Origin of the sequence: Agromyces sp. NPDC057865 (assembly GCF_042796995.1) — a bacterium.
Lineage (GTDB): Bacteria > Actinomycetota > Actinomycetes > Actinomycetales > Microbacteriaceae > Agromyces.
Genome location: NZ_JBHVMJ010000003.1, coordinates 56876 through 114546 on the forward strand (window position 1 = coordinate 56876; position 57671 = coordinate 114546).

General features: G+C 71.1%; 47 protein-coding genes and 1 tRNA gene (2 of these 48 running past the window's edge). 21 read left to right on the plus strand and 27 right to left on the minus strand.

Annotation, left to right across the window (positions count from 1 at the left end; translation table 11 throughout):
- From ACFVN5_RS13240 to ACFVN5_RS13260, 5 genes are all read left to right on the plus strand, one after another.
- On the plus strand, window positions 1-272 hold the final stretch of the coding sequence (locus ACFVN5_RS13240; protein WP_376955701.1) for a type II secretion system F family protein. 673 nt of this gene lie to the left of the window's left edge; the window shows 272 of its 945 coding nt (coding positions 674-945); its start codon lies off the left edge, out of view; its stop codon occupies window positions 270-272.
- 172 nt (window positions 273-444) lie between these two features.
- A complete protein-coding gene (locus ACFVN5_RS13245) occupies window positions 445-1146 on the plus strand; it encodes a type II secretion system F family protein (protein WP_376955702.1) in 702 nt (233 codons plus the stop codon).
- A 94-nt stretch (window positions 1147-1240) separates the two neighbouring features.
- Window positions 1241-2284 (plus strand): alpha/beta hydrolase, encoded by a 1044-nt coding sequence (locus ACFVN5_RS13250; protein WP_376956805.1) that lies wholly within the window; start codon window positions 1241-1243, stop codon window positions 2282-2284.
- A 254-nt stretch (window positions 2285-2538) separates the two neighbouring features.
- Window positions 2539-3102, plus strand: a complete 564-nt coding sequence (locus tag ACFVN5_RS13255; RefSeq protein WP_376955704.1) for a hypothetical protein — start codon at window positions 2539-2541, stop codon at window positions 3100-3102.
- Window positions 3103-3166: 64 nt separating this feature from the next.
- Window positions 3167-6649, plus strand: coding sequence for a PKD domain-containing protein (locus ACFVN5_RS13260; protein ID WP_376955705.1), 3483 nt, complete (start codon window positions 3167-3169; stop codon window positions 6647-6649).
- Between the two features lie 22 nt (window positions 6650-6671).
- Here ACFVN5_RS13260 and ACFVN5_RS13265 read toward each other — a convergent pair whose 3' ends face one another.
- Window positions 6672-7706, minus strand: coding sequence for a polysaccharide pyruvyl transferase family protein (locus ACFVN5_RS13265; RefSeq protein WP_376955706.1), 1035 nt, complete (start codon window positions 7704-7706; stop codon window positions 6672-6674).
- A 146-nt stretch (window positions 7707-7852) separates the two neighbouring features.
- Here ACFVN5_RS13265 and ACFVN5_RS13270 point away from each other — a divergent pair, with 146 nt between their 5' ends.
- Genes ACFVN5_RS13270 through ACFVN5_RS13280 form a run of 3 tightly spaced genes read left to right on the plus strand, consistent with a single transcriptional unit; the run spans window position 7853 to window position 11494 of the window.
- A complete protein-coding gene (locus tag ACFVN5_RS13270; protein WP_376955707.1) occupies window positions 7853-9184 on the plus strand; it encodes a hypothetical protein in 1332 nt (443 codons plus the stop codon).
- Between the two features lie 5 nt (window positions 9185-9189).
- Window positions 9190-10650 (plus strand): polysaccharide biosynthesis tyrosine autokinase, encoded by a 1461-nt coding sequence (locus ACFVN5_RS13275; RefSeq protein ID WP_376955708.1) that lies wholly within the window; start codon window positions 9190-9192, stop codon window positions 10648-10650.
- Window positions 10637-11494: a hypothetical protein gene (locus tag ACFVN5_RS13280; protein WP_376955709.1), complete on the plus strand. Its 858-nt coding sequence runs from the start codon at window positions 10637-10639 to the stop codon at window positions 11492-11494. The genes ACFVN5_RS13275 and ACFVN5_RS13280 overlap by 14 nt, the downstream gene beginning before the upstream one ends.
- 36 nt (window positions 11495-11530) lie before the next feature.
- On the opposite strand, the gene ACFVN5_RS13285 is transcribed toward ACFVN5_RS13280, so the two are convergent.
- The 3 genes from ACFVN5_RS13285 to ACFVN5_RS13295 all read right to left on the minus strand — a co-directional run bounded on the left by ACFVN5_RS13285 (window position 11531) and on the right by ACFVN5_RS13295 (window position 15554).
- On the minus strand, window positions 11531-13087 hold the full coding sequence (locus ACFVN5_RS13285; protein ID WP_376955710.1) for a hypothetical protein: 1557 nt from the start codon (window positions 13085-13087) through the stop codon (window positions 11531-11533).
- Between the two features lie 176 nt (window positions 13088-13263).
- Window positions 13264-14229, minus strand: coding sequence for a glycosyltransferase family 2 protein (locus ACFVN5_RS13290; RefSeq protein WP_376955711.1), 966 nt, complete (start codon window positions 14227-14229; stop codon window positions 13264-13266).
- Entirely contained in the window at window positions 14226-15554 is a 1329-nt protein-coding gene (locus tag ACFVN5_RS13295) for a Coenzyme F420 hydrogenase/dehydrogenase, beta subunit C-terminal domain (protein ID WP_376955713.1), read from the minus strand. The genes ACFVN5_RS13290 and ACFVN5_RS13295 overlap by 4 nt, the downstream gene beginning before the upstream one ends.
- 176 nt (window positions 15555-15730) lie before the next feature.
- Between ACFVN5_RS13295 and ACFVN5_RS13300 the strand changes: the two genes are divergently transcribed.
- Window positions 15731-17221 (plus strand): lipopolysaccharide biosynthesis protein, encoded by a 1491-nt coding sequence (locus tag ACFVN5_RS13300; RefSeq protein WP_376955714.1) that lies wholly within the window; start codon window positions 15731-15733, stop codon window positions 17219-17221.
- Between the two features lie 73 nt (window positions 17222-17294).
- Here the strand turns inward: ACFVN5_RS13300 and ACFVN5_RS13305 are convergent, their stop codons facing one another.
- From ACFVN5_RS13305 to ACFVN5_RS13360, 12 genes are all read right to left on the minus strand, one after another.
- Complete coding sequence (locus tag ACFVN5_RS13305; RefSeq protein ID WP_376955715.1) at window positions 17295-18260, minus strand: DUF6492 family protein; 966 nt, start codon at window positions 18258-18260, stop codon at window positions 17295-17297.
- Complete coding sequence (locus ACFVN5_RS13310) at window positions 18253-19524, minus strand: glycosyltransferase family 4 protein (RefSeq protein WP_376955716.1); 1272 nt, start codon at window positions 19522-19524, stop codon at window positions 18253-18255. The genes ACFVN5_RS13305 and ACFVN5_RS13310 overlap by 8 nt, the downstream gene beginning before the upstream one ends.
- Complete coding sequence (locus ACFVN5_RS13315) at window positions 19521-20264, minus strand: CDP-alcohol phosphatidyltransferase family protein (RefSeq protein WP_376955717.1); 744 nt, start codon at window positions 20262-20264, stop codon at window positions 19521-19523. Before ACFVN5_RS13315 ends, ACFVN5_RS13310 begins: the two co-directional genes overlap by 4 nt.
- A complete protein-coding gene (locus tag ACFVN5_RS13320) occupies window positions 20261-20716 on the minus strand; it encodes an adenylyltransferase/cytidyltransferase family protein (protein WP_376955718.1) in 456 nt (151 codons plus the stop codon). Before ACFVN5_RS13320 ends, ACFVN5_RS13315 begins: the two co-directional genes overlap by 4 nt.
- Window positions 20713-21942, minus strand: coding sequence for a DUF1972 domain-containing protein (locus ACFVN5_RS13325; protein WP_376955719.1), 1230 nt, complete (start codon window positions 21940-21942; stop codon window positions 20713-20715). The genes ACFVN5_RS13320 and ACFVN5_RS13325 overlap by 4 nt, the downstream gene beginning before the upstream one ends.
- A complete protein-coding gene (locus ACFVN5_RS13330; RefSeq protein WP_376955720.1) occupies window positions 21942-23411 on the minus strand; it encodes a sugar transferase in 1470 nt (489 codons plus the stop codon). Before ACFVN5_RS13330 ends, ACFVN5_RS13325 begins: the two co-directional genes overlap by 1 nt.
- 314 nt (window positions 23412-23725) lie before the next feature.
- Complete coding sequence (locus tag ACFVN5_RS13335; protein WP_376955721.1) at window positions 23726-24472, minus strand: NUDIX domain-containing protein; 747 nt, start codon at window positions 24470-24472, stop codon at window positions 23726-23728.
- 11 nt (window positions 24473-24483) lie between these two features.
- On the minus strand, window positions 24484-24972 hold the full coding sequence (locus ACFVN5_RS13340) for a YajQ family cyclic di-GMP-binding protein (protein WP_376955722.1): 489 nt from the start codon (window positions 24970-24972) through the stop codon (window positions 24484-24486).
- Between the two features lie 83 nt (window positions 24973-25055).
- Window positions 25056-25946 (minus strand): UTP--glucose-1-phosphate uridylyltransferase, encoded by an 891-nt coding sequence (locus ACFVN5_RS13345; RefSeq protein ID WP_376955724.1) that lies wholly within the window; start codon window positions 25944-25946, stop codon window positions 25056-25058.
- A gap of 71 nt (window positions 25947-26017) precedes the next feature.
- Window positions 26018-27472 (minus strand): aminobutyraldehyde dehydrogenase, encoded by a 1455-nt coding sequence (locus ACFVN5_RS13350; protein ID WP_376955726.1) that lies wholly within the window; start codon window positions 27470-27472, stop codon window positions 26018-26020.
- Window positions 27473-27482: 10 nt separating this feature from the next.
- Window positions 27483-28901, minus strand: coding sequence for an NAD(P)/FAD-dependent oxidoreductase (locus ACFVN5_RS13355; protein WP_376955728.1), 1419 nt, complete (start codon window positions 28899-28901; stop codon window positions 27483-27485).
- The gene (locus tag ACFVN5_RS13360) at window positions 28898-30214 is read right to left on the minus strand and encodes a glycosyltransferase (RefSeq protein ID WP_376955729.1); all 1317 of its coding nucleotides are present in this window, start codon (window positions 30212-30214) and stop codon (window positions 28898-28900) included. The genes ACFVN5_RS13355 and ACFVN5_RS13360 overlap by 4 nt, the downstream gene beginning before the upstream one ends.
- Window positions 30215-30349: 135 nt before the next feature.
- Between ACFVN5_RS13360 and ACFVN5_RS13365 the strand changes: the two genes are divergently transcribed.
- Window positions 30350-30961, plus strand: coding sequence for a TetR/AcrR family transcriptional regulator (locus tag ACFVN5_RS13365; protein WP_376955730.1), 612 nt, complete (start codon window positions 30350-30352; stop codon window positions 30959-30961).
- On the opposite strand, the gene ACFVN5_RS13370 is transcribed toward ACFVN5_RS13365, so the two are convergent.
- From ACFVN5_RS13370 to ACFVN5_RS13385, 4 genes are read right to left on the minus strand one after another with little or no spacing between them, the layout of a single operon-like run.
- On the minus strand, window positions 30940-32103 hold the full coding sequence (locus tag ACFVN5_RS13370) for an ABC transporter ATP-binding protein (protein WP_376955731.1): 1164 nt from the start codon (window positions 32101-32103) through the stop codon (window positions 30940-30942). The two genes, ACFVN5_RS13365 and ACFVN5_RS13370, sit on opposite strands and share 22 nt — an antisense overlap.
- On the minus strand, window positions 32100-32945 hold the full coding sequence (locus ACFVN5_RS13375) for an ABC transporter permease (RefSeq protein ID WP_376955732.1): 846 nt from the start codon (window positions 32943-32945) through the stop codon (window positions 32100-32102). The genes ACFVN5_RS13370 and ACFVN5_RS13375 overlap by 4 nt, the downstream gene beginning before the upstream one ends.
- Window positions 32938-33840 carry an ABC transporter permease gene (locus tag ACFVN5_RS13380; protein WP_376955733.1) on the minus strand — a complete coding sequence of 301 codons (903 nt, stop codon included), beginning with the start codon at window positions 33838-33840 and terminating at the stop codon, window positions 32938-32940. The genes ACFVN5_RS13375 and ACFVN5_RS13380 overlap by 8 nt, the downstream gene beginning before the upstream one ends.
- Before the next feature lie 14 nt (window positions 33841-33854).
- Entirely contained in the window at window positions 33855-34955 is a 1101-nt protein-coding gene (locus tag ACFVN5_RS13385; RefSeq protein ID WP_376955734.1) for a spermidine/putrescine ABC transporter substrate-binding protein, read from the minus strand.
- 119 nt (window positions 34956-35074) lie between these two features.
- Here ACFVN5_RS13385 and ACFVN5_RS13390 point away from each other — a divergent pair, with 119 nt between their 5' ends.
- Together ACFVN5_RS13390 and ACFVN5_RS13395 are read left to right on the plus strand one after the other, a co-directional pair.
- Window positions 35075-36250, plus strand: a complete 1176-nt coding sequence (locus tag ACFVN5_RS13390) for a hypothetical protein (RefSeq protein WP_376955735.1) — start codon at window positions 35075-35077, stop codon at window positions 36248-36250.
- The gene (locus ACFVN5_RS13395) at window positions 36214-37179 is read left to right on the plus strand and encodes an SIS domain-containing protein (RefSeq protein ID WP_376955736.1); all 966 of its coding nucleotides are present in this window, start codon (window positions 36214-36216) and stop codon (window positions 37177-37179) included. The genes ACFVN5_RS13390 and ACFVN5_RS13395 overlap by 37 nt, the downstream gene beginning before the upstream one ends.
- A 45-nt stretch (window positions 37180-37224) precedes the next feature.
- Here the strand turns inward: ACFVN5_RS13395 and ACFVN5_RS13400 are convergent, their stop codons facing one another.
- The 5 genes from ACFVN5_RS13400 to ACFVN5_RS13420 form a co-directional block, all read right to left on the minus strand.
- Complete coding sequence (locus tag ACFVN5_RS13400) at window positions 37225-38907, minus strand: glycoside hydrolase family 13 protein (protein WP_376955737.1); 1683 nt, start codon at window positions 38905-38907, stop codon at window positions 37225-37227.
- Window positions 38908-39136: 229 nt separating this feature from the next.
- A complete protein-coding gene (locus ACFVN5_RS13405; protein ID WP_376955738.1) occupies window positions 39137-40054 on the minus strand; it encodes a carbohydrate ABC transporter permease in 918 nt (305 codons plus the stop codon).
- Window positions 40054-40992, minus strand: a complete 939-nt coding sequence (locus tag ACFVN5_RS13410) for a carbohydrate ABC transporter permease (RefSeq protein ID WP_376955739.1) — start codon at window positions 40990-40992, stop codon at window positions 40054-40056. The genes ACFVN5_RS13405 and ACFVN5_RS13410 overlap by 1 nt, the downstream gene beginning before the upstream one ends.
- A gap of 1 nt (window position 40993) precedes the next feature.
- The gene (locus ACFVN5_RS13415; protein ID WP_376955740.1) at window positions 40994-42316 is read right to left on the minus strand and encodes an ABC transporter substrate-binding protein; all 1323 of its coding nucleotides are present in this window, start codon (window positions 42314-42316) and stop codon (window positions 40994-40996) included.
- A 96-nt stretch (window positions 42317-42412) separates the two neighbouring features.
- Window positions 42413-44551: an alpha-galactosidase gene (locus tag ACFVN5_RS13420; RefSeq protein WP_376955741.1), complete on the minus strand. Its 2139-nt coding sequence runs from the start codon at window positions 44549-44551 to the stop codon at window positions 42413-42415.
- Window positions 44552-44683: 132 nt separating this feature from the next.
- Here ACFVN5_RS13420 and ACFVN5_RS13425 point away from each other — a divergent pair, with 132 nt between their 5' ends.
- Complete coding sequence (locus ACFVN5_RS13425; RefSeq protein WP_376955742.1) at window positions 44684-45838, plus strand: ROK family protein; 1155 nt, start codon at window positions 44684-44686, stop codon at window positions 45836-45838.
- A 209-nt stretch (window positions 45839-46047) separates the two neighbouring features.
- Here ACFVN5_RS13425 and ACFVN5_RS13430 read toward each other — a convergent pair whose 3' ends face one another.
- On the minus strand, window positions 46048-47067 hold the full coding sequence (locus ACFVN5_RS13430; RefSeq protein WP_376955743.1) for a LacI family DNA-binding transcriptional regulator: 1020 nt from the start codon (window positions 47065-47067) through the stop codon (window positions 46048-46050).
- A 266-nt stretch (window positions 47068-47333) separates the two neighbouring features.
- Here ACFVN5_RS13430 and ACFVN5_RS13435 point away from each other — a divergent pair, with 266 nt between their 5' ends.
- The 6 genes from ACFVN5_RS13435 to ACFVN5_RS13460 all read left to right on the plus strand — a co-directional run bounded on the left by ACFVN5_RS13435 (window position 47334) and on the right by ACFVN5_RS13460 (window position 53219).
- Entirely contained in the window at window positions 47334-47498 is a 165-nt protein-coding gene (locus ACFVN5_RS13435) for a hypothetical protein (RefSeq protein WP_376955744.1), read from the plus strand.
- A gap of 7 nt (window positions 47499-47505) precedes the next feature.
- Window positions 47506-48222 carry a PH domain-containing protein gene (locus ACFVN5_RS13440; protein WP_376955745.1) on the plus strand — a complete coding sequence of 239 codons (717 nt, stop codon included), beginning with the start codon at window positions 47506-47508 and terminating at the stop codon, window positions 48220-48222.
- Window positions 48223-48364: 142 nt separating this feature from the next.
- Window positions 48365-48446: transfer RNA gene (locus tag ACFVN5_RS13445), tRNA-Tyr, on the plus strand.
- A gap of 258 nt (window positions 48447-48704) precedes the next feature.
- Complete coding sequence (locus ACFVN5_RS13450) at window positions 48705-49535, plus strand: inositol monophosphatase family protein (protein WP_376955746.1); 831 nt, start codon at window positions 48705-48707, stop codon at window positions 49533-49535.
- Window positions 49536-49844: 309 nt separating this feature from the next.
- The gene (locus ACFVN5_RS13455) at window positions 49845-52070 is read left to right on the plus strand and encodes a peptidoglycan DD-metalloendopeptidase family protein (protein ID WP_376955747.1); all 2226 of its coding nucleotides are present in this window, start codon (window positions 49845-49847) and stop codon (window positions 52068-52070) included.
- Window positions 52071-52700: 630 nt separating this feature from the next.
- Window positions 52701-53219 (plus strand): endonuclease domain-containing protein, encoded by a 519-nt coding sequence (locus ACFVN5_RS13460; protein ID WP_376955748.1) that lies wholly within the window; start codon window positions 52701-52703, stop codon window positions 53217-53219.
- 160 nt (window positions 53220-53379) lie between these two features.
- On the opposite strand, the gene ACFVN5_RS13465 is transcribed toward ACFVN5_RS13460, so the two are convergent.
- The gene (locus tag ACFVN5_RS13465) at window positions 53380-55080 is read right to left on the minus strand and encodes a glycoside hydrolase family 13 protein (RefSeq protein WP_376955749.1); all 1701 of its coding nucleotides are present in this window, start codon (window positions 55078-55080) and stop codon (window positions 53380-53382) included.
- A gap of 281 nt (window positions 55081-55361) precedes the next feature.
- Here ACFVN5_RS13465 and ACFVN5_RS13470 point away from each other — a divergent pair, with 281 nt between their 5' ends.
- Both ACFVN5_RS13470 and ACFVN5_RS13475 read left to right on the plus strand, forming a co-directional pair.
- On the plus strand, window positions 55362-56597 hold the full coding sequence (locus ACFVN5_RS13470; RefSeq protein ID WP_376955750.1) for an extracellular solute-binding protein: 1236 nt from the start codon (window positions 55362-55364) through the stop codon (window positions 56595-56597).
- Between the two features lie 125 nt (window positions 56598-56722).
- On the plus strand, window positions 56723-57671 hold the 5' portion of the coding sequence (locus ACFVN5_RS13475) for an ABC transporter permease subunit (RefSeq protein WP_376955751.1). It continues 671 nt past the right edge of the window; 949 of the gene's 1620 nt are visible here — the first part of the coding sequence; its start codon is at window positions 56723-56725; its stop codon lies beyond the right edge, outside the window.

The window sequence follows — 57671 nt, forward strand, 5'->3', positions numbered from 1 at the left end:
TCGCGGAAACCCTGCAGCGAACAGCGGCGACGATCCGTGAGCGGAACCAGATCCGGCGCCAAGTGAAGGCACTGAGCGCTGAAGGGCGTCTGTCGGCCATCATCCTGATAGCGCTGCCCATCGCAATCTTCCTCGGCATCCTGATCCTGCAGCCCGCGTACCTCGCGCCGTTCTTCGCGAACATCTTCGGCTGGATGGCCCTGGCGGCCGCCCTTGTCCTGATGGTCATCGGAACCGTTTGGATGCTCTTCGCCGTGAGAGTGAAGTTCTGACGGCATGGAACTCATCACGTATCTCGCGATCGGAGCCGTCGCGCTCGGCGTCGGACTCCTCGTATTCCTCGTCTTCGCGGCGATCCCGTCGAAGGCGGACGTTGTCGCGGTCGTGGCCCCGCCGACGGAGGCCGAACGCCAGCGCGTCGAACGGCGCACGTTCTCGGAGTCAGTGGCGGCGGTGCTCCCGAGCGGCTACACCGGCTGGGTCCAGCGCAAGATCATCTACGCCGGGCGCGCAGGATCGTGGACCGTCGGCGGGTTCCTCATCGTGCGCCTGATCGTCTCGATCATCGGCATCGCGATCGCCGTCGGGGCGCTGTTGCTCGGTCCTGGGCCTTTCCAGAAGATCGTCGGCGTGGTGTTCGCACTGCTGATCTTCGTGCTTCCCGAGGTCATCCTGAGCAGTCGAGCGGATGACCGTCAGCAGGCGATCAAGCTCGCGCTCCCGGACACCCTCGACCAGATGACCATCGCGGTCGAGGCGGGCCTCGGATTCGAGGCTGCGATGGCGAAGGCGGCGCAGGGGAGCCGCGGTCCGTTGTCGGAGGAACTGATCCGGACCCTGCAGGACATGAGCATCGGACGCTCGCGGTCCGATGCCTACTCCGCACTCCTCGTCCGCACCGACGCAGATGACCTCAAGCGCTTCATCCGTGCCGTCCAACAGGCTGACCGCTACGGCATCGCGATTGCCGACGTCCTGAGGGTTCAAGCCGGGGAGATGCGCATCAAGCGGCGCCAGCGGGCCGAGGAATCGGCGATGAAGGTGCCGATCAAGGTCGTCTTCCCGCTCGTGTTCGCCATCCTGCCCGTGTTGTTCATCGTTCTCCTCTACCCGGCGGTCATCGGGATCATCGGCCAGTTCGGCTGAGTCCCGAGGGCTTCGGTCGCGGCGACGGCGCACTTCCGTAGGCTGGAAGCACGACCTTGGGGGAGGTGCCGTGGCCGAGCCGGAGCACGCCGGTCTGAACGCGCCAGCGCCGAGCGCCACCGCGCCTGCGCAGCAGCAGCCCGAGCGCTGGCGCCCCGACATCCTCGGCGACGGGTTCGAGCAGCTCACGCTGCCGCTCGGCAGCGACGACGAGGGCGAACTCGTCGCGACGCTCGTGCGGCATCGGCCCGCGCGGCGGTTCGTGTGGCCGTGGGAGCGGCCGGGCGCGGCATCCGGCTGCGACGTGCTCTACGTGCACGGTTGGAGCGACTACTTCTTCAACCGCGAGCTCGCCGCGTTCTGGTCGGCCGCGGGCGCGCGGTTCTTCGCGCTCGACCTGCGCAAGTACGGGCGCAGCCTGCGGCCCGGGCAGACGCCGGGCTTCATCACCGACCTCGCCGCGTACGACGACGACATCGAGGCGGCGCTCACGGCGATGGGGCACGGCACGGATGCCGCGGCATCCGCTCGCCGTCTCATTCTGCTCGGTCACTCGACCGGCGGGCTGACGCTCAGCCTGTGGGCGGCCCGGCACCCCGGGCGGGCGGCGGCGCTCGTACTGAACAGCCCGTGGCTCGAATTCCAGCTGAGCCGCGCCGGGCGCGAGGCGATCACGCCGATGATCGCGTGGGGTGCGCGCATGAACCCGATGGGTCCGATGCCGAACGTCGACCTCGGGTTCTACACGCGGACGGTGGCGAAGGAGCTCGACGGCGAGTGGGAGTACGACCACGCCTGGCGGCCCGACCGCGGGTTCACGACGCATCCGGCCTGGCTCACGGCGATCCTCGCGGGGCACGCGACCGTCGCGGCGGGCATCGACGTCGGAGCGCCCGTGCTGACGCTGCTGTCGGCCCGGTCGACCATCCAGGCGAAGTGGGATGACGCGATGCTCACGACCGACATCGTGCTGGTGGTCGACGACATCGCCGACCGGGTGCTGAAGCTCGGCCCCGAGGTGACCGTCGCGCGGATCGACGGGGCCATGCACGACGTCTTCCTGTCGCGCGAGCCGGCACGGTCGATGGCCTACGCGTCGATCACGCGCTGGCTCGAGGGGTACGCACCTCGTCGTTGACGAGCCCCGGATTCACGGGCGAGTCGAGGGATATCTGAGGAATCCTCACCCGAACTGGGGACTACTCGGGGCGGGTACGCAGGCGTAGCTTCGCTCAAAAGGACCGGACCGGGCGACCCGACGTCATCACGACGACCCGGTCAGCGGTTGCGGTCGCGAGTGCAAATCATCGGGTCGATCGAGTAGTGCGCGAGGAACTCGTGAAGAGGAACCCGATCCATCGCGGATCAACCGATGTGCGATCGTCGCTGAGCATGGCGATCGCTGCGGTGGCGTCCTCCTTCCTCCTCGTCGCGACGCTCGCAGGATGCACGGTGTCGGGTTCACCGTCCGTCCCGCTCGCGACCGAGCCGCCCCGCACCACAGCCGTTCCCGCGCCTGACGACACCACGATCGACGATGTCATCGAGGAGGCGCCCCCGGCACCGGTAGAAGAGGCAGAGCTGGACGACACCGTCACGCTCGACACCGGAGTCCGGGTCTCGGTCACCGAGATCTCGGGCATCACGGTCGAGGCCGAGACACCCGGCGAGATCGCCGGGCCCGCGGTCGCTGCGACCATCCGGTTCGAGAACGCGTCGGGCAAGCCGCTCGACCTCGGCGGGGCGATGATCTCGCTCGTCGATGCCGCAGGAAACGTCGCGACCCCCACGACGTCTTCCCCCGCGGCACCGACGAGCGGGACGCTCGACGACGGCGGCACCGCCGAAGGCGTCTACGTGTTCCGGATGCCGCAGGGCACCCGGGACACGATCACATTGACGGTCGACTACGCGGCGGGTGCGCCGATCGTGGTCTTCCACGGTTCGGTGTCGTAGCGCGCCGACGGATACGAGGAGAGGCACCATGCAAGGGGCGTCCTGGCACCGGAGCGTACTGGCCATGTTCACGACGGCGGTCGTCGTGACGGGAGGGCTCCTCCTCGGCGTCGCGAGTCCTGCCAGTGCGATTCCGGGCGGGCCCGCGCCCATCGAGCAGCGGAACGCCAACACGGTCACGGCCGACCCATTGCCCACGGTGCAGATCGACTCGGGCGTGGTCTGGACGCAGGAGGTCGTCGGCAACACGGTGTACGCGGGCGGCAGCTTCACGAACGCGCGCCCGGCCGGAGCCGCGCAGGGCACGAACCTCATCCCGCGCAGCAACATCCTCGCGTACAACCTCACCACCGGCGTGATCACCTCGTTCGCGCCGCAGATCAACGGCGAGGTGAAGACCATCAAGGCCTCACCCGACGGCAGTCGCATCTACGTGGGCGGCAGCTTCAACTCGGTCGGCGGGCAGACCCGGTGGAACATCGCCGCGTTCGACGTCGCGACGGGAAACCTGAACACGACGTTCAAGCCGGCCGTCGGCGGCTCGTACGTCAACGCCATCGAGGTCACCAACTCCTCCGTCTACGTCGGCGGGCTCATCGGCGCGGGCGCCGGCGTCACCCGCAAGAACCTGGTGGCGTTCAACACCGCCGGAGCCCTGCTCGGCTGGGCTCCGACGACCGACCTGCAGGTCGACACGATGGTGCTCACCCCGAACGACGACAAGCTGATCGTGGCGGGCCGGTTCGGCACCGTGAACAACGTCGCGCAGCGCGGCCTCGCCGCGCTCGACCTGAGCTCGGGCGCGATCCTGCCGTGGATCGCCCCCTCGGTCGTGCAGAACGGCGTCGCCGTCGGCGTCTCCGGTGCCGGCAAGGCGGGCATCTGGGAGCTCGAGGCCGACGCGAACGCGATCTACGGCACCGGCTGGGTCTACTCGAACAAGACCGTCGGCAACCTCGAGGGCCTCTTCTCGGCAGCGCCGGGCGACGGCGCGATCCGCTGGATCGCCGACTGCCACGGCGATCACTACGGCGTCTACTCCGACGGCACGAACGTGTACTCGACCGGGCACGAGCATGCCTGCGAGACGGCGAACGGCATGATCCAGGGGCAGCCCGCCCCGGGCAACATGCGCAACGCCTCGGTCATGACGGCGGCTCCGAAGGGCACGCTCCTGCGCACCTTCAACGTGAGCAGCATCTACGCCGACTGGAGCGGTTACCCCGCACCGGCGTTCGTGAACTGGTACCCCGACTGGATCACCGGTGGAACGGACGGCGGCCAGGCCGGTTGGACGGCCACCGGAGCCGGCGACTATCTCCTCATCGGAGGCGAGCAGGCCTACGTGAACGGCCAGCGGTCGCAGGGCATCACGCGTTTCTCGCGGAACCCCTCGACGGGCAAGAACTCCGGGCCGATGCTCTCGGGCACGGACTGGGTGCCGGCCGTCTCGTCGACGACGAGCGGCAAGGTGCGCGTGTCGATCCCGGCGAACTGGGACCGTGACGACCTGAACATCACCTACCAGTTGATCCGCAACGGCGGTGGACAGCCGGTGGCGACCACCACGGTGCAGTCGACCTACTGGAGCCAGCCGCAGGTCGTGCTGACCGATACCCAACCCGCCGGGACGAACCCGAGCTATCAGGTCGTGGCCGTCGACGGCGACGGGAACACCGCGACCAGCGACACCGCCTCGACGGCCGTGTCCGGCACGGCCGGGTCGGACTACGCCGAGACCGTGATGGACGACGGCGCCCTGCTGTACTGGCGCCTCGGCGGCACCGCCGCACAGGGCGGGAACGACCTCGTGGGGAACAACGACGCCGTCGTGCGGTCGGGCGTGACCTCGAACTCGGCGGGCGCGCTGTCCTCCGAGCCGGGTCCGTCGTACAACTTCAACGGGACCTCGAGCGGCTTCCTCAATTCCACCAACAACATGAAGATGGGGCAGCAGTACTCGACCGAGCTCTGGTTCCGCACCAACACCACGACGGGCGGGAAGCTGATCGGGTTCGGCAATTCGTCCTCGGGCAACTCGAGCTCGTACGACCGGCACGTCTACATGCGGAACGACGGACGGCTGGTCTACGGCACCTACCCGGGCATCGCCAAGACGGTCACCAGCGCCAATGCATACCGCGACAACGCGTGGCACCACCTGGTGGCGTCGCAGGGCTGGGACGGCATGAAGCTCTTCGTCGACGGCCAGCTCGTCGGCACTGCACCCGAGAACACGTCGCAGGACTACATCGGGTTCTGGCGGGTCGGCGGCGACAACCTGGGGAGCTGGCCGAACCGGCCGTCGCGGGACTACTTCACGGGCCAGATCGACGAGGTCGCGGTGTACAACCGCGTGCTGACGTCGGCGGAGGTGTCGGAGCACTACCTGAAGGGCACGGGCGTGGCCGCACCGACGGCGGCGTTCACCTTCACGACCGATGACCTCGACGTCTCGGTGAACGGCTCCACCTCGTCGGCGCCGCCCGGACGCACCATCACCGGGTACAGCTGGAACTGGGGCGACAACACCGCGGCCGGCACCGGCGTGAACGCGTCGCATCCGTACGCCACCGGTGGCACCTACACGGTGACGCTGACGGTGACCGACAGCCTCGGCCTGACGAACTCCACGTCGAAGCAGGTCACGGTGGCGCCGCCGCATCCCGATCCCACGGCCGCGTTCGGCACGCTGATCAACGGCCTGTCGGTCGATTTCGACGGCACGCAGTCGACGGCGGCGGATGGCGCGACCATCACGTCGTGGGCCTGGGACTTCGGTGACACCGGCACGTCCACCGCGTCGCAGCCGAACCACGCCTATGGTGCCGGGGGCACGTACAACGTGACGCTGACCGTGGTCGACAGCCTCGGGGCATCCGGCACCGTGACGCAGCCCGTCACCGTCTCGGTGGCGACGGTGCTCGCAGGTGACGAGTTCGAGCGCACCTCGGCCAGCGGCTGGGGCACCGCCGACGTCGGCGGCACCTGGAGCAACGTGGCCGGCTCCTCGGTGAGCGGCGGCATGGGGCTGATGAGCCTCATGAACAGCCAGACCAGGGCTACGACCCTCTCGGGCAGCCTTCCGTCGGGCACGGACGTACGGGTGAGCGTCTCGACCGACAAGGTCGCCAACGGCGGCGGCGCGCACGTGAACGTCGCACCGCGCAAGACCGCAGGTGGCGAGTACCGGGCGAAGCTGCGGATCTCGTCGACGGGCGTCGTGAACGTCGGCGTCGCGAAGCTGGTGGGCACCACGGAGACCCTGGTCGCCAACCGGGTGCTGACGGGTTACACGCACACCGCGGGCGCCACGCTCGAGGTGCGGGTGCGCACCGTGAGCACGGGACCCTCGACGACGGTGCAGGTGAAGGTCTGGCCGCAGGGCCAGCCGGAACCGGTCGACTGGTACGTGAGCGCGACCGACAGCGAGGCGGGCCTGCAGGGCACCGGCCAGCTGGCGATCACCTCGTACGTCTCGGGCACCGCGACGAACGGGCCCATCGGGATCGCGTTCGACCACCTCAGCGTGGTGGCACCGAACTGAGGTGAGACCACCAGGTGGCCGATCAGCGCGGGAAGGAGAGCCAAGCCAGCGCGGGGCGGACCGGGGACATGGATGTCCGCCCCAGCGCCTGGGAGCGACGAGCCGACTCGGGGAGTGAAGGGTCGGCCAGCAGCTCGACCACCCGCGCTGCCGTCTCGGTGCCGGTGTCCTCCGCCGGCACCGAGAACGGCCAGCCGATCGCGTCGAGGAGCGGCGCGAACTTGCGCGAGTACGACATCGCGATCGCGGGCACGCCCGTCGACAGGGCGTTGAGGCAGGCGTGCATGCGCGCGCCGACGAGGACGCGCGAACCGGCGATGATCGATCGGGCGTCGTCGAGGTCGGCCGGCACGAGGAGCTCCAGGTCGCTGCCGAACTCCGCGGCGAGGGCGTCGACGGCGGGAGCGTCGTTGTCGCGATCGTGCGAGTCGAGCACGTGCGGCAGCACCGCGACCGAGCGCGATCGCGACAGCAGCATCCGCACGATCGCCTGCACCGCCTCGCGGTACGCCCGTGCGTCGACGTGCGGGTTCTCCTGCCAGAGGAGCCCGGAGACGTTGAGGATCACGTCGCGCGGCGGCCCGACACGCTCGGGCGGCGCGATGGCGAAGGCAAGGTCGCTCGTCGTCGCGTCCACGGGCCGCCCGAGGGCCGCCGCCGCTCCGGCGCTGACCGGGTCGCGGGCGAACACGAGGGCCGACCGTCGCAGCGAGCGTCGGGCGAGCGCTCGACCACGCGTCGACGTGAACGGCCCGATCGTCTGCGGCGCCATGACGACCGGACGCCGCGCCTGGACCGCGAACTCGTGCACCGCCGACATCACCGAGTGGCGATGGGCGCCGTAGAGGTCCGAGAAGCTGTCGCCCGAGCGGGTGTCCCAGACCAGGTCGAACCCCTCGAGCCAGCGCTTCATGCCCAGGCGCCCGGTGACGCGCTCGCGCACGAGCGAGCGGACCTGGCCCCACGGAACCTGCGGCGGGCGCGAGGTGAAGTCGGCGAACTCGAACTCCGCCGCGGGCCAGACGGTGCGGATGAGGTCGCGACTGCCGCGTGCCAAGGCCCGGACCCCGAGGTTCGGGGACCGCTCGTCGGCCCACAACACGAGTACGCGCATCGATCTCCCGTCGGCACGGCGCCGGCGCTGCCTCCGATCCTAGGCCCCGCGTCGACGTCCGCGGCCGGGCCGCGTCGAGGGGCGGTGACGTGGTGAACCTCGCCGACGGCATCGACCTCCGCACCGTGCTCCTGGGATTCGCGGCCCTCGGGGCCCTCGCGACGGCCTGGTACGTCGCGCGCTCGGCGCCGCGGCTCGTCGTCGCCGCGTGGGCTGCCGTGTGCTTCCTCGTGCCGATCTGGGTCGGCGTGCAGGCCGGGGTGTACTGGTCGGCCGTCACCGCGGGCACCATCATCGCGCTCGCCGCGTGGACGACCGCCAAGCTCAGGTTCTCCTACGTGGACGTGCTCGTTGTCGGGTTCGTGGTGCTCGTGATCGCGGCGTACGTCGTCGGCGGCTCCACCTGGGGGCACGTGCTGATCGTGCTCTTCGGCTGGCTCGTGCCGTACGTCTGGGGTCGCGTCGTGCTCGCCCGGGTCGACGCCTCATGGCTGTACGGATGCCTCGCGGCCGCCGCCGTCGTCGCGGCCGTGCTCGGCATCGTCGAGTTCGCTACGGGCTTCAACCCGTTCGTCGGCATCTCCATGCCGAACGGGGCATGGCGGACCTGGCACGAGCTGCAGCCGAGGGGCGGGTTCATCCGCGCCGAGGGCGCGTTCGGACACTCGATCGCGTTCTCGAGCGCCCTGGCGATGAGCTCGGTCTTCGTGCTCGTGGCCAGGTGGCCCGTCTGGGCGCGGCTCGCCGGACTCGCGGCGATCATCACCGCCGTCGGCATGAGCTTCAGCCGCATCGGGCTCATCACCCTCACGATCACCCTCGTGCTCGGAGTGCTGCTGCTCGGGCGCTGGGTCGGTCGCACCTTGCGGCTCAGCGTGGTCGCGCTCCTGGTCGCGGCGGCGGCGATCATCGGACCGCTCATCGGCGACGTGTTCACCGTGGCCGGAGAGGAGGCCGGCGGCAGTGCGGAGTACCGCTCGGACCTCGCGAGCCTCGTCGGCGACATGCGGCCGCTGGGCATCACCGACGGCTGGACGGTGCTCCCGTCGGGCGAGACGTACTACGGCTCGTTCCAGTCGATCGACAGCGAGCTCGTGCTGACGGGCCTGCGCTTCGGCCTGCTTCCCCTGCTCATGCTCGTGGCCGCGATCCTCGTGTGCGTCGTCAGCCTGCTCCGCGGCCGCGCCACGCCCGCGTCGGTGGCCGTCGCCGCACAGGTTCCGGCGTTCGCCACCGTCGCGCTCATCACGCAGTACGGCTTCCTCGTGTGGTTCGTCGCCGGCCTTGCAGTGGCCGCCTACCACGCCGAGGAACCCTCGGATATCGAGGATGCCTCGGATACACTCGAGGCAGCCGACAGCATCTCTCAGCCGGGCAACGTGAGCTCCGCCCCCAGCGGAGTCCGAAGAGAGCGAGTGTGAAGGCCGTGAGCAGCACGACGAGCACCACGAGCACCATGACCGTGGCGCGCGCGATCGGCGTGCTGCGGAAGCGGTGGTATCTCGTGCTCGCCGCGACGCTCCTCGGCGGGGCCGCGGCGTTCGCGGCATCCAGTACCGTGACGCCCATCTTCCACTCGACCGCGTCGCTGTACTTCTCCCTGACGACGGCCTCGAGCGGCTCGGACATCAACCAGGGGTCGGCGTACACGCAGGCGCAGATGCTCTCGTTCGCGCGGCTCGCGACCTCGGCCGAAGTCCTCCAGCCGGTCGCCCGGGAGCTCGACGGCGACCTCACGCCGGCGCAGCTGCGCCGCATGATCACCGTGACGATCCCGCAGAACACGGTGATCCTCGACGTGCGGGTCGGCTCCACCGATCCCGAACGCGCCGCGCGCATCGCGAACGCGGTGTCGGACTCGCTCATCAATGCCGTCGACGAGGTCGCACCCGAGGCATCCGACGGTGCGACGACCGTGACGGCGACGGCCATCGACCCCGCGACGCCCGCTGCGTTCCAGAGCTCGCCGAACAAGCAGCAGGACGCGGTGCTCGGGGCGATCGTCGGGTTCCTCCTCTCGTCGGTCGCCATCGTGCTCATGAGTGCGCTCGACACGCGCGTGCGCTCGGAAGGGGCCCTGAAGGAGATCACCGACCTCCCCGTCCTCGGCTCGATCGAGCAGACGCCGGCGTCGTCCGACCCGAGGCCGATCTCCATCCGGCAGCCGAACGGGAGCGCCGCCGAGGCGTTCCGGCAGGTGCGCTCGGGCCTGCGGTTCGCGTCGGCCAGCCACGAGACGCGCAGCCTCGCGATCACCTCGTCGGTGCCCGGAGAGGGCAAGACCTGGCTCTCCGCGAACCTCGCCTACGTGCTCGCCGAGACCGGGCGGCGCGTGCTGCTGATCGACGCCGACCTCCGCAAGCCCCGCGTCGCCGACTCCTTCGGGATCGTCGGGTCGGTCGGGCTCACGACGGTGCTCATCGACGCGATCCCGCTGCGGAGCGCCGTGCAGCAGTGGCCGCGGTCGTCGCTCGAGATCCTGCCGTCGGGCGCCGTGCCGCCGAACCCCGCCGAGCTGCTCGCCTCGGATCGGATGAAGGAGCTCATCGCCGAGATGGTCGACGAGTACGAGCTCGTCGTCATCGACACCGCACCGGTGCACGTGGTCGCCGACGCGACGATGATCGCGCAGCAGGTGGACGCCGTGCTCATCGTGGCCGACACCACGAAGGTGCGACGAGCCCAGCTCGCGGCGACCATCGCCACCCTCGAGCGCACCGACGCGCACATCGCGGGCGTCGTGCTGAACCGCGTCAAGCCGGCCCCCCGCCACGATTACTACTATCTCAGCGACGACGAGGAGTCGAAGGCGCCGACGATCGTGCGGCACCGGAGCCGGGCGACCAGCCCGCCGGCCCACGAGGTCGAGCCCGTTGAGCCGAAGTGACCCCGTGCTGGTCGCCGTCACGGGCCGCTACCACGGGCTCGGGAACCGCATGCGGGTGGTGCTCGGCGCACGGTCGCTCGCCGAACACGAGGGGCGGTCGTTCGCGTACGTCTGGCCGACCGGGCGCGACTTCGGGGCGCGGCTCGACGAGCTCTGGGCGTTCGATGCCCCGCGGTGGTCGGAGGCGCGCTCCCGTGCGCTCGCGGCCGTCTCCCCGTACCGCGACGGGAGTCTCGTCTGGCTCGACGACGAGGCGCTGCGAGAGCGGGTCTGGCAGATCCGCACGCCCCACGCCCTGACGCTGCCGCAGGGAGCGACCGACTGGACCGCGGCGCTGCGCGAGCTCGAGCCGGTACCGGAGATCCGGGAGCGGATCGCGGCGCTCGCCGCGGCATCCGACAGCCGGCCCTACCTCGGCGTCATGATCCGCGCGCACACGATCGCGCACGACGCGACCCTGCGCGAGTCGCCCGTCGAGTGGTACCTCGATCGCATCGGCGAGATCCGCGCGGCGCGGCCCGACCTCGGGCTCTACGTCGCGGCCGACACGGATGCCGCGTTCGAGCGCGTCGCCGAGCGGTACCCCGACTGCGCGGGGCAGACGGGGAAGGGCCCCTACAACAGCCGTTCGGCGCTGCGGGCCGCCGTGGCCGACCTCTACCTGCTCGCCGGATCGTGCCACCTCCTCGGGCCGCACTACTCGAGCTTCCCCGAGCTCGCCCGGCACCTCTCCGACGACGCGATCGCGCTCGAGACGTCGACCTCGGCGCCCGGGACGCGGTTCGAGGCGCAGGGGCTCGGCTCCGGGCCGGCGCCGGGAGACGACACTGCGGCCCGGGCGTGAACGCCCGGGCCGCAGGTGTGATGGAGCGGAGAACCCCTACTTCAGGAGCGTCTGCACGACGGCCTTGCCGGTCGCCTCCCAGACGTTGCCCGACTGCTGGGGCGTGTTCATGTCGGGTGCGAGGATGCCGCAGCCGCCGAACACCCGGTCGGGGCCGAACACGTTGTCGGTCACCGAGAAGCCGCCGATGGGGGCGGGCGTCCTGGCGATGTTCACGGTGCAGCCGCCGTCGTTGAAGTAGTTGCCGGAGATGCGCACGTTGCCGAGCGCGGCCTTGCTCGTGTTCTGCGTGATCTGGATGGCGGCGTTGTGCGCGCCCTCCATGCGGTTGCCGACGACCGTGATGTCGTTGCCCGCCTCGATCTGCAGCGAGTCGCTGTGGCTCGGCGTGCCGTTCCACAGCGGGTCCTGCTCGTAGTGGTCGTTGTCGTGCAGCCACGAGTCGCGGATCTCGACGTCGCCGCCGGTCACGTGGATCGGGTCGATGACGTTCGAGATGTCGACGCGGAGCGCCGTGAAGGCGCTGCCGAAGATGCCGTTGAGGTACGGCGACTTCACGGCCGCGTCGATCTCCGAGTCCTGGATCGTGAACGGCAGGCCGGAGCGGATGTTCGAGACGAGGCCGGTGCTGCCGGTGACCGCCCGACCGACGATGCGCGAGTTCTTGATCACGACGTCGGGCGCGCTGATGATCAGCAGGCCGCGGATCTCGAGGCCGTCGATGACCGCGCCGGGCGTGGTCACGTTGAGGTCGCCCTCGTGCACCGTGAGCTTCGTGCCCGCGGGGACGCCCGTCGTCGCAGCGCTCGGGAACTCGCCGGGTGCCGGTGCCGGGTTCGACGGCGCGGGCGCCGGAGTGGGAGTCGGCGTGGGGGTCGGCGTGGGCGTCGGGGTCGGGGTCGGCGTCGGCGTCGGGGTCGGCGTGGGAGTCGGCGTCGGCGTGGGAGTCGGCGTCGGGTTCGTCGTCGTGGCGGCGACCGACTCGACCGTCGCGGGCGCGATGGCGAGCTGCTTGGACGACGTCGAGAGGTAGCCCCACCCGGCCGCGGTGCCGGCGCGCTTGACGGCCGACGAGGTCGAGTCGGTGGCCGTGAGCACGAGCGGCGTGCCGATGCCGACCGAGACGGTCGCGCGCAGGTTCACGCTCGTGGTGCCGGTGGCCTGGAGCTTGATCGAGAACGCCGCGCCCTTCGTGGCCTTCGTCGAGACGGTCTTGCGCGAGGTCAGGACGGTCTCGGTCGACTTGCCGTTGGCGTTGACGACCTTGCGGATCGTCGCCTGCACGCTGCCGTCGGCATACGTGTGGGTGTGGGCGAGGTAGTACGTGCCATCGGCCTCGCGCACGCGCACGCCGGTGTACAGGCCCCCGTTCGACGGCAGCGCCGCGAACTTCGTCGTGAGGGTCGCGGTGCCGTCGGTCCACGAGCCTCCGGCGCGCGTGAGGTACGACGCGCCGGGGTTGAGCGAGGAGGAGACGGAGGAGATGGTGGACGCCGTCGCGGGGGCGACGGCGGTCAGGGCTGCGATCGGAGCGATCGCGAGGGAGGCGGTGATGACGGTTGCGAGTAGGAGCTTCTTTTTCGTGATCTTCATTCCGTGGTTTCTGCGATCGTGTCGGCGAGCGGCGGCTGGGGATGGCCGTCGCTCGTCGCCGACTGCTGGCCCCCCGAGCGGGGGGAGGTCCCGAGGGATAGTACACGGGCAATCTGAAGATAACGAACTTGGCTCAGTTTTTCGGGAGGTCTGGCACTTCGGACTTGTGAAACGGTTCAGGGTGCGGTATCGGCGACGGCCCGAGCCCGGTCGCCGCTCGCGATCCGAGGCCGGCCGCGCTTCGACTCGAGGGGTCCGAACGCCCCCGCGAGCGTTCCGCGCAGCGCCGACCAGAGCAGCAGCGGATGCCGCGCCAGCATGCGACGGCTGCCACGCGTCGCGACGTTCCAGGCGTACGCGATGCTCCCACGCCACCACCGCCGCCCGTTGCTCGACCCGAGCCGTTTGCGTGCGAACAGCAGTCGGTTCCGGCAGTTGAAGTACACGTAGAGCGGCGACTTCCCCCCGCCCGCCTGCGTGCCGCCCGCGTCATGCACCGCGGTGGCCGCCTCGACGAGCACGACGCGGCCGCCGGCCTCGTGCCAGCGCCACGAGAGGTCGATGTCCTCCCAGTACATGAAGTAGTCGTCGTCGAACCCGCCGACGGCGTCCCACTCCGCGATCGTCGCGATGAAGCACGCGCCGGTCTGCCACGTTCGCGCGGTCCCGAGCTCCTCGGGGCGCGCCCGCCGCGTCGTGCCGGTCTCGGGGTCGAGCACGGCGCCCGCGAACCACGTGGTGCCGTCGCTCCGGAGGATGCGCGGGCCGACGAGCGCCGCGGCATCCGCTCGGCTCGCGGCGAGAAGGGCGGCGACCGAGTCGGCGTCGATGGTCGCGTCGGGATTGAGGGCGAGGACCCGCGCGCAGCCGAGGTCGCGGGCGCGTCCGATGCCCGCGTTCACGCCCGCGCCGAAGCCCGCGTTCCACGGAAGCGCCACGAGCTCCCAGCCGTTCGCCGAGCAGAGGTCCTGGATGCTGCGGCGCTCGTCGTCCGTGCTCGGATTGTCGACCACGACGACGTCGTCGACCACGGCGGCGGCGTCCGCGCCCGCGAGGTGCTCCGCGAGCAGCGACGACGAGGCGTAGTTCACGACGACGAGCGCGACCCGGTCGGCCCCACCGTCGTCGGGCGGGGAACTCACGGTGCGGACCCCGTCGTGGGTGCGGCGGCGCGTCGCAGCCGGGCTCGCGTGCCGCGCGCCGCGCGGAGGTTCTGCCGCGGATGCCGCAGCGCCAGCGCCCAGAGCCGGAAGCCGCGGTACCGCGGACCCGGCACGCCAGCTAGCCGGCTGCCCATGAGCCGTCCGAACAGCGTGGTCCGACGGTTCCGCTGGAGCGGCTGCACGTTCGCCAGCGCCGACATCGTGATCGGGCGCAGCACGATGGCGCCTGCCGCCTGCGCCGCCAGCACGGCCTCGAGGCCGCGGCGCGTGCGCGCGATGAGCGCGCTGGATCCGGGGCCCTCGGTGAACACCGGGTAGCCACGGTCGTCGATGCGCCAGAAGTCCGCGGCGACGACGTCGGCCGACTCGCCCACGCCGTCGGCGCACACCTTGCACCGCCAGTTCGTCGCCCGGCCGAGGACCTCGCCCCACGACTCCTCGTAGCTGAGCGACCCGTCGCGCCCGTCGGCGCGGACCGTGAACCGGCCCGGCCACCCGCGGCCGCGGTACCAGAGGTCGTCGACGCGCTCGTCGGCGCCCACGCCCAGGCGGGCGAGGAGGTCGTCGGTCGCCCGCTGCGACGGCGTCCCGGCGCAGAAGAACGAGAGCAGGAGCGGGCCTCCGGCGTCGCCGGGGTGCGCAGGGCCGTCGGACCGCGCGGTCGAGCCGAGCGAGCGGATCGCCGAGATCTCGCACGGCTTTCCGGTGATCGCGTCGCATGACGCGAGGGCCGGGTCGGCGAGCACGCCGACGGGTGCGTAGCGGGAGCCCGCCGCGGCGAGCGCGTCCTCCTTCGAGAGGATCGTCACGGGCACCGTGCGTCGAGGCTCACGGCCGACGGATGCCGCGGCGATCGCGCTGGCACGGCCCTGGTCGAGCAGCCAGCCGTGCAGCGCGGTGAGGGCTCCGCCGCTGCTGCCGCGCCGGCGCACGACCTCGTCGGACGCCCACGCCTCCCACACCCCGAAGGAGGACCCCATGGTGGCGTCACGGCGGCTGCCGCGCGGGCGGGCGGCGTCCACGCGGCATCCGGGGCACGACCGCTCGAACTGCCGACGGGCGTCAGGGGCGACGACGCCCGGCGCGTCCGAGCGGTGCGGCCGGAGGAATCCGTCGGCGTCGAGCTCGAGCCGCAGCGAGGTGTCGAGCTGCGTGCAGAGCCCGCAGCCGATGCACGCGTTCCGCTGCACCACGCGGCGGATCGCGGCGTCGAGCTCCCGGCGCTCGCGCTCGGGTGTCACAGGCACCACCTCCGGGCCGGGCGTTCGACCGCGGATCGCGCCGTGCCCCGTGTCGCCCGGCATCCACCCTCATCGTAGGACGCCGCCCGGTGACGGTGCATGCCCCCGCTTCGGGGCCGATCGGCGACGCACGAGCCGCAATAGACTGCGGCTGTCACCTGTTTCACCGGCGGAGGGGGCATGCGCGGCGACCACTCCTCGACGTCCGGTCCGTGGTCGCTCGCACCTCGCACGGGATCATGAGCGTGCCGTCCGCGGGAAGCGAGGGGCTCGGCCGTCGAGCGGTCCGCGGAGCCGCCGTCACGAGCGCCGGGCAGGGCCTGCGCATCGCCATCCAGCTGGCGTCGGTCGTCATCATGGCGCGGCTGCTCTCGCCCGCCGACTTCGGCCTCTTCGCGATGGTCATGTCGATCGCCGGCATCGCCGAGGTGTTCCGCGACTTCGGGCTCTCGCAGGCCGCCGTACAGGCGCCCGTGCTCACGAAGGAGCAGCGCGACAACCTGTTCTGGATCAACACGGCCACCGGCGCCGCCCTGGCCGTGCTCGTCTTCCTCTCGTCGTGGGGGATCGCCGCCCTCTACGACCGCGCCGAGCTCGCCCCGCTCGCGCAGCTCGCCTCGGTCGCGTTCCTGCTCAACGGCCTGGCCACGCAGTTCCGTGCGAGCCTCAACCGGATGCTGCGCTTCGGCGCACTCGCCGAGACCGACGTGATCGCGGCGATCGCCGGCCTGGGGCTCGGCATCGTCGTCGCGCTGACGGGCGTCGGACCCTGGGCGCTGATCTGGCAGTTCGTGGGCACCAGCTTCGCCACGCTCGTGCTCGTCGTCGCCTTCGCACACTGGCTGCCGGGCCTGCCCAAGCGCGACGCGCCGGTCGGCGGGTTCATCCGCTTCGGCTGGAACATGGTGTCGATGCAGATGGTCACCTACGTCGGCAACAACGTCGACTCGGTCATCATCGGCACACGGTTCGGCGCCGCGCAGCTCGGCATCTACAACCGCGCGTACCAGCTCGTCATGAACACAGCGAACCAGCTGCGTGCGCCGATCACGAGCGTCGCGGTGCCGGTGCTGTCGCGCCTGCAGGGGGAGGGTGCGCGGTACTGGGACTTCGTGCGCGTCGGGCAGGTGGGGCTCGGCTACACGATCGTCGTCGTGCTGGGCTTCGCGATCGGCGCCGCCGTGCCGCTCACGGCGCTGCTGCTCGGCTCGCGCTGGGCCGAGGCCGCGCCCGTGCTGAGCCTGCTCGCCACCGCGGCGGTCTTCCAGACCCTCAACTCGGCGAGCTACTGGGTGTACGTGTCGAAGGGCATCACCGGCCCGCTGTTCCGGTACAACCTCGTGAGCGTGTCGATCAAGGTCGCCTGCCTCCTCATCGGCTCGCTGTGGGGCATGATCGGCGTCGCGATCGGCTACGCGATCGCCCCGATGCTCTCGTGGCCGATCTCGCTGTTCTGGATCTCGCGGGTCGTGCACGACATCCCCGTCCGCACGCTCGCGTGGGGGATCGTGCGGATGGCGCTGCTCGCCGGCTGGGGCGCCCTGTGGGCGTTCGCCGCCTCGATCCTCACGGCCGAGTGGGGACCGTGGGTGCAGGTGCCGACCGCGGCGGCCGCCACGGTCGCGGCGTACGCGGTGGCGGCGCTCCTCCCCATCGTCCGACGCGACCTCTCGGAGCTGCGCACGATGCTCCGCCTGCTGCGGCGCGAGCGCCGGCAGCGGGAGGCGTGAGCCGGGTCGCGGCGACCGGTCGGCCGTGGCCGGCCCGCGGCATCCGCTCACCAGACGGGCCCGCGGCATCCGCTCACCGCGCGAGCCGCTCGCGGAGGCGCCGCGCGCCCATCGCCCGCAGGTACACGACCCGGAAGCGACGGATGAACCGCTCGGCGTCGGCGCTCGACGGGAAGAGGCGGTGCGCCGCCCAGAACGCCGTGAGCTCGTCGACGGCCTCGTGATCGAGCTTCGCGAGCGCACGCCGGTGGATCGCGAGCGTGGTGGTGGGTCCGGCGTCGGCGCGTTCGAGCACCTCGCGCACGTCGCTCGCGCTGCACGCGCCCGCCCACACCGTCGGGCTCACGAGCGCCTGCCCCGACACCAGCTCGTCGAGCGTGGACCCGCGCGCGACCTGCCACGCCGAGTAGAGGAAGAACTCGGTATAGCCCGACCGCTCGAACTCGCCGGGGAACCGGTCGGCGTCGCCCCGGCCGACGTCGGTGACGAGGTCGTCGACCACGCGACGGTCGAGGACGATGGGCGGCACGGTCGCGGTGAAGCGCTCGACGGTGACCGCGGGATCGAGTCCCAGGCCGTAGGCCACGAGCTCGAGCTGCGCCCGCAGGGGATGCTCGACGAAGGAGTGGAGGCCGCCGTGGGGGAGCCCGGTGACGGGGTCGAGGAAATCCGTGCGCGTCGTGCGCCGGATGAAGTGGTTCTTCGCGTCGAGCACGACGTAGTGGTCGGCAGCGAGGCGCCGTGCGGCCATGAGCTTGAGGCTCTGCTGGGTGCGCCAGCCCGACGAGTCGGCGGCGGTCGGTCCGAGGTCGGCGCGCGAGGCGAAGGCGAGGCGATCGGCATGGTCGCCGAGCTCGTCGCGGATGCGGCGTCGGGCGTGCTCCGGCAGTCCGCGCCGCGAGTTGTCGATGACGAGGATCTCGTCGAACACGCCGTCGGGCACATGCCGCGCGATCGAGCGGGCCTGCAGCTCGAGGAGCGGCACCTCGGCCTCGAAGACCACGGTGACGACCGACAGGGTGTCGCTGCGGTCAGGCATGCGCCGCCCCCTCCGACCCGGTCCGGTCGCGTCGCGGCGCCGAACGGTGGACGAGCGACGCGACGAGGTCGACGATCGCGCCGCGGTACCGCTCGGGGTCGAACCGCATCGCGGCGACCCGGGCCGACGCCTCGGCGCGGGCGCGCTGGTCGGGCCAGTGCGCGATGATGTCGCGCACCGCGTCGGCGATCGCCGAGGCGTCGCCCGGCTGCACGCGGTGCACGCCGGGCAGCCCGTCGGTGGCCTCGAGCAGGCCGCTCGACTCGCTCACGACGAGCGGGCGCGCCGCGAGCGCCGCCTCGACCGCGGTGTTGCCGAACGGCTCGCCGACGGGCGAGGGGATCACCACGATGTCCGCGAGCTGGAGCGCGCTCCACACGTCGTCGTGGAAGCCGAGGAACCGCACGCGCGACCCGAGTCCGTGCTCGGCGACGGCGTCGCGCAGCGCTTCGGCGTACCACTCGTACCCGTCGAACGCCTCGCCGAGGACGTCGACCTCGACGTCGACGCCGTCGTCGACGAGCGCGGCGGCCGCGGTGATCACGAGGTCGGTCCCCTTCCGCGGCGAGAGCCGCCCGACGTACGTGAGACGCACCGGCCGGCCCTCCAGCGACTCGCGGGCGGGCGTCGTCGTCACCGGGCCCGGGACGCCGTTGTAGATGACGCGCGTGCGCCGCGCGAGCGATGCCCACGCGCGGGCCACGATCGAGCGGCTGAACTCGCTGTTCGCGATGATCGCCGTCGCCAGCAGGTGCGGCGCGTAGAGCACCCGCAGCATGAAGGGCGTCGCGCCGGCCTCCGCCTCGTGGATGTGGGTGAGCACGGGGATCCCGCGTGTGCGCGCGAGCAGCGGCCAGAGCGGGAGGGTGATGGTGTTCACGTAGACGAGGTCGGGTCGCCGGCGGAGGAGGCGCTGCGAGGCGCCGATCGTGCGGAACGCGTCGGCGGTCGTCGACGGCCAGCTGCGCGGACGCAGCACCCGTTTGCGGAGCACGAGATCGGGCTCGAGCACGACCGTCGCGCCGGCGTGCTCGAGTCGTCCCACCAGGGGTCCGTGCCCGGGAACCGTGACCTCGACCGCGGCCCCCGCCGACGTCATGGCCGCCACGCTCTCGAGCACCACGCGATCCGAACCGTAGAGCTCGGCGCCGGGATGCGCCACGAGCACCCGCACGCCCGAGAGCCCGCCGCCGATCGCCCGGGTCGGCTCCGACGGTTCGGGCGACGGCTCGTGGACGGAACGTTGGCGCGACGGACCGGTCACGGGGCGATCCGAGTCATCTCCCGGAACCACTTGGGCAGTGCGAGCACTGCGTATGCGGCGTTCGCCGCGAACAGGAGCCCGTAGAGCGGCACGAACACGATCGGCGCGCCGAACGCGAGGAAGGCGATGCAGAGCACGCCGTAGTCGGTCGGCAGCACGAGCAGCGAGCGGATGCCGCCGCCCTCCGTCCTGGCGCGGGTGCCGCCGTCGCGACGGCGCAGGAAGTCGTTGAGGATCATCGCGAAGAACAGCACGGCCGCGACGATCGCGAATCCGAGCGGCACCAGCAGGAGCGCCGGACTCGGGAGGTCGACGAACCGGAACCACCCGACGAGCACGGCCAGGTGCAGGGTCGAGAGCTTGGCCGCGTCGACGACATGGTCGAGCCACTCGCCGGCGGGGGAGCCGCCCCCGCGGAGGCGTGCGAGCTGGCCGTCGGCCGCGTCGAGCGCGTAGCCGGTCATGAGGAGGAGCCCGATGCCGACGCCGACGAGCGGCGTCGGCGGCACCAGGGCGATCACGGCGATCGCGGCGAACGTGAACGCAGCGCTGATCGCCGTGACCGCGTTCGGGGTGAGTCCAGCGAGGTAGGCGGCGGCCGCGAAGCGCCGTCCCACCGGTCGGTTGACGTAGATGGAGTACGCCGGCGACCCCGGGGCCCGGCGCTTCTGGGCGGCGGCGAGCCGCGCGACGACGCCGGCGAAGTCCTCCCTCGCCGGCACGGACGCGTCTCGGCTCATTGCGCCTCCGCCCGCTCGGATGTGACGGCGCCATGGTTCAGCGACTCGAGGGCGAGGCGCAGGATCGTGCTCGAGGTGTGCACCGTGTACGGGAAGTACACGACCTCCACCCCGACATCCGCGAACGCCGCCTCGAGCCGTCGGCCGCGCTCGGTGGTGCGCCAGTCGTCGCCCTTGAAGTACCGGTCGAACCCGACCTCGCGCCAGGTGTCGAGCTTGTCGGGCACCGACTCGGCGTGCACGTCGTCGACGTACGAGATGTGGCGCACGATCTCGAAGCGCTCGGCGAACGGCACGATCGGCGGCTTGCCCTTCGTCAGCTCGAGCATCTCGTCGGTCAGGACGCCGGCGATCAGGAAGTCGCAGTTCGCCCTGGCGTGCCGCAGGAGGTTGAGGTGTCCGATGTGGAAGAGGTCGAACGCCCCGCCGGCGTAGCCCATCAACGCCGTCATCGCAGGCTTCCCTCGATACCCGTGTGCGACGTGGCATCCGCTGCGCTGGGCGCATGCTCGCCCGCCCTCCGGCGCTTGCGCGCCCGGGTGCTCGAGCCGGCCACCAGCTCCATCGCGAGCGCCTCGTAGGCGATCGCGACGTCGTCCCAGCGGTATCTGCGGCGCACGACGTCGCGCAGCGCGTCGCCGTCGAGCACGGCGCGGTCGGGCTCGCGCTCGGCGGCCTCGAAGAGCTCCGCGAGCGCGCCGGCGTCGCCGAAGTAGCGGCCGCGCTCGCCCGCGACCTCGCGGTTGAACGGCACGTCCCAGGCGAGCACGGCCGTGCCCGCGCCCATGGCGCGCAGCAGCGACGGGTTGGTGCCGCCGACCGAGTGCCCGTGCTCGTAGCTCAGCGCGCCCGCGTAGAGCTGGTCGAGCAGGTCCTGGTCGTACACCGCTCCCAGCAGGCGGACGCGCGGGTCGTCGTGCGCCTCCGTCCGCACGCGCTCGGTGTACTCGGCCGCGTACGGCGCGGCGCCGACGACGACGAGCGGATGCCGCGCCGCCGACCGCTCGTACCCGGCGACGATGAGGTCGACGTGGTTCTCCGGCTCGAAGCGCGCGACCACGAGGTGGTAGCCCTTCCAGACCAGCCCGAGCTCGTCGAGGCGGTCGGAGACCGGGCGCAGCTGCACAGGAGCGCCGTAGGCGATCTGCCGCGTCGGCGCGCCGAACTCCGACGCGTAGTAGTCGGAGATGCCCTTCGCGTCGGCGATGAGCGCGTCGGCGTTCCGCACCGCGGACTGCTCGGCCCACCGGTAGTACGCCCGTCCGGCGCCGTGCCACTTGTCGCGCTGCCACTCGAGCCCGTCGACGTGCACCGCGACCGGCACGCCGCAGGCGTGCAGCACGGGCACGAAGGGAGCGTTCGCGGCATTGAACACGAACGCGGCATCCGGACGGTGGCGGTGCAGCGTGACGTGCGCGACCGAGAGGGCGGTGTGCGACAGCGTCTCGGCGGCCTTCAGGTGCAGCGCGGGCAGGTGCACCAGGTGCATGCCGGCGTAGTCGTGCTCGGGGGCGTCCTCGGCATGTCGGCAGTACACGGTGACGTCATGACCGCGGCCGGCGAGGCGGGAGCCGATCTCCTCGACCGCGGTCTCGAAGCCGCCGTACGCGGCGGGCACGCCGCGCGTGCCGATCATGGCGAGGTGCATCGGCGCCATCGCCGGTTCGTACTCGACCATCAGTACGCCCCCTTCGGGTTCACGACCGCCTTCGCGGTCCGCCACATGATCATGAGGTCGCCGGTGAGCGACCAGTTCTCGACGTAGTAGAGGTCGAGCCGCACGCTCTCCTCCCAGCTGAGGTCGGAGCGGCCGCTGATCTGCCAGAGTCCGGTCATGCCGGGCTTGATGAAGAGCCGGCGGTGCACGCTGCCCTCGTACTCCGCGACCTCGGTGACGAGGGGCGGACGCGGGCCGACGATGCTCATGTCGCCGACGAGCACGTTCCACAGCTGGGGCAGCTCGTCGAGCGAGTACTTGCGCAGCCAGCGTCCGAAGCGGGTCACGCGGGGGTCGTTCCGCAGCTTGAACAGCGCGCCGTGCCCCTCGTTCCGGTCGAGGAGGCCGGCGAGGTCGTCCTCGGCGGTCTCGACCATCGAGCGGAACTTCAGCATCTCGAACGTGTCGCCGTTGCGTCCGCAGCGGCGCTGGCGGAAGAGCGCCGGACCCGGGCTGTCGAGCCGGATGATGAGGCCGATGACGAGCATGAACGGCAGGAGCACCACGAGCACGAGCACGGAGAGCGCGATGTCGACCGACCGCTTGAGGATGTGCTTGCCGCCCTCGAACGTCGGCGTCTCGACGTGGATGAGGGGGAGCCCGTCGACCGGCCGGAAGTGGATGCGCGGCCCGGCGACGTCGGTGAGCCGTGACGAGAGCACGAGCTCGGCGGGGGTGCCCTCGAGGTCCCACCCGAGCTGGCGCACGAACTCCCCGCCCTCGTCCGGCTGTCCGGCCACGATGACCGCGTCGGCGCTCACGGAGGCCGCCGCCGCGGCGACGCCGTCGCGCTTCGCGACGACCGGGATCCGCTGCTCGCCGACGGTGAGCTGAGCGCCCGGCGCGGTGTCGACCGCGGCACCGACCACGCGATATGCCGCGCCCGAGTTCGCCGCGATCTGCGCGATGACGTACTCGACGTCGTCGCGGCGGCCCACGACGATGGCGCGGGCGAGGTAATGGCCGAAGGCGCGCTGGCGCAGCAGCCACTTGCGCCAGAGCCAGCGGTCGAGCACGAGCGCCCCGAGTCCGATCGGCAGCGCGAGGAGGAAGTACTCGGCGGCGAAGTCCACCCGGAGCACGAGGAAGAGGATGGCGAGCATCCCGAACGCCAGGGCGCTCGCGTGCACCACGAGCTTGTACTCGCCGACCCCGAGCCCCAGCACTCGCGCGTCGCGCGTGTGGTACGCCGCGAGCGCGACGAGCCACCCCGCACCGACGAGTGCCGGCACGACGGCGGCGTCGAACGGGGTGGCACGAGACAGCTCGGGAGAGTTCCACGGCATGCCGACCGCGAGCGACGCGAGCACGACGAGCGCGACGATCAGCGTGTCCGACAGCTGCAGTCGCACGCGGACCTTGCGGGCCCAGCGCGCGCCGCACGCGCTCGGATCACTGGCGGCCGCGCTCTGGGCGGCCGCTGACGGCACCAATCGAAGCCCGCGCGGGCTCGCCGCGGGCAGATGCCGGCTCGGCATCTCGGACACTTCCGGGCTCGCGCGTCTACGGATGCGCACGGTCGAGCATGATGCTCGGACCGGGTGTCCCTCTGGTCGAGGGTCTCGGATAGGGGATGTACGAAAGCTCGCTCACGTTACTCCACCGCTCTCGGGTCGCGGGTGCAGCGCTTTCTGTTGCACAGGGTTTTCGATTTTCACAGGGGTCGGCATCGAGACGTTCCCACCGGGCGTGGATAAGGGGTCCACAAGGGTAAGTGAGAATTGCTCAATACTTAGCGAGAATACTACGCCCGCTCGCGCCCGCCCTCAGCGCCCCATTCCGGGGGTGAAGGGCGGCGCTCGCCGGCGGCACGACCCGTCGAGAACGGCCCGCGCAGTGCCGCCCACTGCAACAGCATCACCGTCTTCGCATCCACGATGTCGCGACCGATGCGGTCGAGCGCATCCTCGAACGGGAGCTCGAGCACCTCGATGTCCTCGCCTTCGTCGGCGAGGCCCGTGCGCGCGCCGGGGACCACGTCGCCGCGTCGATACGGAGCGGCGAAGAAGTGCAGCCGCTCGGTCACCGAGCCGGGGCTCATGAACACGTCGAACACGTGCTCGACGTCGCCGACCACGTGGCCGGTCTCCTCCTCGGCCTCGCGGCGGATCGCCGTCTCGGGGTCGTCCTCGTCGAGCAGGCCCGCCGCGGTCTCGACGAGCATGCCGTCGGGATGCCCGTTCACGTACACGGGGAAGCGGAACTGCCGGGTGAGCAGCACGGTGCGGGCCTCTGGCTCGTAGAGCAGGATGGTCGCGCCGTCGCCCCGGTCGTAGGTCTCGCGCTCCTCGACGGTCCACGTGCCGTCGGCGTGCTGGAAGTCGAACGCCGTGGTGCGGGTCACGTACCAGTTCGACGCGAGCACGCGCACGTCGCGCACGCGGACGCGCGGGTTGCGATCGAGGTCGCGCCCGGTCCGGTCGAGGCCCGTGCGCCCACGGCGGTCGGGCACGTCGACGCCCGGCTGCGGCATCCGTTCGCCGTCGCCCATGCGAGCCCCGGTCAGCGGAAGTTGACGAACTGGAGGTCGACCTCGAGGTCGGCGGCCTTCAGCAGGCGGATGACCTCCTGCAGGTCGTCGCGGCTCTTCGAGGAGACGCGCAGTTCGTCGCCCTGGATCTGCGACTTCACCGACTTGGGGCCCTCGTCGCGGATGATCTTGCCGATCTCCTTGGCGGCCTTCTGGTCGATGCCCTGCTTCAGCGCGATCTCGATGCGGAACTCCTTGCCGGAGGCGTACGGCTCGCCGGCGTCGAGGCTCTTCAGGGTGATGCCGCGCTTGATGAACTTCGACTGCACCACGTCGAGGACGGCCTTCACGCGCTCGTCGGACGAGGCCTTCAGCAGGATCTTCTCGCCCGACCACTCGACCGACGCGCCCACGCCCTTGAAGTCGTAGCGCTGCTCGATCTCCTTGCGGGCCTGGTTGACCGCGTTGTCGGCCTCCATCTTGTCGACCTTGCTCACGATGTCGAACGTCGAATCTGCCATGCGGGCCAGTCTATCGAGGGGCGGGCGGATGCCGCGGGCGAGCGGATGCCGCGGGCTCGTGTCGCCCCACGGCATCCGGGCGCTCAGAGGCCGACGGCGTACTCGACGAGCCAGCTGCGCAGGTCGGGACCGAGGTCGTCGCGGTCCGCGGCGAGCTGCACGACCGCCTTGATGTACTCGAGCTTGTCGCCGGTGTCGTAGCGGCGGCCGCGGAAGACGACGCCGTAGACGCCGCCCGTGCCCGACACGTCCTTTGCCATGGTCATGAGCGCGTCGGTGAGCTGGATCTCGCCGCCGCGGCCGGGCGCGGTGCGCTCGAGCACGTCGAAGACGTCGGGCTTGAGCACGTAGCGGCCGATGACCGCGTAGTTCGAGGGCGCCGCCTCCCGGACGGGCTTCTCGACGAGCCCCGTGACACGCACGACGTCGGGGTCGTCGGTCGGTTCGACCGCGGCCGCGCCGTAGAGGTGGATCTGGTCGGGGTCGACCTCGAGCAGCGCGACGATCGAGGCGTCGCGTGCGACCTGCTCGTCGAGCATGCGCCGGAGGAGGGGGTCCCGCTCGTCGATGAGGTCGTCGCCGAGCAGGACCGCGAACGGCTCGTTCCCGACGTGCATCCGCGCCCGGTGCACGGCGTGGCCGAGTCCCATGGGGTCGCCCTGCCGCACGTAGTGCATCGCGGCGAGGCCCGTCGACGCGTTCACCTGCATGAGCTTCGCGTCGTCGCCCTTGGCCTTCAGCGTCGCCTCGAGCTCGGCCACCCGGTCGAAGTGGTTCTCGAGGGCGTTCTTGTTGCGGCCGGTCACCATGAGCACGTCGACGAGCCCGGCCGAGACCGCCTCCTCGACGACGTACTGGATCGCCGGCTTGTCGACGACGGGCAGCATCTCCTTGGGCATTGCCTTCGTCGCGGGCAGGAACCGCGTGCCCAGGCCGGCGGCGGGGATGACCGCCTTCGTGATCCGCTCGTGCATGGCCGTTCGCTCGCTCTCGTTCGCGTGGTCGTGGGGTGGGTGCGGAGGTCGGGGCGCCGGGGCCGGCCGGCTCAGGCCGGCCGGAAGCCCGTCGTCTCCGGCGGCGCCGCGTGGCGGATCATGAGGTGTCGCGTCACCGAGTAGTCGAGCAGCGGCTCGATCGACATGTCCTTGCCGAAGCCCGAGCCCTTCACGCCGCCGTGCGGCGCCTCGGACGCGATCGGCAGGTGGTCGTTGACCCAGGTCACGCCGACGTCGAGCGACTGGCTCACGCGCAGGGCGCGCGCGACATCCGACGTCCAGACCGACGACGCGAGCCCGTAGGCGCTGTCGTTCGCGAGCGCGATGCCCTCGGCCTCGCCGTCGAACGGCAGCACCACGAGCACGGGACCGAACACCTCGCCCTGCACGATCTCCGACGACTGGGATGCGCCGACCAGCAGCGTCGGCGCGAAGTACGAGCCGGTGCGGTCGATGGCGTGGCCGCCGACGAGCGCCTCGGCGCCCTCGGCCACCGCACGCGAGACGAAGCCCTCGACGCGCGACCGGTGCGCTTTCGACACGAGCGGGCCGATGTGCGTCTCGGGGTCCATCGGGTCGCCGGCCACGATCTGCGCGAGTGCGTCGCGCAGCGCATCGACGCCGGCGTCGTAGACCGAGCGTTCGAGGTAGACGCGGGTCGCGGCCGTGCAGTCCTGGCCCGTGTTGTAGGTCGCGCCGAGCGCGACGGCGTGCGCCATGGCGCCCAGGTCGGCGTCGCGGAACACAATGACCGGCGCCTTGCCGCCGAGTTCGAGGTGCACGCGCTTCACGCCCTCGACGGCGCCGCGCATGACCGCCTTGCCGGTCTGCGTCGATCCGGTGACGCTCACCATGTCGACCTCGCGGTGGGTCACGAGCGCCTGTCCCACCTCGGCGTCGCCCGTCACGACGTTGAAGAGCCCGGCGGGCAGGCCGGCCTCGACCGCGAGCTCGGCGAACCGCAGGGTCGTGCGCGGCGTGGCGGGCGCCGGCTTCACGATGACGGCGTTGCCCGCGGCCAGTGCGGGGCCGGCCTTCCAGATCGCCATGATGAGCGGGAAGTTCCACGGCGTGATGCCCGCGACCACGCCGACCGGTCGGCGGGTGAGGATCGAGGTGTAGCCGCTCGAGAACGACCCCGCGCCGGTGCCGTCGAGCGACCGCGCGGCGCCGGCGAAGAAGCGGAGGTTGTCGATGCCGAACGGAAGCTCGCCGTCGAACGCGGTGGTCCACGGCTTGCCCGAGTCCTCGACCTCGAGCTTCGCGAGGTGCTCGGCGTCGGCCTCGAGCGCGTCGGCGAGGCGCAGCAGCGCGAGCGACCGCTCTCCCGGCGTCTTCGCCGCCCACTCGGGCTGCGCGGCGCGCGCCGCCGCGGCCGCCTCGTCGACGTCGGCGACGCCCGACGACGTGAACGCGGCGACGTCCTCCTCCGTCGCCGGGTTGGTGATGACGGCGTCGCCGCCCGTGCCGGCGCGGTACTCGCCGATGAAGGTTCCGGTGGTCATGGTGCGCCTTTCAGGAGTTGAAGCCGAGCCCGAAGCGATCGAGGGTGCGCAGCCAGAGGTTGCGCCGCCCCTCGTGCGCGTCGGCGGCGAGGATCGAGCGTCGGGTGAACTGGACGATGGGGTTGCGGAACGGCTCGGGCGGGATGGGGAACGGCCGGCGCCGCACGATGTCGTAGCGGAGCCGCGACGTCGGCTCGCCCGCGAGCAGGTCGAGCGCGACATCCGCCGAGAATCGCGACGCGCCCACACCGAGCCCGGTGTGACCGACGGCGTAGGCCGCACGGCCCCCGAGCGCCGTGCCGTAGGCGGCCGTGAAGCGCGTCGTCGAGTCGATCGGCCCCGCCCAGCGGTGCGTGAAGCGCAGGCCCTCGAGCTGCGGGAACGTCTCGAGGAAGTGCCGGGCGAGCAGCTCGTGCGAGCTGTCTCGCTGCTCGAGGCTGGCATCGACGCGGCCGCCGAAGTAGTAGACGGCGTCCCATCCGCCGAACAGGATCCGGCCGTCGACGGTCGGTCGGTAGTAGTGGAACTGGTTGCCGGCGTCGGTGAGTCCCTGGCCCTCGGCCCAGCCGATCGACGCCTGCTGCGCCTCGGTGAGCGGCTCGGTCATGAGCACGTGGTCGTAGAGCGGCATGATCCAGTTGCCGAGCCGCTTGAGCGGAGAGGGGTAGGCGGCCGTGGCGATCACGACCTCGCGAGCGTCGACGTGGCCGTGCTCCGTCGAGACGCGCACCCCGGCGCCTTCTCGTGCAAGGCCGGTGGCGGCGGATGCCTCGAGGATGCGCACCCCGCGGCGCTCGAGCTCCGCGGCCATGCCCCACGCGAGCCGCGCCGGGTCGACGAGCACGGTGCCCGTTCGATCGCGGAGGCCGCCGAGGTACGTGGGGGAGTGCACGTCGGCCTGCACCTCGTCGCGAGTCTGCAGCTCGAGCGCGACGCCATGCCGCTCGCCGAGCTCCTGCGCCTCGCGGAGGCCGGCGACCTGCCACTCCTCGATCGCGACCGTGGTCTTGCCCGAGCGGCGCAGGTCGCAGTCGATGCCCGCCGCCTCGATCGTGGCGACGAGGTCGGCGAGGTTGCGATCGCCCTCCTCGTGCAGCGCACCGACCTGGTCGGGCCAGATCGCCGTGCCGTGGGTCAGTCCGTGCGTGAGCGAACTCGCGACGAACCCGCCGTTGCGGCCCGTCGCCCCGTGCGCCACGCGCTCGGCCTCGAGCACGACGACCGAACGGCCGGGGTCGCGCTCCACGGCTCGCCACGCGGTCCACAGCCCCGTGAAGCCCGCGCCCACGACGACGAGGTCGGCCTCGAGGGCGCCCTCGGCACGCGGACGAGGAGCCGGCGCGTCGGCGCGGTCCATCCAGTACGGCGTCGGGGCCGCGTCGCGGAGCGCGTCGACCGCGGCATCCGTCATCGAGGTGCCCGTGCTCACACGCGCTCCCGCGCGCCGACGCGTTCGATCACGTCGGCCGCGGCCGAGACGCCGGCACGCGAGCGGATGTCGGCGCCGACGGCGGCCACGCGCTCGCGGAGTGCCGCGTCCTCGAGCAGCGTGCGCACCGCGTCCTGGAGCTCCTCCGGCGTGAAGCCGTAGGTGTCGAGGCGGATGCCGAAGCCGCGCTCGTGCACGCGCTGCGCGTTGTCGTACTGGTCCCAGAACAGGGGCAGCAGCACCATCGGCTTGCCGAAGTGCAGCGCCTCGGTCGTCGTGTTGTTGCCGCCGTGCGTGATCACGAGGTCGACGAGCGGCAGGATCCTCGTCTGCGGCAGGAACTCGGCACCCCACATGTTGTCGGCGAGCTCGAACTCGTGGTGCAGCGGCCCCTTCGAGACGATGACGTTCACCCGCTGGTCGGCGAGGGCGGCGATGACGCGCTGCATGAGCTCGACGTCGGCCGACCCGAGCGAGCCGAGGCTGAAGTAGACGAGCGGGCGGCTGCCGTCGGTGAACGACTCGGGCAGGTCGGCGGGAGCCTGCTCGGTCTCGCGCACCGAGGAGTCGAGGCGGTGCCAGGTCTCGTCGAGGGGGCGCGCGTCGGTGTAGTCGAGCACCTCGGGGTAGATGTAGAGGTTCTCGTCGCCGCGGTGGATGAACTCGAGGTCGGGCAGCGGCGGGGCGCCCTGCTCCTGCACCCACGCGTCGTACGAGGTCCAGAGTGGCCGATGCGTGCGCTCGTACTCCGCACGGAAGGCGGCCCAGCCCGCGCGGTCGTCCTCCGCGAGCCCGGAGAACACCGGCGCGATGTCGTCGCCCGGCACCTCGAGCGGGTTGCAGCTCATGATGCGCACGAAGGGGACGCCGGCGGTGACGAGCGCGGGGAACGCGATCACGTTGTCCTCGATGATCACATCGGGCCGGACGCGATCGATGATGGCCTGCAGCTGCGGCTCGCAGAACTTCGCACCGTTCGCGAGCTCCTCCCAGATCGGCAGGGTCACGGTCTCGAGCTGCTCGGCGGTCGTCTTGCGGAACTCCGGCGAGACGGCCTTGATGTAGTCCTTCCAGAACTGCCCGGCGTCCTGCTCCTCGTCGCCCTCCTCGTCGTCGCCCTCGGGCACCGGCGCGAGGTCGACGAGGTCCTCTTCGAAGCCGAGCGCGGCGAGCTTGCCCTGCCAGGAGCGCTCGGCCGCGAACACGACGCGGTGCCCGCGCTTGAGCAGCTCGTTTCCGATGCCGATGCAGTTGTTCGTGGGGCCGTAGGCGCTCTCGGGCATGAACAGGAAGGTGCGGCGCTCGTCGGACATTTGGGCTCCGTTCGTCTGTGTTCTTTGAATGTTGCTGGAGAGAATTGATTGGGTCAAGACCTCTGTAGAATCAGGTCAGTTCGGCCTACTATTGACCGACGATGCAGACAATCTGTCTGATCCAGTGGAGGTGGCATGGCCAGGCCGAAGCGGCAGGAGGAGCGTCGCAGCCAGCTCGTGGCGGCGGCCCAGCGGGCGATCGCGGCGCACGGGCCCGACGGCGCGCGGCTGAACCGGGTGGCCGAAGAGGCGGGCCTCACGTCGGGCGCGGTGCTCTACTACTACCCCGACATCGACGAGCTCATGTTCGAGGCCAACCGCGCCGGCATGGAGCGCTTCTACGAGGGCCGTGTGCGGATGCTCGAGCAGCTCCCCGACGATCCCGTGATGCGCCTGCTCGCGCTTGCGAAGTCGGGCCTGCCGAGCGGCTCGGGCGACACCGAGGTGCGCCTGCTCTGCGAGCTCGGCGGGTCGGCCGGGCGCAACCCGCTCATGGCGTCGCTGCTCACGACCCTCTACGACCGCCAGGTCGGCATGTACCAGGTCGTGCTCGAGCAGGGAGCCGCCCGCGGCATCTTCGCGCTCGCCCAGCCCTCGGTCGTGATCGCGCGCAACCTCGTCGCCCTCGAAGACGCCTACGGCTACCGCATCATCGCGCAGCATCCGACGATCGACCACGACGCCGCCCTCGAGCTCATCGTGGCCTATGCGCGGCTCGCGACGGGTCACGCGCTGACCTCCTCCTGAGGCGCGGGCGCGTCGCCGGCGGGCGACCGGTCGCCCGATTCGGCATCGGATGCCGCGGCAGGCGCATCCGCGTCGACGTCATCGTCAACGGATGCCGCCGCCTCCCGTGCCACGACCGCCGCCCGCCCGAACCGCACGCCAACCGCGTCGCCGCGGGCGACCCGGGTCGCGCCGTGCACCGTCGCGAGGATCGGCGCCGCGAGCCCAGGCACCTCGATCGAGATCGTGGAGGCGCCGCCGAGGAAGTAGGTGTCGACGACCGTGCCACGCAGGCTCGACGTCGCGGCATCCGCCAGCTCGACGTCTTCGGGTCGCACCACCGCGGTGGCCGGTGCGGCGGCCGCGAGCGCGTGCGTCGCCGCGACCCCGCCGATGCCGGGCACGTCGACGCCCGTCGCGGTCGCCGTGCCGTCGAACAGGTTCGCCGTGCCGATGAAGGAGGCCACGAACCGCGTCGCGGGGTTGGCGTAGAGCTCCTGCGGGCTCGCGAGCTGCTCGAGACGCCCGTCGCGCAGCACCGCGATGCGGTCGGCCATCGACATCGCCTCCTCCTGATCGTGCGTCACGACGACGAACGTGAGGCCGACCTCGTGCTGCAGGCGCTTGAGCTCGAGCTGCATCGAGGCGCGCACCTGGCGGTCGAGCGCCGACAGCGGCTCGTCGAGCAGCAGCAGGCGTGGGCGCTTGACGATCGCGCGGGCCAGGGCGACGCGCTGCCGCTGGCCGCCCGAGAGCTGCGAGGGACGCCGCTTCGCGAGGTGCTCCAGCCCGACGACCGCCATGACCTCCTGCACGCGACTCCGGAGCTCCGACTTCCCGACGCCCTCGGCCTCGAGGCCGTAGCCGACGTTGCGCTCGACGCTCATGTGCGGGAAGAGCGCGTAGCTCTGGAACATCATGTTCACGGGCCGCTTGTGCGGCGGCATCCGGAGCAGGTCTCGCCCGTCGACCTCGATGCGACCCGACTCGGGCGTCTCGAAGCCCGCGATGGAGCGGAGCAGCGTGGTCTTGCCGCAGCCCGACGGCCCGAGCAGCGCGAAGAACTCGTTGTCGGCGATGTCGAGGGAGATGTCGTGCAGTGCGACGGTGTCGCCGTAGACGGCGCGGACGCCCTCGACGCGGAGGAGGGGAGGGGTGGTCACTTCGGGGTTCCTGTCAGTCGGGTCAGTCGTTGCGCCGCGATCACCGTGACGATGCTCACGAGCAGCAGGAGGCTGGCGAGGGCGTTGACCTCGGGCGTCACCCCGAAGCGCACCATCGAGTAGATGACGATGGGCAGCGTGGGCTGCGTCGGCGCGGTCGTGAAGAACGCGATCACGAACTCGTCGAGCGAGAGCGTGAAGGCGAGGAGCGCGCCCGCGACGATGCCTGGTGCGAGCTGCGGCAGCGTCACGCGCATGAACGTGCGGACGGGACCGGCGCCGAGGTCGCGCGACGCCTCCTCGAGGCTCGGATCGAGGGTCGCCATGCGCGCGAGCACGATCGCCGTGACGAACGCGGTCGCGAACACCGCGTGCGCGAGGATCACCGAGTGCAGGCCCAGCGAGATCGACAGCAGCGAGAACAGCGTGAGCAGGCCGATGCCGAGCAGCAGGTCGGGCAGGATGGCCGGGGCGATCGCGAACGCCCGCACGAAGCCGCCGCGCGTGTAGTGCTGGATGCCGTACGCGAGCAGCGTGCCGAGCACGGTGGCGATCGCGGTCGCTCCCGTCGCCACGATGAGCGTGTTCACGAGGCCCTGCATCATCTGCTCGTTCTGGAACAGCTCGGGATACCAGCGCAGCGAGAAGCCGCGCCACACGAACAGGTTCTCGGAGTCGTTGAAGCTCATGATGACGACCACGAGGATCGGCAGGTAGAGGAACGCGTAGCCGAGCCAGAGGGGCACGAGGATGCCGCGGGGCTTGCGCACCGCGCGCGGCCGGGCCGCGGGCTCGAGCTCGCGCATGGCCGTGGTCGATGGGTTCACGGTCGCGTCAGCCACGGCGGGGTCCTTCCGTGAGTCGGCGGGAGACGGCGGTCTGCACGAGGATCACGACCACCAGCAGGATCGTGAGCAGCAGTGCGAGCGTCGCGCCGAACGGCCAGTCGCGCGCCTCGAAGAACTGGTCGCGCACCAGGTTGCCGACCATGATCGTCTTGCCGCCGCCGATGAGCTCGGGGATCACGAAGTTCGACATCGCGGGCACGAACACGAAGATGCATCCGGTGAGCGCGCCCGGAAGCGAGAGCGGCAGGGTCACGGTGCGGAACGCCCGCCGCGGGCTCGCGCCGAGGTTGGTGGCCGCCTCCCGCAGCGACGGGTCGAGCTGCTGCAGCGACGCGTAGAGCGGCAGCACCATGAGCGGCAGGTACATGTAGAGGAGCCCGACCACGATCGCCTGCGGCGTGTAGAGCATGCTGATGGGCTCGTCGGTCAGGCCGAGTCCCTGCAGCCACTGGTTGACCCAGCCGGCGTTGTTGAGCAGCAGGATCCACGCGTAGGTCCGGATGAGGAAGTTCGTCCAGAACGGCAGCACGATCGCGATGAGGGCGACTGTGCGCCACGTCGGCGAGAGCCCGGCGATCGCGTACGCCATCGGGTACCCGATGAGGAGCGCGAGCGCGGTGACGATGAGCGCGAGCACGATCGACTGCAGGATGACGCCGAGGTAGAGCGGCTCGGCGAGCTTGATCCAGTTGTCGAGCGTGAACTCGAACACGAGCCCGCCGAAGCGGCCGCGCTTGAAGAACGTGTAGAAGAAGAGGAGCCCGACCGGGATCGCCATGAAGACGATGAGGAAGATCGTGCCCGGGGCGAGGAAGGGCAGCGAGGCGATCCCCCGCCGCGCGCGGGGAGCACGCGCGGCGGGGGTCGTCCGTTGGAGCGTCGAGGTCACTGCGGCGGGACGGTTCAGTTCGTCGCGAGGACTTCGGCGTTGAGGTCGACGTACTTCAGCGCGTCCTCGCCCAGGTCGACGATGACCTCCTGCTCGAAGAGCTCGTCGACCGTGATGCCGAGCGTCGGGTAGCTCTCGATGAGCGCCGGGTCGAGTGCCTCCATCGCGGCCTGGTTCGGCACCTTGTAGAGGATGTTCTCGGCGACCCAGCTCTGCACCTCGGGGTCGAGGATGTAGTCGATGAAGGCCATCGCGGCCTCCTTGTTCTTCGACGACTCGAGCACCGTCATGGTGTCGACCCAGAGGTCGGCGCCCTCCTCGGGGATCACGAACGTGATGTCGGGGTTGTCGGCGATGCCGTAGTTGCACCAGCCGTCCCACGCTTCGACCATGGCGGCCTCGCCCGACACGAGCTTCGTGTAGAAGGTCGTGTCGTCGTAGGCGAGCAGCGTCGGCTTCGTCTCGATGAGCTGGGCCTTCGCCGCATCGAGCTCGGCGTCGTCGGTCGTGTTGAGCGAGTTGCCGGCGGCCTTCAGCGCGGGCATCGCGAGCCAGCGGTCGGTCGACAGCATCGTGGTCTTGCCCACGAGCTCGGGCTTGGGGGTCAGCAGGTCGTTCCACGACGTCGGGTCGTACCCGGTGAGGTCGGGCCGGTAGCAGAGGCCGGTAGTGCCCCACGCGTACGGCTCGGAGTAGACGTTGCCCTCGTCGTAGGGCAGCTCGAGGGCCTCGGGGTAGAGGTTCTCCTCGTTCGGGATGAGGGACTTGTCGAGCTTCGCGAGGAGCCCCTGCTCCGCCAGCGCCTGCGCGTACTGGCCCGAGACGAAGGCGACGTCGATGCCGGGGTCGGCGCTCGCGGTGAGCTTCGCGACGATGTCCTCGTTGGTCGTGTGGTTGACGATGGTCGTCTTGACGCCGGTGGCCTCCTCGAACTGCTCCGCGAGGTCCTCCGGGTAGTAGTCCGCCCAGATCGAGACGGTGAGCGTCTGCTCGCTGAGATCGGCGGCGGGGTCGAGCGTCTCGCTGCCTCCTCCGCCGCTGGAGCACGACGTGACGGCGAATGCGAGGGCGATGGTGCCGGCCGCTGCGGCGGCGATGCGTCGCGTGGTGGGCATGTGGTACCTCCTGGGACGTCGGAAAGGTTGAGCGATTGTTGCACCGCGAATGAAGGAACCGCAATGGATCGAGGGACATGCTGGCGGCGGGTTTTCGCAATTGTTACAATCCGGATTCAATGAACTCACTCGATGGCGCAGCGCCCGTCGTCGGCGGCAGGGTGCTGTCCGTCGCCGACGACGGCCGTGTGCTCGTCGAGGGCCGGCGCCCCGAGGCCGGTGACGGGGTCGCCCGGGCGATCGCCCGGCTCGTGGTCGACGACGTCGCCGCGGATGCGCCGGAGCGCGGCATCGCCGTCGACCAGACCAACACCTCGGTCATCGTCGACGATCGCCTCGTGGTGAAGCTCGTGGGCCGGTGGGCGGCCGCTGATCGCGCCGGGGACTTGCTCGAGCGGCTCGAGGCCGCGGGGTCCGGCGACGTGGCCCGCCTGCACGGGCGCGTCGGGTGGCGGCATCCGCTGCTCGGCGACGGCACGCTCGCCATCGTCACCGAGTACCTCCCCGGCGCCGAGGACGGCTGGACGTGGGCGGTCGACGACGTCGTGGACGCGCTGCGGGGCGCACGCGACCCCGACTGGCCGGCCCTGCTCGGCACCCGGGTCGCCCGGATCCACGACGTGCTCGGCGCCGACGCGGTGCCTGCTGGTCCGGATGCCGCGGCTGCTCGCCGCGCGCGTGCCGACGCCGCCCTGGCCGGCGCCGCCGCGGCGACCGAGGGGTCGACGGGCGTCCGGCTGCGGAATCGGCACGCGGCGCTCGAGCGCGGCATCCGCTCGCTCGACAACACCGCGCCGGGGCTCGAGTTCCCGATCCACGGCGACCTGCACGTGGGGCAGGTGCTCGCCTCGCCCGACGCCGCGGCGCCGGGCGGTCGCCGGTACACGGTCATCGACTTCGACGGCGACCCGCAGCTCGACGCCGCCGATCGCGAGCGGGCGGATGCCGCGGCGCGCGACGTCGCGCACCTGCTCGTCTCGCTCGACCTCGTCGCCGCCGTCGCGCAGAAGCGCCTGCGGCGGGCCGACCCCGCGGCGTGGGCGTGGGCGGACCGCGCTCGCCGCGACCTGCTGTACGCCTATCGCACTGAGCTCACGCGGACCGAGCTCTTCGACTCGGCGCTGCTGCCCGGCTTCGAGGCGGAGCAGCTCGCCGCCGAGCTGCACTACGCCGACCGCTTCCTGCCCGCCTGGCGGTACGCCCCTGACGCCGCGATCACGCACCGCTACCCCTCGACGAACGACCACCCGGAGGACCCGTGGACACCGCCGCCTTTCGAGCCGACCTCGGCCTGATCCCCGAGACGCTCGACGCGCTCGCCGACGCCGTCGACGCCGGCCTGCCCGGGCTCGACGGACTGCCGTGGCTCGACGCGCGTCGCGTGCTCGTGCTCGGCATGGGCTCGAGCCGGTACGCCGCCGACGTGGTCGGCCGCCGCTACCGTGCCGCCGGTGCCGACGTCGTCGTGGAGCTCGCGAGCGCGGAGCTGCTGCCGCCGGTCACGCCCGACCTCGCGGTCGTCGCGGTGTCGGCGACGGGCGGCAGCGCCGAGGTGCTGCAGGCAGTCGAGCGGTTCCGCGGCACCGGGCGGCTCGTCGCGGTCACGAACCGCCCCGACTCGGCGCTCGGACGGATGGCCGACGCGATCGTGCCGCTGTTCGCGGGCGTCGAGGCATCCGGGGTGGCGTGCCGTACGTTCCGCGCGACGTTCCCCGTGCTCGACGAGGTGTTCGGGGCGCTCACGGGCATCGTGCCCGTCGACCGCTTCGATGCGCCAACGCTCCGCAGGGCCGCAACGGCGAACGCGCAGCTGCTCGACCGCTCCGGCGACTGGCTCGAGCCCATGACGGGCCTGCTCGCCGGGCCGACGGGCACCTGGGTCCTCGCGCCGGCCGAGCGGCTGTCGAGCGCGCAGCAGTCCGCACTCATGCTGCGCGAGGTGCCGCGTCGCATCGCGTTCGCCTCGGAGACCGGCGACTGGTCGCACGTCGACGTCTACCTCACGAAGACCACCGACTACCGAGCGCTGGTGTGCGCGGGCTCGCGCTGGGATGCGCCGGCGCTCGAATGGATGCAGTTGCGCGGCTCGCGCTTCGCGTCGCTCGGGGCGGAGCTGCCCGGGGCCGAGCTGGTGGTGCGGTACGAGGGTGACGACGACGAGCGCGTGGCCGTGCTCACCGAGACGCTCGTGGGCGAGCTCGTCGCCGAGCGGCTGCTCCACTGAGGCCGCGGATGCCGCGGCGTTTGCCCACGGCATCCGATGCCTGGTCTAGCGCAGCCAGGCCGTCGTGGCGCCCGGCAGGCGCCCGTCGACGAGCGGCGCGCTGGTGACGAGGACCTCGCCCTCGGGCAGGTCGACCGGCTCCGAGCCGAAGTTCGTGACCGACTGCCAGCCGCCGGGGCGCGCGAACCAGAGCACGTCCGCACCGGCGGGGTGGTCCCGCCAGAGCAGGCCCTCCGCGTCCTGCAGCTCGTGCCGCAGGGCGAGGGCGCGCCGGTACATGCTCAGCGTCGAGTCGGGGTCGGCGTTCTCGGCCTCCACCGAGAACTCGCCCCACCAGCCGGGCTGCGGCAGGTGCGCGCCGTCGTCGCCGAATCCGAACGACGAGCCCGTCGACGCCCAGGGGAGCGGCACGCGGCATCCGTCGCGGCCGACCTCGATGCCCGGGCTGCGGAAGAACGTCGGGTCCTGCCGGTCGGCATCGGGGATGTCGGCGACCTCGGGGAGCCCGAGCTCCTCGCCCTGATAGAGGTAGGCGCTGCCGGGCAGGGCGAGCATGAGCAGGGTCGCGGCACGGGCGCGGCGCAGGCCGCGGGCGGCGTCGAGCTCCGATGCGGGTCCGCCGTGCAGCAGCCACTCATTGCCGACCACGCCCTCGTCGCCGGGATCGTCGGCCAGGCCGTAACGGGTGGCGTGGCGCACCACGTCATGGTTCGAGAACACCCACGTGTTCGACGAGCCGGTCACCGTGACGGACTCGAGGTTGTGGTCGATGATCGCCCGGAACTCGGCGGCGTCGAAGTTCGCGCGCAGCAGGTCGAAGTTGAACGCCTGGCCGAGGCTCGTCGGGAGGGCGTAGCGATAGCGTCGCTCAGGCTCCACCCACGCCTCGGCGACCGCGATGCGCGGCGGGTCGTACTCGTCGAACACCGCGCGCCACTCGGCGTAGATCTCGTCGAGCTCTTCGCGGTCCCAGAGCGGGTGCGAGCCGTCGGTCACGAGCCGCAGCTCCTCGAGCTCGGCGTGCGAGCGGAGCGGATACGTGAGGTCCTTCGCGAGCGCGTGCGCGACGTCGACCCGGAAGCCGTCGACGCCCCGGTCGGCCCAGAACCGCAGGGTCGTGAGGAAGTCGTCGCGCACCTCGCGGTTCGCCCAGTTGAAGTCGGGCTGCTCGGGTGCGAACAGGTGCAGGTAGAACTGCCCGTCGCCGACCGGCTCCCACGCCGACCCGCCGAACATCGCCTGCCAGTCGCTCGGCGGCTCGGTTCCGTCGGGGCCCTCGCCGTCGCGGAAGATGTAGCGCTCGCGCGCCGCCGAGCCCTTCGGCGAGGCGAGCGCCTCCTGGAACCACCTGTGGCGGTTCGACGAGTGGTTCGGCACGATGTCGACGATCAGGCGGATGCCCGCGGCATGCAGTGCCGCGACCATCTCGTCGAAGTCGGCGAGCGTGCCGAGCTTGGGGTCGACGTCGCGGTAGTCGTCGACGTCGTACCCCCCGTCGGCGAGTGCCGAGGGGTAGAACGGCGACAGCCACACCGCGTCGACGCCGAGCTCGGCGAGGTACGGGATGCGACTCGTGATGCCGCGCACGTCGCCGATGCCGTCGCCGTTCGCGTCGGCGAAGCTGCGGGGGTAGATCTGGTAGACGGCGGCCTGGCGCCACCACGTCGGGTCGTTCGCGATGACGGCCGTCGTGTCCTGCGCGAGGGTCGTGGGGGTCGTGTCGGTCATCGGTCGGGCCTTCCTTTCCGAGCGGATGCCTCGGGCCGCACGATACGTCGATCGCGGGCTCGAGGCATCCGTCGCCTGTTTCGAGGGTTACATGGAACCGGCCATGGAGGTCACCCCTTGCGGGGCTCCGCTGGTCGAGTAGCGCCGCGCGGAGCGCGACGCGTATCGAGACCGGAGATGGCGTCTCGATACGCCTGCTTCGCGGGCTACTCGACGACCGGTTCAGCGGTCACTTGATCGAGCCCCGCGTCACGCCGGAGATGACCCAGCGCTGCGAGAACACGTAGACGATGAGCAGCGGGGCCATCGCCATGAGGTACGACGCGAACGCCACCGTGTAGTCGGTGTTGAACTGCCCCTGGAACACGTACTGCGCGAGCGGCAGCGTGCGTGCGGCGGGGTCGGTCAGCACGACGAGCGGCATGAGGAAGTCGTTCCACGCCCACACGCAGGTGAGGATGCCGACCGTGGCGTTCATCGGCGTGAGGAGCGGGAAGATGACCGACCAGAACACGCGCCATGTGCTCGCACCGTCGACGCGCGCCGCCTCCTCGAGCTCGATGGGGATCGAGCGGATGTACGCCGTGTAGATGAAGATGTTCAGCGAGAGGCCGTAGATCGTGTAGAGCACGATCATGCCCGCCTGGTTGTCGAGCCCGAGGATCGCGGTCTGCTTCACGAGCGGCAGCATGATGATCGGGAACGGGATGAACAGCGCCGCGAGCAGGTAGAAGAACACGCCCTTGAAGAACGGCCGGTGGATGTTGCGGGCCAGCGCGTAGGCGACGATCGAGCTCGTGAGGAGCGTGAACACCACGGCGCCCACCGTGATGATCGCGGTGTTCAGGAGCGCCTGCGGGAACTTCGTGCGCTCCCACGCCTCCGGGAAGTTGCTCCAATCGACGGGGTTCGGCCACTCGAAGCCGGTGCCCGACACCAGCTGGTCGGGTGTCTTCAGCGAGACGACGACCGCGAGGTAGAGCGGGATGAGGATGGTGAGGGAGCAGGCCGCGATGAGCGCCGTGGCCCACCAGTTGGGGCGACGTGTGTCGTCGTCGAGGTCGCCCCGTCGCCTCCGTCGCGGAACGGCCGCGATGGCGTCGACCTCGGCTTCGAGCTGGCTGGCGGTGTTCGTCGTGGTCGTCATCAGAAATCGGCCTCTCTGCGCTGAAGGACCCGGAATTGCAGGAGCGAGACGACCGTGATCACGATGAAGAAGATCACCGCGTTGGCCGTCTGGTAGGCGAACTCGCCGCCCGAGAACCCGCCGCGGAAGATCAGCAGGGTCACCGATTCGGTCGAGGTGCCGGGGCCGCCGTTCGTCAGGGCGACGATCTGGTCGAAGACCTGCAAGTAGCCCTTGAGGCTCAGCACGACGTTGATCGTGAAGAACGCGCCGATCAGGGGGAACGTGATCGAACGGAACTGGCGCCAGGCCGAAGCACCGTCGAGGGACGCGGCCTCGTACAGCTCCGCCGGGATCGTCTGCAGGCCTGAGAGGTAGATGATGATCGCGAAGGCGCAGGCCTGCCACACCGCGAGCGCGACGATCGCCGTCCAGGCCCAATCGGGGTTGGTGAGGATGTTGTCGGCGAAGAGTGGGATTCCCGAGAGGATCTTCGGCAGGGAGTTCGAGAAGAAGAACTGGAACACGTAGCCGATGACCAGGATCGAGAGCACGTACGGCACGAAGTAGACGCCGCGCCAGAAGTTGCGAGCCTTGATCTTGGCGTTCAGGCCCAGCGCGATCGCGAGCGAGATCACGTTCGTGAGGATCGTCGCGACGATCGCGAAGAGGAACGAGAACCCGTACGCCGCGAGGGCACGGTCGTCCTTGAACAGGTTGACGTAGTTCGACAACCCGACGAAGTTCCACGCGCCGTACCCGGCGTAGTTCGTGAAGCTGAAGAAGATGCCCACGAGCACCGGGAGCGTGTGGAACAGCGCGAATGCGATCGCGGCGGGCCACACCATCCAGTAGAAGGCGGGCAGGGCGCGTCGGCTCTCGAGTTTGACGCGCTTGGCGCGTGCGGGCTTCTCGCCGGCGGTCGACGAGCTGCGCACTGCTTGGGTGAGCGTGGTCATGTCAGTCTCCCGTCACGGGGATCGTGCGAGCGGCGACCTTGGCCCACTCGCGGTCGAGGGTGGCGAGCGCGGCATCCGCGTCGCCGGTGAAGAGGAACTCCTGGTCCACCGCGGCGAGCGGGACGCTCGGCGGGATCTGGTGGTCGATGAAGCCGGTGATCCGGCCCTCGTCGAACCACGGTGCGACCGACTGGATGGCCGGGTCGTCGCTGAGCTGCGCGCCCTCGACGGAGGGCACCATGTTCTGCGATGCGGCGAAGTCCTCGATGACGTCCTGCTCGAAGAGGTAGTCGATGAAGCGCAGCGCCTCCTCGCGATGCGGCGTGTCCTTGCCCATCGTCACCACGACGTCGACGCCGGAGACGAGCAGCCGGTCGTCGGGGTCGTCGGTCGCCGGGTACGGGAAGATGCCGGCCCGGATGTCGGGGTTGATGCCCTTGATCGGGTTCACGGCCCAGATGCCCTGCATGAGCATCGCGACCTCGCCGTTCGCGAACGCGGCGTTGCCGTCGTCGTAGGTCTTGCCGCGGTAGCCCTCCTGCGTATAGCCGAAGAGCTCGTACTGCTGGTCCATCGCCTCGGCGAAGTCCTTCGAGAAGGAGACCTCCGAATCGGGACCGACGTTCTCGCCCTCCTCGCGCATCTGGTCGAAGAAGTCGTCCTGTGCGGGATACGCGCCGAGGGCGTTGAACGAGGGCAGCCCCGTCCAGGAGTCGGCGAGCGTGCCGAAGAATGGGGTGATCCCGGCGGCCTCGAGCTGGTCGCACACGTCGATCAGCTCGTCCCAGGTCTCGGGCACCTCGAGTCCCTGCTCCTCGAAGATGTCCTCGTTGTAGATGATGCCGTTGGCGTTGTTCACGTACCCGAGTCCGTTGACCTCGTCGGGGTAGTTGCCGAGGTCGGCGAGGATCTCCTGCACCGCGGGATTGATGGTCTGCAGCACCGGCTCGTCGGAGAAGTCGTAGAAGACGCCCGCCTGCGCGAGCCGGCCGAAGTTGCCATTGGCGTTCAGGGTGATGACGTCGGGTGCCTGGTCCTTCACGAGGAGGGTGCGGATGATCGTGTCGGCGTCGGCGACCTGGTTCTGCACCACGTCGATGTCGGGGTTCTCGGCCTCGAAGTCCGCGATGATCTGCTCGAAGTCCTCGAGCGCCTCGCCCTTGAACTGGAAGAAGTCGAGCTTAACGCGGCCGTCGTCGCCGGGCGACGAGCAGCCGGCGAGCAGCAGGGCGCCGAGCGCCGCGGATGCCGCGACGGCGAGCGTGCGGCGGCGCCGAGCTCGTCGCCGATGCGCTCGCGCCGGGCGGATGGGCTGGTCGGTCATGGTGCGCCTCCTTGCGCTGCGGAATGGTTGGTCGTCGGCTTTTCGGTGGTCGAGGAGCCCGCAAAGCAGGCGTATCGGGACCGTCGGGTGGTCGCGCTACTCGAGCGCGGGGAAGAGCTCGAGGAGCACGAGCTGCGCGGGGAAGAGCACGGGAGCCTGCAGGCCCGCCGTGCCGAGTTGCCGGCCGGTGAGCGTGGTCGGCCGCTCGGCCCAGGGGAGCGGGGACTGGCCGGGTCCGTCGGCGACGCTCCCCGCGGCGATCCGCACGGCGTACCGGCGGTCGGCGGCGAGGCCAGGCAGCGTGAAGCGTCCGGGCGGGTACGTCACGCTGGTCGCGACCTGCGTGAAGGTGAAGAGGGCGGATGCCCCGTCGCGCGCGACGACGCCGCGGACGTCGGTCGTGGCATCCGCCGTGTCGCCGTGCACGAGCACGCCGGAGTGGATCAGCGCACGGTGCCGCTTGTGCAGGTCGACCCAGCGGGCGACCTCCGCGAGCCCGTCGTCGTCGAGCGCAGTGAGGTCCCACTCGATGCCGAGATGGCCGAGCATCGCGACGCCGGCGCTGAGGTCGAGCGAGACGCGGCGTCCCGTGGAGTGCACGGTCGGGCTCGTGAGGTGCGCGCCCATCATCTCGGGCGGCACGACGAGGCTCGTGTACCGCTGGATCTGCAGGCGCTCGACGGGGTCGAGCGTGTCGCTCGTCCAGACGCGGTCGGTGTGCTCGAGGATGCCGAGGTCGACGCGGGCGCCGCCCGACGCGCACGACTCGATCTCGAGCGCCGGATGCCGCCGCTTCAGCTCCGCGAGCAGGCGGTAGAGCGCCTCGACGTTGTCGTGCACGCGAGCGCGGCCCGAGTCGGCCGCGCCGGCCTCGAGGAGGTCGCGGTTGTGGTCCCACTTGAGGTAGGCGATGTCGTGCTCGGCGAGCAGCGCGTCGAGTCGCTCGAGGAGGTGCGCCCAGGCGCCCTCGTTCGCGAGGTCGAGCACGTACTGCTGGCGCGCGGGCACCGGCAGCTCGTCGCGGCCGCGCAGTATCCAGTCGGGGTGCGCCCGGGCGAGCTCGCTGTCGAGGTTCACCATCTCGGGTTCGACCCAGAGGCCGAACTCCATGCCGAGCCCGCGGACGCGCTCGATGAGCGGACCGAGGCCTGAGGGCCACACGGTGTCGTCGACCTCCCAGTCGCCGAGGCCGGCGGTGTCGTCGCGGCGGCCTCGGAACCAGCCGTCGTCGAGCACGAACCGCTCCACGCCCGCGGCCGCGGCGCGCTCGGCGAGCGTGGCGAGGGTATCGAGGTCGTGGTCGAAGTACACGGCCTCCCACGTGTTCAGGGTCACGGGCCGGGGGCGCCGCGGATGCTGCGGGCGGGCGCGCAGCTCGTCGTGGAAGCGCCGCGCGACCTCGTTGAGTCCGTCGCCCCACGATCCGATGGCCCAGGGTGTCGTGTAGGTCTCGCCCTCGGCGAGCACGATCTCGCCCGGACCGAGCAGCTCGCCCGCCGAGAGGAAGGACTCCGCCGTGGGCGTCCGCTCCGCCGCGAGGCGGTGGTTGCCGCTCCAGGCGACGTGCACCGCGTGCACGAGGCCGCGTTCGAACCCGAAGCCCGTGCGACCGGCGGCGAGCACGAGGCTCGCGTCGGCGCCGGGGCGTCCGCGCCGGCTCTCGCGCAGGTGGGTGCCGATGGTGAACGCATGGCGCTGCGGGGACCGCTCGCGCAGGTGGCGTCCGGTCGTGTCGAGGAGCTCGCCGAGGTCGCCCGGCACGGGGAACGTCGGGGCGAGCGCGGCGACCGAGTACGGCTCGGCGACGCGGTTCTCGAGCGCGATGCGCTGGCGGAGGAGACCAGACGCGGTGACCTCGAGCGTGATGGTCGCCGCGAGGCCGGCCGCGGCATCCGCTGCGCTGATCACGGCCCGAGTGGATGCCGCGTCGACCTCGATCGACTCGGTGACGAGCTTGGTCGAGAACCAGCGGCCCTCGCGATGCCCGGCGAGTCCCGGCGTGCCGAGCCAGCCCGAGGACTCCTGCGGGATGAGGGTGAGCGGCGCGGGCTGGTCGAGCCCGCCCGAGACGCGCTGGGGGAGTGCCGCCGTGCCCATCGCCGCCAGCTCCGCCTCGCCGAGGTCGCCCTGGTCGGCGCCCCAGAACACCATCGCCGGCAGCGGGGCGTGGCGCGCGTCGAGGATGACGCTGGTCCCCCCGTTGCGGAGGTGGAGGAGCTCGGAGCGACGCTGCATGAGTTATTTCTACGACAGAAATAACGTGCTGTCAATCCACCCCCGTTCGAGGGTGAAAACCGGGCGCGACTCGGCTCAGCGGGCGATGTTCATGTCAAGATGGAACGAATCCACCGTCTTGGGAGGTCGACGATGACACCGCGCGAGACCGAGGTGAGCGACACCGCGCGCGACCTCGCACGCGAGGTGCTCATCCACGGGCCCATCTCGCGCGCCGAGCTCGGTCGCCGGCTGGGGCTGTCGCCCGCGAGCCTGACCCGGCTGAGCAAGCCGTTCCTCGACCGCGGACTCCTCGTCGAGGCATCCGAGACCCTCCAGGGGTCGATTGGTCGACCTGCGCGCCCGCTCGACGTGCCCGTGGACGCGGGTCGGTTCGTCGGCATGAAAGTGACCGGCGAGTCGGCGTTCGGCGCCGTCACCGACCTGCGCGCCGGCGCCGTGGCGACGGCCGAGCACGTGCTCGACGACCACGGTGTCGAAGGGGTCGTCGCGACGCTCGCCGACCTCGTGGCCGAGCTGCGCGACGCGGGCGGCGCCGACCTCGCCGGCGTCGGCGTCAGCGTCGGCGGCAACGTCGCGGGCGGACGCATCATCACCCGGGCGCCGTTCCTCGGCTGGCGCGACGTGCCCCTCGCCGACCTCCTCGAGTCGCGCGTCGGCGTGCCCGTCACCGTCGAGAACGACGTGACGGCGCTCACGACCGCCGAGCAGTGGTTCGGCGACGTGCGCGGCCGCGACTCGTTCGCCGTCGTGACCATCGGCGCCGGCGTCGGCTACGGGCTCGTGATGCACGACCGCGTCGTGACCACGCCCGACTCCGGCCTCGGCCTCGGCGGGCACCTGCCGCTCGACCCGAACGGCCCGCTGTGTCCAGAGGGGCATCGCGGATGCTCCAGCGCCATGCTCTCCATCCCGAGCATCACCGCGCAGCTGGGCATCGCCCTCGGGCGCGAGGTCGACTACGACGAGGTGCTCGCGCTCGCCGCGTCGGGGCATCCGCTCGCCGTCTCGATCACGGATGCCGCGGGCCGCGCCCTCGGACGCATGATGGCGCTCATCGCGAACCTCGCCATGGTCGACGCGATCGTGCTCGCCGGCGAGGGCATGGCGCTCTGGGACGTCGTGGGCGACGTGGCGATCGCCGCCCTCGCCGCCGACCGCGACCCCGAGGCGTCGCCCGTGGAGCTCTTCGTCGACGACGCCGGGTTCGCGTCGTGGGCGCGGGGCGCGGCGGCCGTGGCGATCCAGGCGGCGCTCGGCCGGTTACGGCTGCCGGCGGTCGAGTAGCGCCGGTACCGGTGGTCGAGTAGCGCCGGTTCGCTCACCGGTGGTCGAGTAGCGCCGGGCGGAGCGCGACGCGTATCGAGACCCGGCGACGCGTCTCGATACGCCTGCTTCGCCCCCGGTGGTCGAGTAGCGCCGCGCGGAGCGCGACGCGTATCGAGACCCGGCGACACGTCTCGAGACGCCTCGACGACCGGTTCCGGCTTTGGGGGTTACTGCTCCAGCGGGCGGGCCGAGGAGGAGCGCACGCGGAGCTCGTAGGGAAGCGGCGTCGCGGCGGGAAGCGCGGCGTCCGCGTCGGGCTCGAGCTGCTCCATGAGGATCTCGACCGCCTTCTCGCCCTGCAGCCGCGGGAACTGCGCGACCGTCGAGAGCCCGAAGAAGTCGGACAGGTCGTGGTCGTCGATGCCCACGATCGACACGTCGCGCGGCACCACGAGCCCGAGGTCGCGGGCCGCCAGTATCGACCCGATGGCCATCTCGTCGGATGCCGCGAAGATCGCGGTCGGGCGGTCGTGCGGCACGCCCAGCAGCTGCTTCGCGGCGTGGTAACCGCCCTTGATGGTGAAGTCCGCGGGCGCGAACAGGCGCGGGTCGATGTCGATGCCGGCATCGCGGAGCGCGCCCTCGTAGCCGATGCGCCGGTTCGTGGGCAGGTGGAAGTCCAGGTCGAACTCGATGTCGCCGCCGATGTGCGCGATGCGGCGGTGGCCGAGCCCGATCAGGTGCTCGGTCGCGAGGCGCGCCACCGCGACGTCGTCGATCGTGAGTGTGCGCACGCCTGGGATCGGGCCGCCGACGCCCACCAGCGGCTTGCCGAGGTCATGAAGTCGCGCGACCTCGGGCTCGGCGAGCTCGAGCGAGACGGCGATGACCGCGTCGACGCGCTGCCGCAGCAGGAAGTGCTCGAACACGCTGGCGCGCTCACGGCCGTCGCCCGACAGGTTGTAGAGCGTGAGGTCGTAGCCGTGCCGCAGCAGCGCCTGCTGGGCGCCCTCGAGCACCGAGGAGAAGAACCACCGGTTGAGGAACGGGATCACCACGCCGATGTTGCGAGTGCGGCCCGACGCGAGGCTCGACGCGTTCGACGACACCACGTAGCCGAGCCGGGCGGCCGCCTCGAGCACCTTCTGCTTCGACGACGGCGAGACGTGGCCGCGGCCGCTGAGCGCACGCGAGACGGTCGCGGTGGAGACCCCCGCGAGCTTCGCGACCTCTTCGATCCCGGCCATGGCTCCTCATTCCCGGCCACGCCGATGCCGGCGCGACGACCGATTCCGGGCCTCGGCGCGTCATCCCAGGCCTGGCCGAGTCACGAGGCATCCTATCGTCTGGCCCTGCTCGAGGCCCCGTCGTGACCCCCATCGACGGGACACCGTTTGCCGCTTCGCCTGCGTGGCGCGTTGCCGGCGGCGCGCTCGTGCGGTAGAAAAGGCCGGGTTGATGCATGCACCTGGGGGCGGACCAAGCCTCCTCTGAGGCCGGAAGGAGAGCTCGCGTGAAGTGGGTCAAGCGCATACTCATCGCAGCGGTCGTCATCTTCGCGGTCTTCTACGTGGTGACGCGCCCGCAGGACGCGGCCAACGCCGTCGAGGGCGCGGTCGGCGCCGTCTGGAACGCCGGCGCGGCCATCGGCCAGTTCTTCACGTCGCTCGCCACCTGAGGCCGGCGTGCTGTTCGACCCCAAGGTCCAGAAGTACCTCATCGCCGACGAGGGCGAGGTCATCGTCGACGAGGTGCGCAAGCACTGGGCGGTGGTGATCGGCCCGATCCTCGAGATCATCCTCGCGATCCCGGTGCTGCTGCTGCTCGGCGTGTTCCCGTCGATCCTGTACTGGGTGCCGATCTTCCTCTCGCTCGCGCTGGCGCTGCACGGGGGCTGGCGCATCCTCCAGGCGCAGATGGACCGCTTCGTCATCACGAACATGCGCGTGTTCCGCGTGCACGGCATCCTGTCGCAGTCGCAGGCCACCATGCCGCTCGCCCGAATCCTCGACATCTCGGTGCACCGGCCGGTCATCGGCCGCATCCTCGGCTACGGGCACTTCGTGTTCGAGTCCGCCGCTCAAGAGCAGGGGCTGCGCGAGATCCGCTTCGTCGGCCGCCCGAACGAGCGCGGCCTCACCATCCAGCGCGTCATCGCCCGGTCGGGCCTGCGCGGACCCGTTCCGCGACCCGACACGCCCGCCGCCCCGCCACCACCGCCCCGGAACGTGCCGCCTCCGCCGGTCCCCGCCGTGACGGTCGCGCCGGTCACGTCCTCCAACGCGCCGACGGGCCCGATCCCCACCGTGCCCGGCGATCCCGGTGCGATGCCGTACGATCCCGACCACCCCGATTCGCCGAACGACACCGCCGAGATCCCCTGGTGGAGGGCCGCGAACTGAGGCGGAATCGGCCCCGATCAGGCCTTCGTGGGCCGGACCGGCGGTCGCGGCATCCGCTGCCCGCCCCGATTTCTCACGACGGCACTCCGCGGGTATCCTTGACAGGCCCCCGGTTGTGTGCAGAACGCGGTCGGGTGCGACTGGCGAGTTACCCAAGCGGCCAAAGGGATCTGACTGTAAATCAGCTGTCTACGACTTCGGGGGTTCGAATCCCTCACTCGCCACTCCAGAAGCCCCGGTCCGCCGGGGCTTTCGTGGTCTTCACGGCGGCGTGGCCGAGTGAAATGATCAGCCCATGACGAAGCGTGTCGCGGCATCCGGCGAGGTCACGATCCTGGCGAAGACCGTGCAGCGCACGATGGACGCCGAGATCGCGGCGTTGGCTCGGGCGAACGCGCACCTCGAGGGAGCCTGAGCCTCGCAGGTGCGTGCCGTCGTGCCCGGCCGAGAGCCGCGTTCGCTGGCCGGGGTAGCGTGAGGGCATGACCCAGCTCGACGCCCACGGGGCATCCGACGGCCTGCTCGACCTCGCCCGCGACATCGCCGTACGGGCTGCGGAGTTCGCGCTCGACGCACGTCGGGCGGGCGTGAGCGTCGCCGCGACGAAGTCGACCCCGACCGACGTCGTCACCGCCGCCGACCGCGACACCGAGGCGCTCATCCGGTCGTTCATCCTCGACGCGCGTCCCGACGACGGCATCGTCGGCGAGGAGGACGCCGCGCACATCGGCACCAGCGGCATCGACTGGGTCGTCGACCCGATCGACGGCACGGTCAACTTCCTCTACGGCATCCCGGCATGGGCGGTCAGCATCGCCGTGGTCGAGGGCGCGGGCGGCGGCGACGTCGGCGGCACCACGCTCGCGGGCGTCGTGATCAACCCGGTGACCGGCGAGGTGTTCGAGGCATCCGCCGGTGGAGGCGCCAGGCTGTTTGGGCGCGAGCTCGCCGTGAACACCGACGTGCCGCTCGCGTCGGCGCTCATCGGCACCGGCTTCTCGTACGCCGCCGAGCGGCGGCACGAGCAGGCCGCCGTGCTGCTCGAGCTCATCACGAAGGTGCGCGACATCCGCCGCATCGGCTCGGCCGCGCTCGACCTGTGCGCCCTCGCCGCCGGCCGCCTGGACGGCTACTACGAGCGCGGGCTCAACGCGTGGGACCACTCCGCCGGTGCGCTCATCGCGCGCGAGGCCGGCGCGCGGATCGGCGGCCCGCACGGCGGACGCGAGAACCGCGAGCTGCTCGTCGCGGCCGCGCCGGCACTCTACGAGGAGCTCACCGCGGCGCTGCGGACGGCCGGCGTCGACGCCTGAGACGCGCCGTGACGGCGTTGTCGACAGACGCCGATTCCGTGCGTGTTCGCGAGCCCGTGCGCGCGAATCCGCAAGCCCTCTCGCGCCCCGCTGCGGATGCCGCAACGAACGTGCGTCACGACCGACGGATATCTCCGCGCCCCGTGGCGAAGACCTATGAGAACGGATAGTCTTTACCAACCCGTTATCTCGACACAGGTCGTGATCGCACACCTCCCCGTTCGTACCTCCCCGATACGCCGAAGGTCCCCCCACGTGCTCGAGCCCCACCTCGTGCCCGACGGTTCTGCGCCAGGCACTCAGTCTCCTTTGCGGTCTGAGCGACCCCTGACCCGCCGCGAGCTCCGCGAGCGTGAAGCAGCGGATGCCGCGCGCACCGCGGCTGCGGCCGGGCCGGTCGAGTCGGGGCAGGCGCCCGCGCTGTCGGGGCAGGGGTTCGGGCAGCAGGCCGTGTCGGCAGGGTATCCGCAGGCCGCCGCGCCGGTGTACCCGTCGCAGCAGGAGGCCCCCGTGTATCCGTCGCAGCCTTCGGCGCCGGTGCTCCCGCAGCAGCCGGCGGCGCTGGTGTTCCCGCAGCAGGTGGCGGCGCCGGTCGTGTCGCAGCAGCAGGCCGCTGCGCCGGCGTTCGCGCAGCCCGCGCAGGTTTCGGCGCAGCAGCAGCTGCAGGCGACTTCGCAGCCGCAGGCGTGGCAGCCCGCCGCGCATCCGGGGGCGACGCACTCGCCGCAGCCTCAGGCATCGCCGGCCGTGCGGCCTGCAGCGCAGCCCGTGGCACCCACGGCGCCGGCCGCGCAGCATCCGACCGCGGCGCAGCCCGCGCGACCCGGCTTCGACGACCTCTTCGGAGGTCTCGGCGCCGCACCCCACGAGACCATCGAGGCGCCCGTCCGGCGCCGCGTCGCCGCGACGACTCCCAACCCCGAGGCCGAGCAGGCCGACCGTCCCACCGGTCGAGGCTCGGCCTCTTCCATGTCCCGACCCAGCGATGCACCGAGTGCGCGCGGCCGTGGCGCAGAGCGTCGACCCGCAGGCGCAGAGGCGGGCGGCTTCGACGCCCTGTTCGCGGGCCTGGGCGAAGACGACGAGTCCGACGAGCCCGTCAGCGGTACTCGCGGCCGTTCGCCGCGAAAGGCCGAGAAGCCCAAGAAGCCGTCGCGGGCCGAGAAGGCCGCCGCGAAGCGGGAGGCATCCGCGAAGGGCGCAGGACCCCGTCGCGGATCGTCCGTGCCCTCGGCGCCTCGCCCCATGGGCGGCGTCGACTTCGCGTCGCTCGTCGCGGGCGGGGGCGCGTCCATCGCGGGTGCGCTCGGCGCCGCCGCGGCCGGGGCTGCATCGGTCGGTGCGTCGGCCGCCTCGGGTTCCGCTTCGGCTACCGCACCTGGAGTCGCTTCCGAGCTCTTCGGCTCGGCGACGCCCACCCCCCACGCCGCAGGCACGACGCCGGCCCGGTCCGCCGCGGCATCGCCCATTGCGCCGCCCGCCGGCGCCCCCGCCGGATTCGCGTCGGCCATCTCCGCCGCGGCGGGCGCCCGACCGGGTCCTGACCCGGCCGTGCCCGCGCGAGCACTCCTGAACCTCGACCGATCAGCAGGCCGTGCTGACGCCACGCGCATCGACGCCGACGTCACCGGCGTGAGCGACCTGCTCGACTTCGGCTCGGCCTCCGATGCGGCGCCGGCCGCGGCTCCGACTGCGACGCGACGTTCGGCGCAGCGTTCCGAGCCCGCGCGCGAGGCGCCTCGCTCAGCAGGGCCGGCGCGTCGATGGGCACCGCAGGCGGCATCGCGGCCGGCCGCCCGGCCTGCGGCATCCGCCCCCCGCCGTCGCCGCGCGACCCGACAGCTCGCCAGCCTCGTCGCGATGAGCTTCGCGGCGCTCCTCGCGGTGGCGACGACGATCCCGTCGCTCTCGCTCCTCACGCCCGAGGACGTGCAGGCGCTCGCCCTGTCCGACACGTCGGGCTTCGGTCGCGACGGCCAGCGCGTGACGATCAACGGCGACGTCGTCGCGGCGCAGGGCGTGCAGCGCGAGGGCTACGAGCACATGTCGATGTCGGAGGTCGCAGAGGCGGCGGGCATCCGCGCCGAGGCGGACTTCGTCAACAACCCGGCGGGCACGATCCAGTGGCCTTTCGCGGTCGGCGTGCACATCGGCGATCATTTCGGCTATCGCAACTGCGCCGGCTGCTCGAGCGACCACGGCGGCCAGGACTTCAACCCGGGCCTCGGCGCCGAGATCCAGGCGATCGCCGACGGCACCGTGGCCGTCTCGACCGACTCGGGCGGCTCACTCGGCGTCGTCATGATGATCGACCACCAGATCAACGGCGAGCTCGTCACGAGCGTGTACGCGCACATGATCGAGGGGTCGCGGCGCTTCGAGGTCGGCGACACCGTGCACGTCGCGGACGTCATCGGCCAGACGGGCAACACGGGCATGTCGACGGGCCCGCACCTGCACTTCGAGATCCGCCTCGGCGGCGTCAACGGCACCAAGGTCGACCCGCTCGAGTGGCTCTACGCCAACACGAACTAGTCGGCAGCCTGCGATCCAGCCGGCAGCTGCATGCCCCTGCAACCGCGCGCTCAACTGCGGTGGGCCACGTTCGTGGTCCTGTTCCCTGGCGAAGTGCATGAGAATCGCCATCATGAGCGCCGTCAGCGGCATATCCGCCGGATTCTCATGCAGTTCCGCGCGGCTTTCCACAGAATGACCTGACCCGCGTTCGCGGACTCGCCCGATTGCCACACTCGACAGGTGGAATCGGTGATCCGGCAACTGCAGCTGAACCAGGGCGTGCTGCCGTACTCGGAGTTGGATGCCGCGGGGTGCGAGCGACGCGACGTCGGACGTGCGCTCCATGCGGGGAGGATCGTTCGAGTGCGGAGCGGGTGGTTCGCACTCCCCGACGCACATCGCGAGGTCGTCAGGGCCGTCCGAGTCGGCGGGACTGCGACGGCTGCGACCGTCGCGAAGATGCGAGGACTGTGGGTCGCTGACGACTCGCTGCTGCACGTCCGCGTCCGCTACTCGACCGGCAGGCTGTCGGCGCCGCATGATCGTCGACTGCCGCTCGACAGGACACATCACGGGGTCTGCGTCCACTACGGTCGACCCGGCCCGTTCGATCGTGCAGCTGACCCGCTGACCAGGGCGCTGGCCGAGATGTTCGCCTGCAGTGACGTCGGAGGTGCGATCGCGACGGTCGACTCCGCCCTCGAGACGGGCACGTTGCATCTCGCTCATCTCGACCTCATCCGGTCGTGGATGCCGCCCTCGAAGCGCTCGCTGCTCGATTTGTCGGAGCCCGATGCACAATCGGGAATCGAGACGAAGGTACGACTGTTCCTGCGATCGCGGCGGATCCCGTTCCGCGTCCAGGTCGCCATCCCGGGGGTCGGACGCGTCGATCTCCTCGTGGGCGAGCGGCTCGTCATCGAGCTCGACGGGCGGGCGTTCCACACCGGATCCGCATTCGACGAGGATCGCGCGCGGGACTTCGAACTCGTCACGCGCGGATACGTGGTGCTTCGGCTCAGTTACCGGCAGGTCGTGCACGACTGGGATCGGACGCGCGCCGGCATCCTGGCGCTCGTCGCGCGCGGCGAGCACCGTTGGCGTGGCGGAGGACCGTTCGCGCCGATTCCGGCGTCCTTACGCCCGCTGCCCACGCGAAATGCATGAGAATCCGCCGGATGGGTTGTCTGAGGGACCTGTCCAACGGATTCTCATGCTTTTCGGGTGTTGCAGCCCGCCAGTGAGGGCGGCGTGCACGGGGGCCGGTGGTGCGGCGGTGCTGCCGCGGCAGCGGTGCTGGCGCGGGGCGCCGCGCCGCGCCCGAGGGCTACGCGCGCAGCCAGGCCGTGGTGTCGTGGGGGAGCGTGCGCCCGTCGAGCGGTCCGCTCGCGAGCAGCACCTCGCCGGCCGGCAGCTCCACGGGCACGGTGCCCGTGTTCGCGACCACCACGACGGTCCCGTTCCGCAGCGCGACCACCGCGTCGGGGAACCCGGGCAACCACGAGAGCGTGCCGGCGCCCAGGGCGTGCTCGCGCCGCAGGCGCAGCGCGTCGCCGTAGAGCGACAGCGTCGATCCGGGGATGCCGCGCTGGGCGTCGCGCGCGAGCGACGCCCATTGCGCGGGCTGCGGCAGCCACGAGGCATCCGTCGGCCCGAAGCCGAAGGACGGCTCGGTGCCCTCCCAGGGGATGGGCACGCGGCATCCGTCGCGGCCGTAGCGCTCGCCCGCCGTGCGGAACCAGGTCGGGTCCTGGCGGGCGTCGTCGGGGAGGTGGATGACCTCGGGCAGGCCGAGCTCCTCGCCCTGGTAGAGGTACGACGAGCCGGGCAGCGCGAGCATGAGCGCGGTCGCGGCGCGGGCGCGGTGCAGGCCGGACTCGTACTCGGGGAGTCCCTTCGAGCGCGGGCCGAGGCCGTGACCCTGCGGGTTGGCCTCGGTGACCGAGAGGCGCGTGGCGTGGCGCACGACGTCGTGGTTCGAGAGCACCCACGTCGAGGGCGCGCCGACGGCGCCGAACGCGTCGAGCGACGCGTCGATCACGCGCCGGAGCGCCGCGGCATCCCACGGCGTCTCGAGGTAGGCGAAGTTGAACGCCTGGTGCATCTCGTCGGAGCGCACCCACTTGGCGACGCGGGGGAGCGGGTCGACCCACGCCTCGGCGGCGAGGATGCGCTCGCCGGGGTACTCGTCGAGCAGCGCGCGCCAGTCGCGGTAGATCTCGTGCACGCCGTCCTGGCCCCAGTACGGGGCGCCGTCGCCCTCGTCGCTGATCTCGGGCTCGAGGGGCACGCCGGCCTCGTCGGGCGGAACCGAGCCGGGGACGCCGCCGGCGCCGCCCATGCTGCCGCCCTCGGCGGGCGGGGTGTAGTCGGGGAGGCCGTCGGCCTTCACCATGCCGTGCGCCACGTCGACACGGAAGCCGTCGACGCCGCGGTCGAGCCAGAACCGCAGGATGCGCCGGAACTCCTCGCGCACGTCCTCGTTCGTCCAGTCGAAGTCGGGCTGCGAGCTGTCGAACAGGTGCAGGTACCACTGGCCGGGCGTGCCGTCGGGCTCGACGACGCGCGTCCACGCGGGGCCGCCGAAGACGGACTCCCAGTTGTTCGGCGGCTCGTCGCCGGCGGGGCCGCGGCCGTCGCGGAACAGGTACCGGGCGCGCTCGGCGCTGCCGGCGGGCGCGGCGAGGGCGGCCCGGAACCACGCGTGCTCGTCCGACGAGTGGTTCGGCACGAGGTCGATGATCACGCGGATGCTGCGGGCGTGCGCCTCGGCGAGCATCGCGTCGAAGTCGGCGAGCGTGCCGAAGCGCGGGTCGACGTCGCAGTAGTCGGCGACGTCGTATCCGGCGTCGCGCTGCGGCGACGTGTAGAAGGGGGAGAGCCAGATGGCGTCGATGCCGAGGTCCTGCAGGTCGCCCAGTCGGCTCGTGATGCCGGCGAGGTCGCCCATGCCGTCGCCGTTCGCGTCGGCGAAGGACCGGGGGTAGATCTGGTAGATCGCGGCGGTGCGCCACCACTCGGAAGTCATGACGAGAACTGTACGACATCTCGATACAGCATGGAAACGCTTGCAGCATCGACGCGTCACGCGATCATCACGAACCGGTATCAATGCTGGTGCTCCGGTTTGGTAATGAACGTCACGCAAGGTATACCTGTAATCGCTTGCACATCTGCGAGTACTCCACACGGAAGAACGGCCTTTCGGCACGGTGCGCGATTCCCGCTCGGAAACGGGCGGGAGCGGGGATCCACTCCCACACCAGGCGAAGGCGCCGATTCCTCACGCACACTGAGAAGGGCACACCAATGAGGGTGAACAAGAAGGGCCTCCTCGCTGCAGGCGCCGTCGCGGTCGTCGTGACGCTGGGCCTCGCGGGCTGCGCCGGCGGCGACGCCGGATCCGACGCCGAGGCGTCGTCGAGCGGCACGCTGACGGTCTGGGTCGACGCCGAGCGCGTGGACGCGCTGAAGGGCGCGGCCGAGGCGTACACCGAGAAGACCGGCGTCGAGGTCGAGCTCGTCGGCAAGGACAACGCCGACATCAAGGACGACTTCATCCAGCAGGTTCCGACCGGCAAGGGCCCCGACATCACCATGGGTGCGCACGACTGGCTGGGCGAGCTCTCGACCAACGGCGTCGTGGCTCCGATCGAGCTCGGCGACTCCGCCGCCGACTACCTCCCGGTCGCGATCGACGCGTCGACCTACGAGGGCACGACCTACATGCTCCCCTACGCGGTCGAGAACATCGCGGTGCTCCGCAACGCCGACCTCATCCCCGAGGCCGCCACGAGCTTCGACGACATGATCGCCAAGGGCCAGGCTGCCGGCCTCGCCCACCCGTTCGTGGTCGAGCAGGGCGCGGAGGGCAACCCCTACCACCTCTACCCGTTCCAGACCGCGTTCGGCGCTCCCGTCTTCGGCACGAACGACCAGGGCTACGACTCGACCGACCTCCAGCTCGGCAACGAGGGCGGCCAGCAGTTCGCCGCCTGGCTCTCGTCGCAGGGCAAGAACGGCACCGGCAACTTCAACACCGACATCGACGGTGACATCGCGAAGCAGGCCTTCCTCGACGGCACCGCGGCCTTCTGGCTCACCGGTCCGTGGAACGTCGGCGCCGCGATCGACGGCGGCATCAACGTCGCGATCGACACCGTGCCCAGCCCGACCGGTGAGGCCGCCGCGCCGTTCGCCGGCGTGAAGGGCTTCTTCATCTCCTCGGAGTCGAAGAACAAGGTCGCCGCGAACGACTTCCTCGTGAACTACCTCGGCACCGAGGACGTGCAGCTCGAGCTCTTCAAGGCGGGCAACATCCTCCCGGCGCTCTCGGCGGCAGCCGAGACCGCGTCGAGCGACCCGATCATCGAGGGCTTCGCCGCCGTCGGCGCCGAGGCCGTCCCGATGCCGGCGATCCCGGCCATGGGCTCGGTGTGGCAGTACTGGGGCATCGCCGAGGCCGACATCATCAACGGTGCCGACCCGACCGCGACCTGGCAGAAGCTGACCAGCGACGTGCAGGCCGCGATCGACGCCAAGTAACGCTCTCGTTGGTCGAGTAGCGCCGCGGAGCGACGCGTATCGAGACCCGTCACGTGGTCTCGATACGCGTCCTCGCTCCGCTCGGGCGCTACTCGACCACCGGTTGCAGTGATGAGGAGCACCAAATGAGCACGACGATCGACGACGACGTCACCACGGAGACGCCGCCGAAGCCCACCAAGCGCCAGCGTCAGGCGGCGAACATCGCCGACGCGGCATCCGGCGGCATCAAGATGCTGCTGCTCAAGCTCGTGCTCCTCGGCATCCTCGATGCGATCGCGGTGTACGCCGTGCTCGTGCTGGCCGGCTTCGGCCAGTGGCTGATCGCAGGGGTCGTCGTGATCGTCGCGGCGATCGTCAACTGGATCTACTTCTCCCGACGCAAGCTCCCGGCGAAGTACCTCACGCCGGGCATCATCTTCCTGGTGCTGTTCCAGGTCTTCGTACTCGTCTACACGGGCTACATCGCCTTCACCAACTACGGCACGGGCCACAACGGCTCGAAGGAGCAGGCGGTCTCGTCGCTCATGGCCTCGTCGCTGCAGCGCGTCGAGGACTCGCCCACCTACCCCGTGACCGTCGTCGATCAGCTCGGCACGCTCGGCCTGCTCGTGACCGACCCCGACGGCGACGCCTACGTCGGCACGAACGACCAGCCGCTCGAGCCTGTCGACGCCGAGTTCGACGGCGACAAGGCCGTCGCGGTCGACGGCTGGACGTCGCTGCAGTTCGCTGACGTGCTCGCCCGCACCGACGAGATCACCGAGCTCGCGGTGCCGTTCTCCGACGACCCGAACGACGGCGCGCTGCGCACGCCCGACGGGTCCAGCGCCTATCAGTACGTCTCGACGCTCGAGTACGACGAGGCCGCCGGCACGATGACGGATGTCACGACGGGCACGGTCTACTCCGACATCGGCACGGGCGCCTTCACCTCCGCCGACGGCGACGAGCTGCTGCCCGGCTGGCAGATCACGGTCGGCTTCGACAACTTCGTGCGTGCGGTCTCGGATCCCCGCCTCGCGCAGCCGCTGGTCTACGTCACGCTCTGGACGTTCGCGTTCGCCCTGATCT

Bases quoted from the DNA above. Each gene is read 5' to 3' on its own strand.
- ACFVN5_RS13255 (WP_376955704.1), top strand. From the start codon at position 2,539: ATGGCGATCGCTGCGGTGGCGTCCTCCTTCCTCCTCGTCGCGACGCTC.
- ACFVN5_RS13260 (WP_376955705.1), top strand. From the start codon at position 3,167: ATGTTCACGACGGCGGTCGTCGTGACGGGAGGGCTCCTCCTCGGCGTC.
- ACFVN5_RS13285 (WP_376955710.1), bottom strand. From the start codon at position 13,087: ATGAAGATCACGAAAAAGAAGCTCCTACTCGCAACCGTCATCACCGCC.
- ACFVN5_RS13295 (WP_376955713.1), bottom strand. From the start codon at position 15,554: ATGCCGGGCGACACGGGGCACGGCGCGATCCGCGGTCGAACGCCCGGC.
- ACFVN5_RS13300 (WP_376955714.1), top strand. From the start codon at position 15,731: ATGAGCGTGCCGTCCGCGGGAAGCGAGGGGCTCGGCCGTCGAGCGGTC.
- ACFVN5_RS13305 (WP_376955715.1), bottom strand. From the start codon at position 18,260: ATGCCTGACCGCAGCGACACCCTGTCGGTCGTCACCGTGGTCTTCGAG.
- ACFVN5_RS13315 (WP_376955717.1), bottom strand. From the start codon at position 20,264: ATGAGCCGAGACGCGTCCGTGCCGGCGAGGGAGGACTTCGCCGGCGTC.
- ACFVN5_RS13320 (WP_376955718.1), bottom strand. From the start codon at position 20,716: ATGACGGCGTTGATGGGCTACGCCGGCGGGGCGTTCGACCTCTTCCAC.
- ACFVN5_RS13325 (WP_376955719.1), bottom strand. From the start codon at position 21,942: ATGGTCGAGTACGAACCGGCGATGGCGCCGATGCACCTCGCCATGATC.
- ACFVN5_RS13335 (WP_376955721.1), bottom strand. From the start codon at position 24,472: ATGGGCGACGGCGAACGGATGCCGCAGCCGGGCGTCGACGTGCCCGAC.
- ACFVN5_RS13340 (WP_376955722.1), bottom strand. From the start codon at position 24,972: ATGGCAGATTCGACGTTCGACATCGTGAGCAAGGTCGACAAGATGGAG.
- ACFVN5_RS13345 (WP_376955724.1), bottom strand. From the start codon at position 25,946: ATGCACGAGCGGATCACGAAGGCGGTCATCCCCGCCGCCGGCCTGGGC.
- ACFVN5_RS13350 (WP_376955726.1), bottom strand. From the start codon at position 27,472: ATGACCACCGGAACCTTCATCGGCGAGTACCGCGCCGGCACGGGCGGC.
- ACFVN5_RS13360 (WP_376955729.1), bottom strand. From the start codon at position 30,214: ATGTCCGACGAGCGCCGCACCTTCCTGTTCATGCCCGAGAGCGCCTAC.
- ACFVN5_RS13365 (WP_376955730.1), top strand. From the start codon at position 30,350: ATGGCCAGGCCGAAGCGGCAGGAGGAGCGTCGCAGCCAGCTCGTGGCG.
- ACFVN5_RS13385 (WP_376955734.1), bottom strand. From the start codon at position 34,955: ATGCCCACCACGCGACGCATCGCCGCCGCAGCGGCCGGCACCATCGCC.
- ACFVN5_RS13390 (WP_376955735.1), top strand. From the start codon at position 35,075: ATGAACTCACTCGATGGCGCAGCGCCCGTCGTCGGCGGCAGGGTGCTG.
- ACFVN5_RS13400 (WP_376955737.1), bottom strand. From the start codon at position 38,907: ATGACCGACACGACCCCCACGACCCTCGCGCAGGACACGACGGCCGTC.
- ACFVN5_RS13405 (WP_376955738.1), bottom strand. From the start codon at position 40,054: ATGACGACCACGACGAACACCGCCAGCCAGCTCGAAGCCGAGGTCGAC.
- ACFVN5_RS13410 (WP_376955739.1), bottom strand. From the start codon at position 40,992: ATGACCACGCTCACCCAAGCAGTGCGCAGCTCGTCGACCGCCGGCGAG.
- ACFVN5_RS13415 (WP_376955740.1), bottom strand. From the start codon at position 42,316: ATGACCGACCAGCCCATCCGCCCGGCGCGAGCGCATCGGCGACGAGCT.
- ACFVN5_RS13420 (WP_376955741.1), bottom strand. From the start codon at position 44,551: ATGCAGCGTCGCTCCGAGCTCCTCCACCTCCGCAACGGGGGGACCAGC.
- ACFVN5_RS13425 (WP_376955742.1), top strand. From the start codon at position 44,684: ATGACACCGCGCGAGACCGAGGTGAGCGACACCGCGCGCGACCTCGCA.
- ACFVN5_RS13430 (WP_376955743.1), bottom strand. From the start codon at position 47,067: ATGGCCGGGATCGAAGAGGTCGCGAAGCTCGCGGGGGTCTCCACCGCG.
- ACFVN5_RS13450 (WP_376955746.1), top strand. From the start codon at position 48,705: ATGACCCAGCTCGACGCCCACGGGGCATCCGACGGCCTGCTCGACCTC.
- ACFVN5_RS13460 (WP_376955748.1), top strand. From the start codon at position 52,701: ATGTTCGCCTGCAGTGACGTCGGAGGTGCGATCGCGACGGTCGACTCC.
- ACFVN5_RS13465 (WP_376955749.1), bottom strand. From the start codon at position 55,080: ATGACTTCCGAGTGGTGGCGCACCGCCGCGATCTACCAGATCTACCCC.
- ACFVN5_RS13470 (WP_376955750.1), top strand. From the start codon at position 55,362: ATGAGGGTGAACAAGAAGGGCCTCCTCGCTGCAGGCGCCGTCGCGGTC.